Source organism: Sporosarcina sp. GW1-11 (assembly GCF_033088395.1).
GTDB lineage: Bacteria > Bacillota > Bacilli > Bacillales_A > Planococcaceae > Sporosarcina.
In genome coordinates this window covers 1-51857 of sequence record NZ_JAPMIW010000021.1, presented here as the reverse complement: position 1 = coordinate 51857, position 51857 = coordinate 1, and the positions used below count along the sequence as shown (strand labels likewise).

Annotated in this window: 52 protein-coding genes, 1 tRNA gene and 1 rRNA gene; 2 read left to right on the top strand and 52 right to left on the bottom strand. The window is 41.6% G+C overall.

Going from position 1 to position 51857, the window contains the following annotated elements; all coding sequences use genetic code 11:
* Positions 1-427 precede the first annotated feature (427 nt).
* The 14 genes from lysS to ORD22_RS12290 form a co-directional block, all read right to left on the bottom strand.
* A complete protein-coding gene (gene lysS / locus ORD22_RS12355; protein WP_317646330.1) occupies positions 428-1918 on the bottom strand; it encodes a lysine--tRNA ligase in 1491 nt (496 codons plus the stop codon).
* Between the two features lie 167 nt (positions 1919-2085).
* Positions 2086-2580 (bottom strand): 2-amino-4-hydroxy-6-hydroxymethyldihydropteridine diphosphokinase, encoded by a 495-nt coding sequence (folK, locus tag ORD22_RS12350; protein WP_317646334.1) that lies wholly within the window; start codon positions 2578-2580, stop codon positions 2086-2088.
* Between the two features lie 17 nt (positions 2581-2597).
* Complete coding sequence (gene folB, locus ORD22_RS12345) at positions 2598-2966, bottom strand: dihydroneopterin aldolase (protein ID WP_317646329.1); 369 nt, start codon at positions 2964-2966, stop codon at positions 2598-2600.
* 21 nt (positions 2967-2987) lie between these two features.
* Positions 2988-3839, bottom strand: a complete 852-nt coding sequence (gene folP / locus ORD22_RS12340) for a dihydropteroate synthase (protein WP_317646327.1) — start codon at positions 3837-3839, stop codon at positions 2988-2990.
* Positions 3839-4744 carry an aminodeoxychorismate lyase gene (gene pabC, locus ORD22_RS12335; protein ID WP_411567652.1) on the bottom strand — a complete coding sequence of 302 codons (906 nt, stop codon included), beginning with the start codon at positions 4742-4744 and terminating at the stop codon, positions 3839-3841. The genes folP and pabC overlap by 1 nt, the downstream gene beginning before the upstream one ends.
* Positions 4690-6114, bottom strand: a complete 1425-nt coding sequence (locus ORD22_RS12330) for an anthranilate synthase component I family protein (protein ID WP_317646326.1) — start codon at positions 6112-6114, stop codon at positions 4690-4692. Before ORD22_RS12330 ends, pabC begins: the two co-directional genes overlap by 55 nt.
* 25 nt (positions 6115-6139) lie before the next feature.
* A complete protein-coding gene (locus ORD22_RS12325; RefSeq protein ID WP_317646325.1) occupies positions 6140-6781 on the bottom strand; it encodes a peroxiredoxin family protein in 642 nt (213 codons plus the stop codon).
* A 334-nt stretch (positions 6782-7115) separates the two neighbouring features.
* Positions 7116-8042, bottom strand: coding sequence for a cysteine synthase A (cysK, locus tag ORD22_RS12320; protein WP_317646324.1), 927 nt, complete (start codon positions 8040-8042; stop codon positions 7116-7118).
* A gap of 213 nt (positions 8043-8255) precedes the next feature.
* Positions 8256-9149 (bottom strand): Hsp33 family molecular chaperone HslO, encoded by an 894-nt coding sequence (gene hslO / locus ORD22_RS12315; protein WP_317646323.1) that lies wholly within the window; start codon positions 9147-9149, stop codon positions 8256-8258.
* 14 nt (positions 9150-9163) lie between these two features.
* Complete coding sequence (locus ORD22_RS12310; RefSeq protein WP_317646322.1) at positions 9164-9928, bottom strand: type III pantothenate kinase; 765 nt, start codon at positions 9926-9928, stop codon at positions 9164-9166.
* A gap of 128 nt (positions 9929-10056) precedes the next feature.
* Positions 10057-12078: an ATP-dependent zinc metalloprotease FtsH gene (ftsH, locus tag ORD22_RS12305; RefSeq protein WP_317646321.1), complete on the bottom strand. Its 2022-nt coding sequence runs from the start codon at positions 12076-12078 to the stop codon at positions 10057-10059.
* 139 nt (positions 12079-12217) lie between these two features.
* The gene (hpt, locus tag ORD22_RS12300) at positions 12218-12760 is read right to left on the bottom strand and encodes a hypoxanthine phosphoribosyltransferase (RefSeq protein WP_317646319.1); all 543 of its coding nucleotides are present in this window, start codon (positions 12758-12760) and stop codon (positions 12218-12220) included.
* A gap of 18 nt (positions 12761-12778) precedes the next feature.
* Positions 12779-14188 carry a tRNA lysidine(34) synthetase TilS gene (tilS, locus tag ORD22_RS12295; protein ID WP_317646318.1) on the bottom strand — a complete coding sequence of 470 codons (1410 nt, stop codon included), beginning with the start codon at positions 14186-14188 and terminating at the stop codon, positions 12779-12781.
* A 35-nt stretch (positions 14189-14223) separates the two neighbouring features.
* The gene (locus ORD22_RS12290; protein WP_317646317.1) at positions 14224-16620 is read right to left on the bottom strand and encodes a SpoIIE family protein phosphatase; all 2397 of its coding nucleotides are present in this window, start codon (positions 16618-16620) and stop codon (positions 14224-14226) included.
* A gap of 213 nt (positions 16621-16833) precedes the next feature.
* On the opposite strand from ORD22_RS12290, the gene ORD22_RS12285 reads away from it, so the two are divergent.
* Positions 16834-16907, top strand: a tRNA-Met gene (locus ORD22_RS12285).
* A gap of 123 nt (positions 16908-17030) precedes the next feature.
* On the opposite strand, the gene ORD22_RS12280 is transcribed toward ORD22_RS12285, so the two are convergent.
* The 27 genes from ORD22_RS12280 to metG all read right to left on the bottom strand — a co-directional run bounded on the left by ORD22_RS12280 (position 17031) and on the right by metG (position 43698).
* Positions 17031-17453 carry a S1 domain-containing RNA-binding protein gene (locus ORD22_RS12280; RefSeq protein ID WP_099689034.1) on the bottom strand — a complete coding sequence of 141 codons (423 nt, stop codon included), beginning with the start codon at positions 17451-17453 and terminating at the stop codon, positions 17031-17033.
* 121 nt (positions 17454-17574) lie between these two features.
* Complete coding sequence (locus ORD22_RS12275; RefSeq protein WP_317646315.1) at positions 17575-17988, bottom strand: FtsB family cell division protein; 414 nt, start codon at positions 17986-17988, stop codon at positions 17575-17577.
* 29 nt (positions 17989-18017) lie between these two features.
* Positions 18018-18503, bottom strand: a complete 486-nt coding sequence (gene yabQ, locus ORD22_RS12270; protein WP_317646314.1) for a spore cortex biosynthesis protein YabQ — start codon at positions 18501-18503, stop codon at positions 18018-18020.
* A complete protein-coding gene (yabP, locus tag ORD22_RS12265) occupies positions 18500-18796 on the bottom strand; it encodes a sporulation protein YabP (protein WP_317646313.1) in 297 nt (98 codons plus the stop codon). Before yabP ends, yabQ begins: the two co-directional genes overlap by 4 nt.
* Before the next feature lie 566 nt (positions 18797-19362).
* A complete protein-coding gene (locus ORD22_RS12260; RefSeq protein ID WP_317646312.1) occupies positions 19363-19653 on the bottom strand; it encodes an RNA-binding S4 domain-containing protein in 291 nt (96 codons plus the stop codon).
* Positions 19640-21109: a bifunctional methyltransferase/pyrophosphohydrolase YabN gene (gene yabN, locus ORD22_RS12255; protein WP_317646311.1), complete on the bottom strand. Its 1470-nt coding sequence runs from the start codon at positions 21107-21109 to the stop codon at positions 19640-19642. Before yabN ends, ORD22_RS12260 begins: the two co-directional genes overlap by 14 nt.
* A 5-nt stretch (positions 21110-21114) precedes the next feature.
* Positions 21115-22707: a putative polysaccharide biosynthesis protein gene (locus ORD22_RS12250; RefSeq protein WP_317646310.1), complete on the bottom strand. Its 1593-nt coding sequence runs from the start codon at positions 22705-22707 to the stop codon at positions 21115-21117.
* Between the two features lie 45 nt (positions 22708-22752).
* Positions 22753-23346 carry a sporulation membrane protein YtaF gene (gene ytaF, locus ORD22_RS12245; RefSeq protein ID WP_317646309.1) on the bottom strand — a complete coding sequence of 198 codons (594 nt, stop codon included), beginning with the start codon at positions 23344-23346 and terminating at the stop codon, positions 22753-22755.
* A gap of 282 nt (positions 23347-23628) precedes the next feature.
* Entirely contained in the window at positions 23629-24831 is a 1203-nt protein-coding gene (locus ORD22_RS12240) for an NAD(P)-dependent malic enzyme (RefSeq protein ID WP_317646307.1), read from the bottom strand.
* 564 nt (positions 24832-25395) lie between these two features.
* Positions 25396-25932: a stage V sporulation protein T gene (gene spoVT / locus ORD22_RS12235; protein ID WP_317646306.1), complete on the bottom strand. Its 537-nt coding sequence runs from the start codon at positions 25930-25932 to the stop codon at positions 25396-25398.
* A gap of 83 nt (positions 25933-26015) precedes the next feature.
* Complete coding sequence (mfd, locus tag ORD22_RS12230) at positions 26016-29543, bottom strand: transcription-repair coupling factor (RefSeq protein ID WP_317646304.1); 3528 nt, start codon at positions 29541-29543, stop codon at positions 26016-26018.
* 108 nt (positions 29544-29651) lie between these two features.
* The gene (locus ORD22_RS12225; protein ID WP_317646303.1) at positions 29652-29876 is read right to left on the bottom strand and encodes an anti-sigma-F factor Fin; all 225 of its coding nucleotides are present in this window, start codon (positions 29874-29876) and stop codon (positions 29652-29654) included.
* Positions 29877-29930: 54 nt separating this feature from the next.
* A complete protein-coding gene (gene pth, locus ORD22_RS12220) occupies positions 29931-30497 on the bottom strand; it encodes an aminoacyl-tRNA hydrolase (RefSeq protein ID WP_317646302.1) in 567 nt (188 codons plus the stop codon).
* 82 nt (positions 30498-30579) lie between these two features.
* Entirely contained in the window at positions 30580-31206 is a 627-nt protein-coding gene (locus ORD22_RS12215; protein ID WP_317646301.1) for a 50S ribosomal protein L25/general stress protein Ctc, read from the bottom strand.
* Between the two features lie 98 nt (positions 31207-31304).
* Positions 31305-32264, bottom strand: coding sequence for a ribose-phosphate diphosphokinase (locus ORD22_RS12210; protein WP_317646300.1), 960 nt, complete (start codon positions 32262-32264; stop codon positions 31305-31307).
* Between the two features lie 27 nt (positions 32265-32291).
* Positions 32292-33650, bottom strand: a complete 1359-nt coding sequence (glmU, locus tag ORD22_RS12205) for a bifunctional UDP-N-acetylglucosamine diphosphorylase/glucosamine-1-phosphate N-acetyltransferase GlmU (RefSeq protein ID WP_317646299.1) — start codon at positions 33648-33650, stop codon at positions 32292-32294.
* Between the two features lie 376 nt (positions 33651-34026).
* Positions 34027-34314 (bottom strand): septation regulator SpoVG, encoded by a 288-nt coding sequence (gene spoVG, locus ORD22_RS12200; protein ID WP_317646298.1) that lies wholly within the window; start codon positions 34312-34314, stop codon positions 34027-34029.
* 274 nt (positions 34315-34588) lie between these two features.
* Complete coding sequence (locus tag ORD22_RS12195) at positions 34589-34966, bottom strand: RidA family protein (RefSeq protein ID WP_317646297.1); 378 nt, start codon at positions 34964-34966, stop codon at positions 34589-34591.
* Positions 34954-35796, bottom strand: coding sequence for a pur operon repressor (purR, locus tag ORD22_RS12190; protein ID WP_317646296.1), 843 nt, complete (start codon positions 35794-35796; stop codon positions 34954-34956). Before purR ends, ORD22_RS12195 begins: the two co-directional genes overlap by 13 nt.
* 56 nt (positions 35797-35852) lie before the next feature.
* Complete coding sequence (gene ispE / locus ORD22_RS12185) at positions 35853-36719, bottom strand: 4-(cytidine 5'-diphospho)-2-C-methyl-D-erythritol kinase (protein WP_317646294.1); 867 nt, start codon at positions 36717-36719, stop codon at positions 35853-35855.
* A gap of 157 nt (positions 36720-36876) precedes the next feature.
* Positions 36877-37050 carry a small, acid-soluble spore protein, alpha/beta type gene (locus ORD22_RS12180; RefSeq protein ID WP_317646293.1) on the bottom strand — a complete coding sequence of 58 codons (174 nt, stop codon included), beginning with the start codon at positions 37048-37050 and terminating at the stop codon, positions 36877-36879.
* 142 nt (positions 37051-37192) lie between these two features.
* A complete protein-coding gene (gene veg / locus ORD22_RS12175) occupies positions 37193-37459 on the bottom strand; it encodes a biofilm formation stimulator Veg (protein WP_009499413.1) in 267 nt (88 codons plus the stop codon).
* A 145-nt stretch (positions 37460-37604) separates the two neighbouring features.
* Positions 37605-38498: a 16S rRNA (adenine(1518)-N(6)/adenine(1519)-N(6))-dimethyltransferase RsmA gene (gene rsmA / locus ORD22_RS12170; protein ID WP_317646292.1), complete on the bottom strand. Its 894-nt coding sequence runs from the start codon at positions 38496-38498 to the stop codon at positions 37605-37607.
* Positions 38491-39057, bottom strand: a complete 567-nt coding sequence (gene rnmV / locus ORD22_RS12165; RefSeq protein WP_317646291.1) for a ribonuclease M5 — start codon at positions 39055-39057, stop codon at positions 38491-38493. Before rnmV ends, rsmA begins: the two co-directional genes overlap by 8 nt.
* A gap of 139 nt (positions 39058-39196) precedes the next feature.
* A complete protein-coding gene (locus tag ORD22_RS12160; RefSeq protein WP_317646290.1) occupies positions 39197-40435 on the bottom strand; it encodes a ubiquitin-like domain-containing protein in 1239 nt (412 codons plus the stop codon).
* Positions 40436-40571: 136 nt separating this feature from the next.
* Positions 40572-41339 (bottom strand): TatD family hydrolase, encoded by a 768-nt coding sequence (locus ORD22_RS12155; RefSeq protein ID WP_317646289.1) that lies wholly within the window; start codon positions 41337-41339, stop codon positions 40572-40574.
* A 364-nt stretch (positions 41340-41703) separates the two neighbouring features.
* Complete coding sequence (metG, locus tag ORD22_RS12150) at positions 41704-43698, bottom strand: methionine--tRNA ligase (RefSeq protein WP_317646288.1); 1995 nt, start codon at positions 43696-43698, stop codon at positions 41704-41706.
* A gap of 268 nt (positions 43699-43966) precedes the next feature.
* Between metG and abrB the strand changes: the two genes are divergently transcribed.
* Positions 43967-44242 (top strand): transition state genes transcriptional regulator AbrB, encoded by a 276-nt coding sequence (abrB, locus tag ORD22_RS12145; protein WP_317646287.1) that lies wholly within the window; start codon positions 43967-43969, stop codon positions 44240-44242.
* Positions 44243-44292: 50 nt separating this feature from the next.
* Here the strand turns inward: abrB and rsmI are convergent, their stop codons facing one another.
* From rsmI to rrf, 11 genes are all read right to left on the bottom strand, one after another.
* On the bottom strand, positions 44293-45168 hold the full coding sequence (rsmI, locus tag ORD22_RS12140) for a 16S rRNA (cytidine(1402)-2'-O)-methyltransferase (RefSeq protein WP_317646331.1): 876 nt from the start codon (positions 45166-45168) through the stop codon (positions 44293-44295).
* On the bottom strand, positions 45168-45431 hold the full coding sequence (locus ORD22_RS12135) for a GIY-YIG nuclease family protein (RefSeq protein ID WP_317646286.1): 264 nt from the start codon (positions 45429-45431) through the stop codon (positions 45168-45170). Before ORD22_RS12135 ends, rsmI begins: the two co-directional genes overlap by 1 nt.
* Positions 45418-46158, bottom strand: a complete 741-nt coding sequence (locus tag ORD22_RS12130; RefSeq protein WP_317646285.1) for a tRNA1(Val) (adenine(37)-N6)-methyltransferase — start codon at positions 46156-46158, stop codon at positions 45418-45420. Before ORD22_RS12130 ends, ORD22_RS12135 begins: the two co-directional genes overlap by 14 nt.
* Before the next feature lie 58 nt (positions 46159-46216).
* Entirely contained in the window at positions 46217-46576 is a 360-nt protein-coding gene (yabA, locus tag ORD22_RS12125; RefSeq protein ID WP_317646284.1) for a DNA replication initiation control protein YabA, read from the bottom strand.
* Positions 46577-46589: 13 nt separating this feature from the next.
* Complete coding sequence (locus tag ORD22_RS12120) at positions 46590-47417, bottom strand: PSP1 domain-containing protein (RefSeq protein ID WP_317646283.1); 828 nt, start codon at positions 47415-47417, stop codon at positions 46590-46592.
* Entirely contained in the window at positions 47410-48414 is a 1005-nt protein-coding gene (gene holB / locus ORD22_RS12115) for a DNA polymerase III subunit delta' (RefSeq protein ID WP_317646282.1), read from the bottom strand. Before holB ends, ORD22_RS12120 begins: the two co-directional genes overlap by 8 nt.
* A 73-nt stretch (positions 48415-48487) precedes the next feature.
* Positions 48488-48928 carry a YaaR family protein gene (locus ORD22_RS12110; RefSeq protein ID WP_317646281.1) on the bottom strand — a complete coding sequence of 147 codons (441 nt, stop codon included), beginning with the start codon at positions 48926-48928 and terminating at the stop codon, positions 48488-48490.
* A 17-nt stretch (positions 48929-48945) separates the two neighbouring features.
* Positions 48946-49275 carry a cyclic-di-AMP receptor gene (locus ORD22_RS12105; protein ID WP_099689048.1) on the bottom strand — a complete coding sequence of 110 codons (330 nt, stop codon included), beginning with the start codon at positions 49273-49275 and terminating at the stop codon, positions 48946-48948.
* Positions 49276-49329: 54 nt separating this feature from the next.
* Complete coding sequence (gene tmk / locus ORD22_RS12100; protein ID WP_317646280.1) at positions 49330-49971, bottom strand: dTMP kinase; 642 nt, start codon at positions 49969-49971, stop codon at positions 49330-49332.
* On the bottom strand, positions 49968-51413 hold the full coding sequence (locus ORD22_RS12095; protein WP_317646278.1) for an aminotransferase class I/II-fold pyridoxal phosphate-dependent enzyme: 1446 nt from the start codon (positions 51411-51413) through the stop codon (positions 49968-49970). The genes tmk and ORD22_RS12095 overlap by 4 nt, the downstream gene beginning before the upstream one ends.
* Positions 51414-51489: 76 nt before the next feature.
* Positions 51490-51605 (bottom strand): 5S ribosomal RNA (gene rrf / locus ORD22_RS12090).
* Between the last annotated feature and the right edge of the window lie 252 nt (positions 51606-51857).

The following is a 51857-nucleotide window of genomic DNA, read 5'->3' as shown; positions in this document are numbered from 1 at the left end:
CGCTTCCTAGCACTCCACAATGTCTCGCCAGTCAGTAGAATGAAAATTCGATTAGCTCGAGTTTCATTTGCTGGCATCAATTAAGATACTCATTTTGTTTATGTCACCGACAGAGCCGATGCACAAACGTTTATTTCGTTAACGTTTTGCTGTTCAGTTTTCAAGGTTCATGTAGTTGCTCTTTCGTAAGAGACAACTTTCTAATCATATCAAATCGCCATTTCGTTGTCAACACTTTTTTCAAAAACTTTTCAATTCGTTTTTGGCTGAGTCGCTAACTTCAAAAGCAACGTGATTAAATATACCACCTGCTTTTAAAAAGTGCAAGTGTTTTTTAAAAAAACTTTTGATTTATTTACTCACCCTTTGAAAACCACTGTTTATAAACGACAAAACAGCCCCGGCTCTAGTAGCCAGGGCTGTTATATTAGTCTTTTGAGCGCATCTGCGGGAATAGTAGTACGTCACGGATTGACTGTGCATTCGTCAATAGCATCACTAGACGGTCAATTCCAATTCCCAGTCCGCCTGTTGGTGGTAATCCATATTCAAGCGCTTCTATAAAGTCTTCATCCATCTCATGCGCTTCGTCATTTCCTTGCTCCTTCTCTACCAGCTGAGCTTCAAAGCGTTCGCGCTGATCAATTGGATCGTTCAATTCAGTGAATGCGTTAGCATGCTCACGACGAACAATGAACAATTCAAATCGATCTGTATAACGTGGATCTTCAGGATTCTTCTTCGCAAGTGGTGATACTTCAACCGGATGGCCATAAATGAAAGTAGGTTGTACCAGTTCTTCTTCTACCTTCTGCTCAAAAAATTCATTCAGAACATGTCCTACTTCCATAGAAGGAGTTACTTGAACGTTATGTTCCTTCGCTAGTTCATGTGCTTGTTCTTTTGTTAGCTGCTGCCAGAAGTCTACACCCGTGTATTCTTTAACAGCGTCTGCCATATGCAGTCGTTTCCAACGTGGCGCCAATTCAATTTGGTCTGCACCGTATTGAATTGTCGTTGTACCAAGTACATCTTGCGCAATATGAGCCACTAAATTTTCCGTAAGTTCCATAATATCATTATAATCCGCATACGCTTCATATAATTCAATCATTGTGAATTCTGGGTTATGTCGAGTAGACATTCCCTCATTACGGAATACGCGACCGATTTCATATACCTTCTCTAGGCCACCTACGATTAGGCGCTTTAAGTGAAGTTCAATAGCGATTCGCATATATAGTGTCATATCCAGTGTATTATGATGCGTAACAAACGGACGTGCCGCTGCTCCGCCAGCAATCGAATGTAACATAGGCGTTTCTACTTCTAGGAAACCTTGGTCATCTAAGTAGCGGCGCATCGATTGAATAATTCGGCTACGCATGATGAACGTCTCTTTACTACCTTCTGTTGTGATTAAATCAAGGTAGCGCTGACGATACCGCTGTTCTACGTCTTGTAAGCCGTGGAATTTCTCAGGTAGCGGACGCAAGGACTTCGTCAAGAATGTAAAGTTCGTCGCTTTAATAGAAAGTTCGCCTACTTTTGTTTTGAAAACAATCCCTTGAACGCCGACAATGTCGCCAAGATCTGCCGATGTGAATAGTTTATATGCATCTTCACCTATTGCATCTTGACGCACATAAATTTGAATTTGTCCGCCTAGATCTTGAATATGTGCAAATCCAGCCTTACCTTTACCGCGCTTCGTCATGATACGGCCAGCAATTGTTACCTCATGCTCGGTTTCATCCAACTCTTCTTTTGATAAATCTTCATACGCAGAGCTAATCTCTTTTGTTAGATGTGTGCGTTCAAAACGGGCACCGAACGGATCCAAACCACTTTCTCGTATATCATTCATCTTCTGGCGTCTCACCAAAAGCTGATCATTCATTTCATCCAAATGGGACATTCCCTTTCACTCCTTCATACTTTAACCCACCATCTTCTCAGGATAGGTTGTCTGCAACTATTGTACACAAATTACTTGCCTAACAAAAGGGCAAACAATTATACATGTTATTTCCATAGAAAAAACTGCCCTATACGAGAGCAGTTTCATGTTTAGAAAGTTAATGATCAGTCTTGCTTCAAGAACCCCTTAACACCTTCAACCTTTTTCCAAAGAACCACTCCCTCTTCTTCCATCGCCGGTTCCTCACTGTATAGTTTCTTAGTTACAGGATTCTTTAATTCTGAATTAATTTCAATGAGTGGGATCAGGACGAATGCGCGCTCTGCCATTCGTAGGTGTGGGACGATTAAATTCTCTAACTGTATCGTTTCTTCATTATAAAGCAAAATATCAAGATCCACCGTACGTGGGCCCCAACGAATCTTCCGCATTCTACCGAGTTTGTTTTCGATAAATTGGCAAGCGCTTAGTAGTTCAGTCGCTTCTAATGAAGTCTCAAGTTCCACTGCGATATTCAAAAACTTTGCCTGCTCGGTCAATCCAACAGGATCCGTCTCATAAACAGAGGATACCTTTTTGACGCTTATAGCGGGATGCTCATGCAATAAGTGAACCGCTTGCACGAGGTGTTCCAGGCGATTGCCGATATTCGAACCCATCGATAAATAGGCCGTGTTCACGAGAAGCGCCCCCTCGTGATTTCAACCGCAACAGAAGCATAGTGACCATGAATCGGCGGATCTGGTTTAATTAGCAACACGCGAACGCCATTGACCTTTTCAGCGAAGTCCGTCATAATCGTCCCCGCTACCGTTTCCGCAACTGTCTCAATTAAATGGACCGCTTCACCTTCAACAATGTTTTTGCACATCTCATAGACTTCTGCATAGTTCATCGTCTTCGATAAATCGTCTGTTTGTCCCGCTTCCGCAAGATCTGTTGCCAACGAAACGGTGAGTCGGAAACGCTGGCCTAGTTTATTCTCTTCAGGCAATGCTCCATGGTAACCGTAAAACTCCATATCATTCAAATGAATATAATCCATGAAATCCCTCCATTTAATCGTTCACCCTGTGAAAACGGTTTTTTTCGTCAAAACATCCATCATCTTGACCATACGTGAGATTTCCTTCACATCATGCACCCGCATAATATGGCAGCCATGCTCGATTCCGTAACACACTGTCGCACCTGTTCCTTCTACTCGCTCATCTACCGGCACAGCCAATACATTTCCTATCATCTTCTTGCGGGATGTCCCAAGTAACACGGGGTATCCTAGTTCCGCGATTGCGGGCAAACCTTGCATAGCAAGTATATTCTGTTCTGTGTCTTTCGCAAAGCCAATGCCCGGATCTAACCAGATCATATCTTCACTCACACCCGCCGCTTTCGCAATTTCGATGCTGTCCTGTAAATCCGCAACGACTGCATCCATGAACGGCAACTCGTACTCACGATTGTCCCGATTATGCATTAAAATAATTGGCACTCCATAGCGTGCAGCAACTTCTGCAATTTCAGGCTCACGCTTCGCACCCCACACATCATTGATAATACTAGCGCCTGCCTGGATTGCCGCTTCCGCCACTGCCGCCTTGTACGTATCAATCGAAATGACACAGCCTAACTCTTTTGTCAGCAATTCGATAACCGGCACAACACGTTCCAATTCTTCTTCCAATGAAACTGGTGTATGACCAGGTCGAGTAGATTCTCCACCGATATCGATGATTTTCGCACCATCTACTAGCATTTGGCGTGCATGGGTCAACGCCAGATCATGTCCGTCGAACTTCCCGCCATCCGAAAAGGAATCTGGCGTGACATTCAAAATGCCCATAATGACCGTTTCTTCTGCAAATTTAATCGTCGTCTCGCCGAATTGATAAGACGTACGTGCTTTCTCTAGCTCCATTACTGGTCACTCGCTTTCATTTGGCTAATCGCTTGTTGATAGTTCCTATGTAGTCGTTGGTAGATGGGCCCTTCGTTGCCAAGAAACTTCGTGTTCGCTACATTGCCGATTGGAACGAGTTCTTGGATCGCATTTGTGATAAAAACTTCTTGTGCAGATTCTAGATCCTTCGGCAAAAATAGTCCTTCATTTACTGATAATCCTAGATCGTTTGCTAATGTCAGTACAAATGCACGGGTAGTCCCTGGTAAAATTCCTGTTTCCAATGAAGGCGTATAGAGTATATTTTCCTTTACCCAAAAGATATTAGACGTTATACCTTCCGCGACAAACCCTTCCGTCGTAACGAAGAAGCCTTCCATCTTTCGCAAAGAAGGCAATTCTAAGCGCCCCCGTACATTATTCGCGTATTGATGCGATTTATGACGAATCAAACTTTCCGGTTCATTGCGCGTCGTCTGCAACCACACTCCATCTTTTTCTGTATGAGTTGGTGGCAAATGAAGAGGCTTTTGAAAAATTATCACGTTCGGTTGTTCATAGCTGACGGGTGCTAATCCGATATCATGAACTCCTGCAGACACATTCAATCGATAGTAACCGTCTTCGCTACCATTCGCCACATAAAGCGAATGAATGGCTTGTTGAATTTCTTCGTCGCCGTACGGCATAGCGATCCGATACTCCGAAAGCGCGAATCTCAGTCTATCCATATGCGCTTCATAGAGAAATACCTCTCCACCATACGTACGAAATGTCTCGAAAAATCCGAGTCCATATAGAAATCCATGATCATAAGGAGATATCTGCAACTCATCAGCCGGCTGTTGATTACCGTTCATCCAACAAATCAACGGAGTTGCTCTTCTCTTATAATCTGTTCTGCCATTTCCTTCGCCTGCCATAATGCTTTAGCTTTGTTTAACGACTCTTCATATTCCGCTGCAGGATCTGAATCAGGCACTAGTCCGGCACCCGCTTGAATATGCACCATGCCTTCTTGAATATATGCGGTGCGAATCGTGATATTCAACTCCATATCGCCATCAAACCCAATCCAACCTATCGAGCCTGTGTACAGACCTCTTCGTGTCGGCTCCAGTTCTTCGATGATTTCCATAGTGCGTAGCTTCGGATCCCCAGTGATGGACCCTCCAGGAAATACTCCACGAATAATTTCTGCGTAATTATCAGATGCCGCTGTTCCACGAACATTTGATACTAAATGCATAACGTGCGAATACTTTTCGACGACCATGAATTCATCGACTTCCACTGTTCCCGGCTTACAAATACCTTCAAAGTCCGCGCATTCAAGATCGACTAACATTTTATGCTCGCCTTTTTCTTTTGTGTTGGATATGAGTTCTTGCTGTAATGCTTGATCTTCCGCTTCCGTCATTCCACGTTTGCGTGTCCCGCCAATTGGACGTGTGCTTAATTCATTGCCACGTTTCTTCAACAACAATTCAGGCGATCCGGAGACTACTTCAAATTCAGGAGCCGCCATATAAGCCATATAAGGCGAAGGATTAAACGAACGCAACGCTTCGTACATCAATAATGAAGGAGCTTGCACCGGCTTTGATTGACGAACAGAGAGATTCACTTGCACAACATCTCCCTGTGCGATAAATTGTTGAACGTCTCGTACCATTTGCTCAAATTGCTCACCTGTTACAGAAACTTGCAGATCTTCTTCCGTTACTTCTACATCTACCGCTTGTCCTGTAGAAAACTTCCTACTGGCTAGCCCCTCTTTTGCAGCTACCGTCCATTCATCACGCATAGTCTCCAATGAAGATTGCTTGTCTGGTAACGCCATAAAGTAAACCGTTTCGCTTTTCACGTCTAATACAGCCCACTGATCGAAAAGATAAAAATACGTATCAGGCGTCAACAAATCGTCATCTGCAAGAGTCGGCAATGTTTCATAGCGTCTGACATAATCATAGCTAATCATCCCGATTGCGCCGCCTTGGAAAGCAGGCAAGTTTTCATGATGCGCCAATTTATATTGCTCTAGTAATCCGTTAAGCAAGACGAGCGGATCTTCACCTGTCAGAAGTTCTTCTCTTCCATCCCGCCATTGCAAAAGTAAGCCACGTTCTTTCGCCTGTGCCGTCACAAGTGGATCAATACCCGCAATACACATCTCACCGCCACGTCCACTTTCGAGTAGAATATGACGTTCCGTTGTTGCCGCAAGCTGACGATAGGCATAAAAGAATTCATCTTTCGTCATTGGTGTTTTCTGATAAGCTGTTGTGTCCATGATGTTTCCCCCTGAATGTCTCTGCTCAATTTTTCTTACTGTTGTCTAGTAATTCTTTTAATAGTTTATCATCTAAAGGGAACATCGCTTTGTCCGTTATAACCCCTTCTTCATTGATAATATACGTCGTCGGATAGACCTTCACTTGATACATTTTCATGACGTCGCTCTTCTTGTCTAATAAAATAGGGAAAGTCAATTGATATTCTTCAACAAAGTCTTTAGCACTTTGTTCTTTATTCTTTTCCGTCTTCGTCATGTTGACAGCAAGTATTTCAACATTCTCTGATTCACTGTATTCTTTATAATATGCCTCCATATGCGGCATTTCAGATCGACAAGGCGGACACCAAGATGCCCAGAAATTCAGCAATACCGTTTTTCCACGATAATCGGATAGTTTAACGTTCTTTCCGTCGAGAGTCGTTAATTCAAAATCCGGCGCGAGATCACCCGGATTCAAACCAGGATTTTCAGCATTCTCCGCAACTTGCCAATCTTCCGGAAGGCGTTCGACTTGGTCTTTCGGCATATCCTGTATCATCGCACTTTCATAACCGTCTATTCCGCCTGTTTCTTTTTTGATTTCTCGGTTGATTATGATAATGATCGTGACCATTGTGATGACGATAAAAACCGAAATCAATATGCTCCATTTTTTCTTCACTGGGAGCCTCCTCTAATACTTTTTATGTTTTTCTATACTTATGTATTTCTAACATTCATGTTCCGACTTAATTATACAGAAATGTACGGTCTGATAAAAGTGTAGAGATTCTGACATCTTTATGATTTCTATAAAAAACAGAGTAATTGAGTGATCCGATCTTTCCTTTACAGATGGGACGCTTTTCTGGAGGGTATGGTTTGGTCTTTTAATCCTATAATCGGAATATAAGTTGCCTGAAGTTTCATAGTAGTTTTCACCTGAAAAAGTATTCTTTCCATTCCCCAGCTTTTTATCTAGTGCCAAAAAGAGAGCGCCGGGTAGGCGCTCTCTTTTATTCTTCGTCAAATTGATAAAGCGGTGTACTTAAGTAGCGTTCTCCGTTGGACGGGATAATTGCGACTACCTTCTTGCCTTTGCCTAGCTTCTTAGCTACTTGAAGTGCAGCCGAGATTGCAGCGCCTGAAGATACGCCACCTAGAATTCCTTCTTCACGAGCTGCACGACGCGCAATTGCATATGCATCGTCGTTAGAGATTTGGATAATTTCATCATAAATGTCCGTGTTCAATACTTCCGGAACAAAACCCGCACCGATTCCTTGAATTTTATGTGGGCCTGGTTTGCCGCCAGACAACACTGCAGAGTCTTCAGGCTCCACTGCTACAATTTTGATACCTGGGAAACGCTCTTTCAATACGCCTCCAGCACCTGTGATTGTCCCGCCTGTTCCGATTCCTGCGATAAATGCGTCTACGCGGTCAAGTGCATCTGCGATTTCAGGTCCAGTTGTTAGACGGTGTACTTCTGGATTTGCTTCGTTATTAAATTGCTGTGGTAAGAACCAGCCATTTTCTGAAGCGAGTTCTTCCGCTTTGCCGATTGCACCTTTCATTCCTTCTGCGCCCGGAGTCAACACTAACTCTGCGCCGTATGCACGCAGTAAGTTGCGACGCTCTAAGCTCATCGTGTCTGGCATAACGAGTACAGCCTTATATCCTTTAGCTGCCGCAATCATCGCAAGTCCGATTCCTGTATTCCCACTAGTTGGTTCAATAATCGTACTGCCTTCTTTTAAGTTACCATCTTTCTCAGCAGCTTCAATCATTGCAAGCGCGATACGATCCTTGACACTAGAACCTGGGTTGAAGAATTCTAATTTCAAATAAACATCTGCATCTTCAGATCCTGTTAAACGATTTAATTTGACTAGCGGTGTATTACCTACTAAATCAATAACTGAATTCCCGACTCTACTCATATATAATCCGCTCCCAATACCTAGTATTTTTATATGCTTTGTTGACTTGATGATACTATCTTCTTTTTAACTTGTCAAACAAATTATTCAGAAGAGTACATTTTATCGATGGACTGCTTTAAAAATACAGTATATGCACTAGCAACCGCTAACTTTCGAATAAACGATTCACCCGCCAAAGTATAAAACTCAGGCGGGTGAATGATTTCTGTTTTAGTCTTCTGCAGAAGGCATGTTGTCTATAAGTTGTTTTAATTCTGCTTCGGAAAATTGATACGTTTCTAGACAGAAGTGACACTGCGCTTCCGCTCCATGATCCTCGTCGATCATTGCTTGCACTTCGTGGCACCCGAGCGCTTGAATCGCATCACCAAAACGTTCTTTAGAACATTCACAGTCAAATTTCACATTTACCGTATCAAGGAACTCCACATTTTCTTTCCCTAATACTTCAATCAATATTTCTTCAGGTGACAATCCTTGATCAATCAATGTAGAGATTGGCTTCATAGTAGAAATTTTCTCTTCTAAGAGAGTAATCGTTTCATCAGTAACTCCGGGCATAACTTGAATGATAAAGCCACCAGCTGCTTTGACAGTGTTATCAGGATTAACTAAGACGCCTAAAGCGACAGCTGATGGTACTTGTTCCGAAACAACCAAATACTGGGTAAAATCTTCGGCTATTTCCCCGGAAATAAGAGGCACCTGTCCAGTGAAATAATCTTTTAATCCTAGATCCTTAATGATAGACAGCGTTCCTTCCGTACCTACTACTCCGCGTACGTCTAGCTTGCCTTTATCGTTAAGCGGTACGTGCGTTTGTGGATTTGTTGCATAGCCCCGTATTTCCCCTTTTGCATTAGCATCCACAACAATCGGACCTAGTGGACCATCCCCCTGAATTTTCACAGTTATTCGATCTTCACCTTTTAACATCGCGCCCATCATAGCTGTTGCTGAAATCGTACGTCCAAGTGCTGCTGTTGCGGTTGGCCACATATGGTGACGACGTTGCACTTCCCCTACCGTTTCTGTTGAACGGACTGCGTATGCACGAATCCCTCCATTAAAGGCAAGTGCTTTTACTAAGTAATCAGTTGACATATTATTCGCTCCTCTTACATATTTCTTTCGTATATTAAATGTAATCCTTTTAGCGTCAAGTAGTTATCCACAACATCAATAACTTTTGTTTCAGATGAAATCATCTCTGCCAAACCACCCGTCGCGATAACAGTTGGCTCTACCGGACAGTCTTCTTTCATTCGATTGACGATACCTTCAACTTGTCCTACATAACCGAAGACTATACCGGATTGCATAGCTGATACTGTGTTTTTGCCTACAACATGATCAGGTCGCGCAAGTTGTACTCTTGGCAATTTAGATGCACGATCAAATAACGCTTCCATAGAAATTGCGATACCTGGTGCAATTGCCCCTCCCATATATTCTCCATGTTCGTTAACATAGCAATACGTCGTTGCTGTTCCAAAGTCTACGATGATTAGTGGGCTACCGTATTCACGTATAGCAGCTACTGCATTGACGATTCGGTCTGCACCCACTTCCCGCGGATTTTCGTATTTGATGTTCAATCCCGTTTTCAAACCAGGCCCTACAATTAACGGCTTCTGATTGAAGTATTTTTTGCACATTTGCTCTAACGGGAACATAACGGGCGGCACTACAGAAGAAATAATGATACCTGTAATGTCGTTGAATGATAACCCAACGTGTTGGAACATCGCTTTTACTGCCATTGCGTATTCATCTTCTGTTCTGTGACGATACGTTTCCATGCGCCAATGATATTTTAGTTCGTCGCCTTCGTATACGCCTAGTACAATATTTGTATTTCCAGTATCTAATACTAACAGCATAGTTTTTTTCCTCTCTTGCTTCAGACTTTTTCCCACACATCATACCATAAGTCAGTTCATAGATGCCGTTGATTTGCGCTCCAGATAAAAAACAGCCGACTGCTAAATACAGTCGGCTGTTAGTTCACTTAGTCTCTGCGTTCTTCATCAATGGATGGAAGTGTTTTGTCTTCCGTTCCACGTTCACTTGGCAAATCTCCTGTAGACGGATCACTTGGAGCACCCGTTACATCTGGAGTTGCGCTCGGCGTTGTTTCAGTCGCTATCGGAGTTTCCCCTTTAGTGTCTTCCACAATATCATTGCCGTTTTCATACGATCGTTCCGGTAGAACACCGTGATCTTTCAAGTGATTGATTTGTTCCGCATCAAGCGTTTCAACTTCCAATAAAGTCGTTGCGATTAAATCGAGTAGATCTCTTTGTTCTGTCAAGATCTCTTTCGTACGAATGTATTGTTCCTTAATAATTCGTTGCATTTCTTGGTCAATTTCATACGCAATTGATTCAGAATAGTTCTGCTCAGAATTAAAGTCGCGACCTAGGAATACTTGACCACCTTGAGTCTGACCGAACTGCATAGGTCCAAGCTTATCACTCATACCATATTCAGTTACCATAGAACGAGCAATTCCCGTAGCACGTTGGAAGTCATTGTGAGCTCCTGTTGATACTTCACCAAGTACTATTTCTTCCGCCACACGTCCACCTAAAAGTCCTGCGATTTTATCAAGGAGTTCCGGCTTTGTCATGAAGTAGCGATCTTCTTTCGGAAGCATAACAGCATAACCGCCTGCTTGACCGCGTGGAACAATCGTCACCTTATGAACGATCTCAGCATCATCAAGCATCAAGCCAACAACTACGTGACCCGCTTCGTGGAATGCGACGATATTTCGCTCTTTTTCCGAAATGACACGTGATGTTTTAGCAGGGCCTGCAATTACGCGGTCTGTTGCCTCATCGATATCAGACATGTCGATTTTCTTTTTCTTACGTCTCGCTGCTACAAGTGCCGCTTCGTTCAATAAGTTCTCTAGATCCGCACCGGAGAATCCAGGTGTACGTTGAGCAAGAGCTGTCATATCAACCGAATCATCAAGCGGCTTGTTGCGTGCGTGTACTTTCAATACAGCTTCTCTTCCTTTTACATCTGGGCGACCTACTGTAATTTGACGGTCAAAACGTCCCGGACGAAGAAGTGCTGGATCCAAAATATCTGGACGGTTCGTAGCGGCAACGATAATAATTCCTTCGTTTCCTTCAAAGCCATCCATTTCAACTAGCAATTGGTTCAACGTTTGCTCACGCTCATCGTGACCGCCACCTAAACCGGCTCCACGCTGACGTCCAACTGCATCAATTTCATCGATAAAGATAATACATGGTGCATTTTTCTTAGCGTTCTCGAACAAATCACGTACACGAGAAGCACCAACACCTACGAACATCTCCACGAAATCAGAACCTGAAATCGAGAAGAACGGTACGCCCGCTTCACCTGCTACTGCACGTGCAAGCAATGTTTTCCCTGTACCTGGAGGCCCTACAAGCAAGATCCCTTTTGGAATCCGTGCACCAAGCTCCACAAACTTGCTGGCATCTTTTAAGAAGTCCACGACCTCTTCTAGCTCAGCTTTTTCTTCATCTGCACCTGCTACATCATTAAAACGTACTTTCTTTCGATCATCCGTTTGCAGTTTCGCTTTACTTTTTCCGAAGTTCATCACTCGGCCGCCACCGCCACCTTGTGATTGATTCAATAAGAAGAAGAAAAGGATAATAATGATAATGAATGGTACAAGTCCTGTAAAGAAGGATACCCACGCGCTTGTTTCTTTCGGAGGTAAGATTTCGATTTCAGTCTTTGTTGTTTTAACAATATTACCGATATTGTCCATATCATTCATCGGAATGTTCGTTACGAATGATTCACCTTTTTCGTAACTTGCCATTTCCCCTTTTACTTCATACACGAGCTGTAGAGGCTGAAAAGTAACATTTTCAACTTTTCCCTGCTCTAGCGCCGTGACGAATTCATCATACCGAATAGGTTTCATCTTCGGGTTTGGATTATTTAGCGAACTGAAAATCCCCATAATTGCAAGGAAGATCAATCCATATAAAAGAAAGTATCGAAGTATTCGATTCATCCCAAGCCTCCTCATCTCATTCAACAGCAACTAAATAGAAAACTATTGTAAATTTTAACATAGATTAACACGACTCTTCAAAGAAAATGCCTTAGAGAAAAGCCTTCAGACTGATTTGTATCTGTTCAGTCAGAAAGCGTTAAAAAGAATAGATTTCCTTTTTCAACACACCAATATAAGGTAAATTACGATACTTCTCCGCATAATCCAATCCGTAGCCTACAACAAATGCATCCGGAACTTCGAACCCTACATAGTCTGCTTTCAAATCCACTTTACGGCCAGTCGGTTTATCTAGTAACGTTACAATTTTGATGGAGTTGGCTTTTCTATATTTAAATAGTTCCACTAAGTAATTCAACGTTTTTCCGCTGTCGATGATATCTTCAATGATTAAGACATCACGGCCTTCTACACTTGTGTTAAGGTCTTTAACAATCTTTACTTCACCTGAAGAAACAGTTGCATTACCGTAACTTGATACATCCATGAAATCCAGCTCAATATATGTATCGATTCGTTTGATCAAATCACTCATAAATGGCAAAGCGCCCTTCAATACACCTACTGCTAAAGGAAACTTCCCACGGTACTCTTCTGTCAGTGTCGCTCCGAGCTCTAAAACTTTCTCTTGAAGTTCCTCTTCTGTAATTAACACTTGCTCGATATCTTGTGTGATCATCGGCTCGCCCCCTCCATTTTATCTATTTTCATTTTCTTGCGTAATCCATATGTATGACTCGCCGTCTAGTTGGCGATGCGAAAACATCTCACCATACCGAACACCTGGCACCGCACATACGATACCGCTTGCCGTTACAATAACCGGCTGTTTCTTTCTTTGTGCCATCCCTACTTTTTCATCAATCAATAACCGTGACACGCGTTTTGCTTGAGACATACCTTTAAGCTGTATGCGATCACCGGTTTGCGGGAGTCGGACAGTTAACGGTAGTTCACATGCAGGTAATTGAAAATATCTGACGTCATCCGAGGATGAGAAGGATTCGATTACTTGCGCATCAGCTCGTTGCCAATAAAACTGAACACTTCCCCATGTATTCCAAGTTCCTTTTTCAAGTACTTTCGGACAAAGGGACGTTGTATTCATATCCATTTTCGTAACTAGCAGTTTATCATATTCCCTAACAAACTGATAGCCATTTGCCACATCAATCGTTATATTTCCAGCCGATTTTTGAATATGTTGTAACAGTTCATCCACTACTGTGGAACGCTGCTCAACTTTCGCTGTTTCTGGGCTTGGAAGACAATTTAATAGTAGTTGAATCACGCGCTTTTGTAAAGCATAGGGTATAGCAAGAAATGCCCCTCGATTAAAAGAGGGTAGCTGTTCATCACTATAGGTTACAATCATTTCCCATTGTTCCTTGGCAAGTTCCTTCAACAATTCTTCATCTGCCTGGCGTTGCATTGTCTGCCGAACGGTACTGCTAGCTATTGAAGGATTTTCTTCAGTTAACACTGGCACGACTAGGTGTCGCATACGATTGCGTAAATAATCATCTCGGTCATTACTAGGATCTTCCCGAATTGACAACTTATAATAATCGGCATATGCGTACAGCTCACTCTTTTTCAAAGGAAGGAAGGGACGAACAACACTCCCTTGACCAAAAGCTCGTTGCTGTGGCATACCGTTCAATGAATGACCTTTGCTTAATTGAATGAGAACAGTCTCTAACTGATCTTCCGCGTGATGCCCTGTCGCAAGAATCGTGAACTCGTGATCCTGCATAATGTTCTCAAAGCATGTATAGCGCTCTTCCCTACATACCATTTGTATATTACCGCCACGACTTTCTAAAATCGTAGGAATTGGAACTTGCCGCGAGAAAAATGGCAAGTTAAATTCCTTACATAAATGTTCAACCACATGCGCATCTTCTGCTGATTCACGACCTCTAAGCATATGATCTACATGCACTGCTCCAACTTCAATCTCAAGCGTCTTACAATGAGTTGCTAGGAAGTGAAGTAACGCCATTGAATCAACACCACCCGAACATGCTACTAATACACGAGAGCCGGGAGGGATCATTAGTTGCCTATCGATAAACCTCAATACATCTTGCTGCAGTTTTTTCATGATCCATCTCCCTCCTCTCTCTATTCTACCATTAGTTAGTTCGAACTCACTTTAGATTTCTTATTTGTCTTTGACCATTTTGGTACGATATGATCCACTTTCATGACTAGTACCGTCCGATCATCTTCAACCGATTCAAATACACGCTCCATTTCCATCATTACTTGATCTGCTATTGTATGGCAATCCATCTCCTTGAACCGTTCAATCGTCTGTTGCATAACTTCTTCTTGTGCCTCAAGCTGTAATTCACCATTAAATATTCCATCTGTCATCATGACAATAATATCTCCGGACTTTAGCTGTTCATTTTTTGCCTCTATTGAAAAGGATGGTAAGAAACCGAATGGAACCGTTTTACTATCTAAGCGTATACACTCATCTCCTCTTTTAATATACGTGCTCATCGAACCGGCTTTCCACGACCATAGCCGGCCATCTTGTAAATCAATTAAAGCTAAATCGAGCGTGGCATACATATCGTCTAGCCCATTAAGCGCCATCATATAATGCAATGTATGAATGGCTGTTTCAGGATCCATTTTCTGCCCCAAACATTCTCGCATTAATCGGATCACTTTCCGGCTCTCGTGGTAAGCATTAATATCTTGCCCCATTCCATCGGATAATAACACAGCCGATAATCCATCATGAATTTTAAACACTTCATATGCGTCTCCACCTTGGAATGTCCCTCTGCCAGCCGTCGTTACAATGTCATAATCCAATGAAAAACGTACGGCTGAACTGAATGTAAGTTGTACATGCGGGAACGGAAACGGCTGATACGTAGACTTCGAAATATAGATTGGCTCTTCATACATTTGCTCCAATACCGGTACGATTAAATACTCCCCTACAGTCGTCTCCGCTTCAAAGTCTGCTTTCTTCTCTGGCACTGAGACAACGATCCTACAAGATCCCCTTTCCTCCGATAAAATATCAATTTGGAAAAACTCCACACCTTGCGCTTGCAAACGGTTGGCCAACTCTTCCTCAGCTAACTTATAGGTCGTTAAATCCTCCTTCACTTCTCGCATCACCTTTTCAATATGCGTACTCATATCACGTAACTGTAGCGCTAACATTTTCCTACCATGCTGAAGTTGTCCCATCAAGAGACGATTCGTTCCATGCTCCTCCAATTCATTCATCAATCCTTTAAAACGTAGACATTTAAACTTCATCTGCTGTTCTACTCGCACACGTGCAGCCTTTTTTGTCGCTGAATACGTAGCCTCCCATTCACCAATTAACTCCGCAATACCGTCTTCTTCACTTTCCCAACACTTCCTATAACGAAAACACGATTGACAAATAGACGGCACCTCAACCGTAGCCGCTGCTTCATCTTCTGGAGTCAAACGATTACTTACTAATGTTGACATGAAATGAGCAAACTGCTGAAACTCCTCCAACTGCCCATCCAATTTATCCGCTAGCCATTGCTGACGCTTTTCAGAGATCCCTTCTTGTTTAGGTAGTAACACTTGGCGAATACGATTCATTTTTTGAGACGGAATAAGAAAAAATAGCAAGGCCGCTATACCAATTGTTGAAAAATGAACCGCATCAATTGGGAGCGTCGCATCATATAGTAAGAAAAAGACCGAAACAAAGAAACTTCCTGTTATAACCCCCACTTTCCCGAATCGCTTCAATCCCCCCGCCATCAAACCGGTAATTCCATATAACGCCATCATGCCTGTAAATGATAAGTCGGAAACTCCAATAATTAACGCGATGATCATACCAACTGTCGTAGCAAATGGCACACCACCTACCATGGCGGCAACATAGATCGCTAGAAACAGAAATACGCCCGCCACGGATACATAGCCAATTTGTAAACCACCCATCCCCGTTGTGGCCAGTGCCCCTACTATACACATCGCACTGACTTGTTCAGGATTCCAAGGTCCGTATAGTAACCTATCTATAGAAGGAAAAGCTAATAACATAAAAATTGTCATAAAGAGAGCTAGTAATGCTTCCAAACCTATAGATAATTGTACAGCTACCGGTAAACCTTCACTATATTTAATAAGTTGCCAAGCGAGTTGCGAGACAACCATACTCCCAGCCACAGTGAATGGAATAGATTTCTTCATCACTGGTATTTTCAAGGTTGCGTGGAATAGTAGTAACTGGGTTAGATGAATTACGGCTTGTCCCACTCCTAAAAATGAACTGCCTATCATTCCACCTATAAAGACATAAATCATATGTTTACGGTAACGCATACTAGCCAATGCCCATATCGGTAAAAAGAAAGGAACTGCCATGTCAAATACTACTGCTTGTGATAGAAAGAACGACCCGACCAAGAAAAGAATAGCTGTCAGAATATACACTTTGCGGTTGATCAACCATTGCCACGGTGCTCTGATTTGTTGTCCTAACGGTCTTTCGATATTATCAATCATCTTCATTTCCCATACCCCCTATGTTCTCTTACTAGCAACTATACATGGGGACATCAAGAAATTTTGTCTGTTTGTGACAGGCTAACTTGAAAACATTTCGACGTATTCCGTATCTTTTTTCTTTTTTACAATTAGCGGTTGACACTTCCTCGTTCGCCTTGTATGATAGAAGACGTTGCGTTAGAAATGTTAACTCTTTCAGCGTTCAACGATTATCATGGCGGCGTAGCTCAGCTGGCTAGAGCGTCCGGTTCATACCCGTAAGGTCGTGGGTTCGACTCCCTCCGCCGCTATATAGTAAAACTCCTTCGCTTAGGCAAAGGAGTTTTTTGTTTTATTAGAATGAAAAAAGCGTCTGCCCAACAATTGTTAGGCAAACGCTTTACTAACTTAAAACAGTTGAAACAGTCAGCAAGTTATCCTCTTCTAGCGCCACGGCCGCCACGTTTGGACTCCGTCGCTCTCTTTAAAGTAGTTAAACGTTCTTCGCTGTCCTTCATAAATTTCGCCATTTTCTGTTCGAAATTTTCTGGACGTTCAAAGCTTGGCTTGCTGCCTGGACGAGGTCTTTGCGGACGTTGTGGACGTTGTGGACGTTCTGACTCAGGTTTTGCCTTACGGATGGAAAGACCGATTTTACCGTCAGATCCCACATTCATAACTTTTACTTCTACCATATCGCCGACTTTTAAATGATCATTTATGTCTTTCACATAATTGTCAGCTACTTCACTAATATGGACTAATCCTGTGGATCCGCTTGGCAATTCAACAAATGCCCCAAAATTTGTGATCCCGGTTACTTTACCCTCTAACTTGCTGCCTACTTCAATTGACATAAAAAAAATGCTCCTCCTTAAGTTTTAAGCGGCCCTTGAGCCTATCAACCATATTGGCAGTGCCTGTATTTTACAAGCTCCTATCTATATTATAGCCAACAAAAAAAGAGTGTCAACATGACTACTCTTTTCTCATCTCTTTTTCTGACTCCTTTTTCTTGTCAGGAATGGAGAAAATGATCTCGTTGGATTCAGAAAGAAAATATTCTTTACGTGCCAGTTTGGCAATATACTCGTCATCATCCAACCTAATTAATTGCATCTTCAGTTGCTCTTGCTCTGCTTTCAAATCCTTTAGTGTAGCTATTGATTGCGCCTTTTCCTGTTCTTTCATGGCAAGTAATTCTTTTTGTCCGGAGTTCATATTGAATAAACTTCCAGCCACGATACAAACAATTACTGCGAAAACAGCTAGACGATTTCTCAAACGTTTTTTTTGCGCCTTTTTTAAATATTCTTTTTTCTGCATGGAGCGCACATAGTCGTTATCGATTGCTGTCACTTTCTCTGTTGACTGCTTCTTTGGTTTGTTCATGGCGCACACACCTTTCTAACTTGTTTCTACTATTGCTTTCTATTATATAGTAGTCTGTATTTATTTTGAAGGAATTTACGACCATTCTTCAATAATAGGACGACGGGTGATAGAATAAGTGACAGAATATAGACAAAGACTTGATTAATCCGCTGAATCAGCAGCCAAACCAAACGAATGGCATACCAAACAGGTCGAATCACGACAAGTAGCAACACTCTGCCAATCAATCGGAATGGGTAATGAAAGATAGCCACATAAAAGAACATACCACACACTTGCGCAACGGGGTCATACATTCTCCACGCCCCGTCACGCACAATCATTAATATCCAAAATGCCCCTATGCCTAAAAGTATCCATACTACTAATTCGAACCACAATGCCCGGCGTCGAATAAAAGAACGTCTATCGCATGCAGCGATGATCGTTCCGAATAAATCCATAATAACTCCAGCAACAATTCCTGTCCCGATCATCGCGAGTAGACTGAAGAACTGGACGGATAGGCTCATCCGAATAGTTTATGGAGAAAATTGCGCGAACCTGTTTCTTCTTCATCGTATTGCAATGTTTGGACAGAGCCTTCTAATGTGAGTAAGCCCTTGTCCACATCTAAATGCACAATACGCAATTCCTCCCCGCGAATTTGCAAAACCCCTTGCGATGTTCTGACGAAAAATTCCTCTTGGTCGAAGCGATCGATCGTTTTTACGGATGTGATGTCCATTCTTTTGCGATTGCGCATCGTTACTACGTGGTCTCCTGATGGGATAGTGTACGTTGAATTTTCAGTTTGCATTTGCATATGCGTCCCCCTTCTCTAGTACGTTCCCAATATCTTATGCCGGAGCTTGGTCAAACATGACAAGCAATAGAAAAGACAGCCTAACTGAAGGCTGTCTTTTCTATTGCTTGTGAAAGTAAATAGGAGTGACGAATATCCAATGTGCAGTTCAGGATTTAGGGAAAAAATGTGCTTCCAACGCTACGCTTGTGTACGCAAAAGTCGTTCTACGTTACGGCACTCGCTACAAAGGCGGACGCTTCAATCCTATACTAAGACTTTAAGTAATTTGAGACACCATTGTAGTTTTTGGGTGACCTAGCATTACGTCTTTACTTTTGTAAATTCAAATGAAAACAAAGTCAAAAACTGAAAAACCCGCTTGCTAAGTCTATGAAAAAACACTAGTGAAGCGAAGTGCAAGGCGGCGACTCCGGGAGGATCAGCGGGACAGGTGAAACACCCAGCGAGCGAAGCGAGGGGTGTGGTTCACCGCCCGCCCTCCGGAACGCGTCCGCCTGGAACGCAGTGAAACGATATCCATCCCTCTCCCATTCTATTGTTCACGAGCTCTCTTCATTTACTATTCAGTCTTCGTCGTCCATAAACTCAGGCTCTACTTTTTCAAGGCGCTCTTCGCTTAGGATAGTGTACATCGAAGCTGCGTCTTCTTTTTTGGTGGAGTCCTTTAGTTCGTTGACTTTAGCCGTGACGACTTTTTGACCGAAGCGGATAGCTAGTTCGTCCGTTGGTTTTACGTCAGATGATGCCTTCGCTACTTTTCCATTAATAGTAATGCGCCCTTGATCAGCTACTTGCTTTGCTAATGTACGGCGTTTGATCAGGCGGGATACTTTTAGAAATTTATCGAGTCTCATGGGAATCTTCCTTTCGTTTGGCTTGTTGCCAGAATTCTTCTAATTGTTCAAGGCTGTAGGTGGAAAAGTCCCCAGTGCCTTGTTTTACGCATTGCTCTACATATGTAAAGCGTGATTTAAATTTTTCATTCGTATGCCACATAGCTTCTTCAGGTGAAATTTTTAGGAATCTGGCAATGTTGACGATGGTAAATAAGACATCACCCAGTTCATCTAGCTGATTCTCTGTTCCACCATTGCGTACTTCTTCCTGGAATTCTTGCCACTCTTCTTGGAATTTATCAAAAGCCCCTTCGATCGAAGGCCAATCAAATCCAACTTTAGCAGCGGTCTTCTGATAGTTATAAGATGTCAGCAACGATGAAGCTAGACGCTCCTGACCTTCGAGTAACGAATCTACTTTTGGCTTTTCCTGCTCTTTAATTGCTTGCCAATTTGTAAGCACATCCGCTGTCGTGTCTGCTTGCGTTTGTCCGAAGACGTGCGGATGGCGGCGGATCATTTTTGCGCCGACTGTTTCAAGTACATCCTCCATAGAGAAGTACCCATTGTCTTCTCCAATTTGTGCATGCAAAAAGACTTGTAGTAAAACATCGCCAAGTTCTTCGATAATCGCATCATCATCTTCTTCGTCAATCGCTTGGATTAATTCAAACGCTTCCTCAATCAAATAACGTTTCAACGTCTCGTGTGTCTGTTCACGATCCCACGGACAACCGTCAGGCGCGCGTAAGGCAGCAATGATTTCCCTAAATGAACTCCAGTCCTTCAAGCGTTGCTCTCGGTCCACTACAGGAGGCACATAGATAGTTGTAAGATTATTTAATGACATAGCCCGGTCCAGTTCAAATAGTGCTACAGTAGACAGTTTTTCATCCGCAGAGCCTGCAGCTGTTACGATCGTCACCTCGTGATCGTCGGGATACTTCTCCATAAGTGATAATTTTACGTCAGACGCAACAAACGCGTCATAAACTTGTCCCACTAACACATGCTGATCCATCTGCACATCATCACGCTTTAAATCCGTTCCGTCGAGCAATTGAAATCCTTCGATTGGATCAATGCGCAATGCGGTGAATATTGGATCCAAAAAGCTACTCCCACCTGCTATTTGCAGCTCAATTTCGCCAGTCTTTTCTTTTTCAATTAATAGTTGTACCGTTCGTTCCGCCACAAGTGGATGTCCAGGCACCGCATACGTAATCGGCTGATCCGTACTCATTTCAAGTAACTTTGCGACAATCCCTTGATACACATCTTCAAACGAATCATTCGCCTTGTATATTTCATCGAAACTCTCCATTTGCAAACCTTCTGCCCGTAATTCTTCAACGACCGGATGTTCCTCCGTCCGAATGACAAGACGCTCCGCTTGCTTCAATAACCGGTACGTGCCTAGCGACAACTGTTGTAAGTCCCCCGCACCTAATCCAATAACAATTATTTTTTTCATATATTTCACCTTCTATTTTTAGTTAGCCATAGTTGAACAGTTGCCAAACGCTTTCCGAACGGCAGTAAGTACCATTCTCGTTCCTTCATTATACGTGATTTCAAGACGACGAACAGGAATATGATTGCGCCCATTCCAACTGCTGTCATCGCTGTCAATGCAGCACTCAAACGCGAATAGAGACCATCAAAAAGCCAAGAATCAGCAAATAACGTCCACGGTATGAGCGCAATAGCCATAGCAACCGCTGCAATAAACAACACCTTATAAAAACGACTAGGCGCAAGTGGTGTTTTCCAGAAGCGTTTAAAGTACAACGTCAACAATGCCGCTACAATCGCAAATGCAAAAGCACCGGCTATGGCCGCACCTTCAATTCCGTACTGTTTAACGAGCATAGGTGTCAACACTAATTTGATGATCACGCCAAGTAACATCAGAAGTAACGGACCCCTTACTTTATTGCTGCCTTGAAGAATTGCCGTCAATGGTAAAATAATAGACAGCCACAATATTTGGATAGAAAAAATAATGAGCGCAACAGAGCCTGTCCGTGTTTCAAACAGCATTTCATTAACATAAGGCAATACGAGAATTAGACCAACCGTTGCGGCCCAGCCAAATAAAATAGATGTCCGGAAAGTTAAGCTAATAAACGGTAGCGCACCTTTGCCATCTTGTTTAGTGGCATGATGTGCAATTAATGGAACGAGTGCCAACGCCAATGTAGACGCTAGCAGAATACCCATTTGCGCTAGCGGCTGCCCTCTGTCATAGACACCTTTCATTTCCATTGCACGCTCACTTGCGATTCCCGATTGTATCAATGCATTATAAATCGTAAATGAATCGACTAATTGGAAGACCAATAAAATTAACGAACTCGCACTGACGCTTATGCTAATCTTCGTCAAATCCTTGACTACTTGCCATGTTTGCACATTCGCGCTAGCGACTCGTTCGCGTTGTAAAAAGAACCACGTGAGAATCATCACACCGACGACTTCGCCTACTACAGCAGCCCACATCGTAATCTCACCTATTTTATATAAAGAAGTCCCTGCTCTTACTGCGAACCACGTACCTACCAACACAATAATCACTCGAAACAATTGCTCTGACACATTGGAAATTGCAACAGGTATCATTTGCCCTTCTGATTGAAAGACGCCTTTAAGCACTGCAAGAAATGGCAAAATTAAGACGATATATGCTCCAGTATGTAAAACTGGGGCCAGTTCAACATCTCCCATTATATTCGCAAAGAATGAAGATCCTGCTCTTAACAACAGAAAGATCACCGCTGACAATACGAGGAGATAAGCGAGCGATACGCGTAAAATCCCCCGCGACTCTCCAGAATCCTTACTTTCCGCCAACATCTTGGAAACCGCCACCGCAAATCCCGCCGATGTCCAGACGATAAATATTCCGATGAATGGATACACTTGCTGATAAATATAGAAACCTTTATCTCCTACTAAATTTTGAAAAGGTACACGATAGACTGCACTCAAGACTTTGACAATAATAGCTGCAATCGTCAAAATCGATGCACCTTTCATAAACGCCTTCATATTCCACTTAGTCAACGCCATATACGCGCCTCTTTCATAACATGATGGTTTCTAGTATACCATTTACTAGAATAGGCGCGTCACTGCAATCAATAAAATAATCACACCACTCATGAACGTCCCAAACTGTCCCACAGACATCTTGCCTATTTGAAGGTTCGCCAATCTAGCCCCTAATCCGACACCTAACCATAACGTTAAATAACTACCAACCGCCGCTGAAAATGCGATGGCGATCGCTGATAGCTCTAGTAATCCCGCACCAACGCCATTGGTCAAAGCATTGGCTGATAAGGCAACACCTAACAGTAACGCTTCGCTTATACTAATATGCGAAGATCCGTCAAAATCCATTTTTTCTGGCTCACTCAATACGCTAGAACGTTTTATATTGTGCTGCCGCAAAGCGATGAACATAATTCGTATCCCAATGACACTCAGCACGGAAAACGCTACGATATTTGGTAAATTCCCTGGTAATAATTCCGCTAACCATACTCCCGAGATGATACCGACCACACTAAAGACGAAACAGATTACAGCGATTAGTAAATTTGACATGGCAGGAATACGCACTTTTTGCACTCCATACGAAAGCCCGACCCCAAAGTTATCAATACTAGACGATATCGCAAAGCTCAAAACTAGTAGCCAAGTCATTCCGCTCCCCCCAACTTATAGTTTTACTCTTACTATACGTTCACATAGAAGTTCGCGTGTGTGTGCTAGAACATGGCAAATAAAGTGATTGAAGTAAATTGTCAAAGTAGATACGTAGTGAGCCGTCGGGTATTTAAACTAAATATATGCTTGTCAAAACGTAGCCCTAGCAGCGACTTCGAGAGGATCAGCGAAAAAGTAGCTTTACACTCTGTTAATCCTTTCCACATGAAAAAACCAGCCTCCCCTGATGCTCAGGAGAAACTGGTTTGCGTAGTTGTATTAATTAGTAGGTAAAATCAATTCTTTAGCAACTGAAACACCAGTACGCATTGCCGCCTTCGCTACAGCCTGTGCTACGACGGTAGATACGCGGTCGTCAAACGGATCTGGAATGATGTAATCGTCACGTAGATCCTCTTCTTTAATCAAACCAGCAATTGCATACGTTGCAGCAAGCTTCATCTCTTCGTTGATCTCAGTAGCCCTAACGTCAAGTGCACCGCGGAAAATCCCTGGGAATGCTAAAACGTTATTAACTTGGTTAGGATAGTCGGAACGTCCTGTCGCAATAATACGTACGCCATATTCTTCTGCCAATTCAGGCTGTAACTCAGGTAAAGGATTAGCTAATCCGAAGACAATTGGATCTGTATTCATAGATGCAATCAATTCTTTTGTCAATAAGTTTGCAACGGATACACCAACAAATACGTCAGCGCCTTTCATAGCGTCTGCTAATGTGCCTTCAATTTTTTCACGATTGGTGATGCGTGACATCTCGTGCTTTATACCGTTCATCGAGAATTCCCGACCTTCAAAGATGATCCCTTTTGAATCACACATAATTACGTTCTCGAAGCCCATGTTCAACAGAAGTTTTGTAATGGCTACACCTGCTGCACCAGCACCGTTCAAGACAATCTTTACTTCACTTCGCTCTTTACCTATTAATTTCAATGCGTTGATCAATCCCGCACCTACGACAATTGCCGTACCGTGTTGATCGTCGTGGAAAATCGGAATATTACATTCTTCACGTAAACGTTGTTCGATTTCAAAACAACGTGGAGCAGAGATATCTTCCAAATTAATCGCGCCAAATGTTGGGCTAATTGCTTTAACAATGTTAACAATTTCATCTGTATCTTTCGTGTCTAGGCAAATTGGGAATGAATCAATTCCAGCAAACTGTTTCAATAATAAAGCTTTACCTTCCATTACCGGTAATGCCGCTTCAGGACCAATGTCTCCTAAACCGAGTACAGCCGTCCCATCTGTTACGACCGCCACTAAATTCCCTTTAATTGTATACTCATATGCAAGAGAAGGATCGTGAGCAATTTCGATACAAGGTTCAGCTACCCCTGGAGAATAAGCTAAACTTAAATCCTCTTTATTTTCTAAAGGCACTTTTGAAATAGTTTCCATTTTCCCATTGTGGATTTGATGCATGTGTAAAGAAGATTTGTATCGTCTGTTCATAATTATTTCTCTCCCTGTCCTATTCGTTTGGTGATGTTACTTGTTGGTGATGATTATAAGCGCAAACGCAAAGAAAATACAAGGGTGAATATTCTATCAACTCAAAAAACTATCAATTGGGAAGCGGTTACATTGCCTTTGTCAAGGCTTTTCTGACAGATATAAAATTTTTTAAAAAAGTTTTGACTTTTGCTTGATTTCAGTGTATGTGAAATCTTTCACTTTCAATTTAAGGATTGTGAATTTCTTCACATGAAGCCTATGTGAAAGGCTTCACTATAGGATTTACGCTTGTGAAATTTCTCACATGAGGAGTATTTATTATCTTTAAATTTTATATAAAAAGAAAAAAATGAGACCCTTTTTCATATTATATTGTGCAATATTTTAAAATAGCTATCGATTTTTTACTTAACCACATTTAGGTATAACCTAAATTAAATTACATTTTTACCCAAATATAGTTATAACATCCTCTCCTCTTCCTATTTAACGAAAAAAACCCACAGCTATAATACCCGCTGCGGGCTCACTTTGGAAACTCCATACGTATTATAAAGGGACTTAACTTTCCATTTGTTTCGCTAAGAAGACCGCGGCAGTTTCTGCAGCTTTTTGTTCAACATCGCCTACAAAATGAACTTTTGATAATATATAAACCGCTCCAATCGCATCACCATTTGTTATAATCGGTGCAATACAGTAGGATTTTACTTGTTCTATCTGCCCTGGCACCCATTCTACAGACTTCTCAAGTTTTTCTACTATAACTGTTCTGCTACTAAGAAGCTCTTCGCAACCCGGTGAGAGCTGACGGTTCATATAATCTTTCTTAGATAATCCCGCCACCGCAAGCATTTCATCACGATCACTAATCAGAGCTGGTGTACCAAGCGTTTCGTAAAGTGATTCTGCATACTCCACCGCAAATTCGCCAAGCTCTGAAATAGGTGAATACTTTTTTAAAATAACTTCCCCTTCTCGATCGGTGAATATCTCTAAAGGGTCTCCTTCACGAATACGAAGAGTCCTCCTAATTTCTTTTGGAATGACTACTCTGCCCAAGTCATCAATTCTGCGGACTATACCCGTTGCCTTCATGTATAATGCCTCACTTTCTCGAAATGAAATGTATTTCTGAGAGTAGTATGCATCAAAGTTGGTCATTTTAAACAATAGAGGTGTTACACGGTAGGCGGTATGTCCTTTGTAGTTTCTTGCATGGTATGGACCATTTCCTCAATCATATCGAACTCCGTAAATTTATTGGACTTCTTTTCATTGACTGTCACAACGATTTGACCATTTTCAAACGTTAAGCCAACAGCGTGACCAAACTTCAAGGAATACTCCATAAGTTTTGCACCATCTGCTCTTGAAGTGCCTTCCTCAGTCAATCGAATTTCTACAATTCCTTGAATATTTTTGATAGATTCAACACCCGCTATACGTCCCCAGGCTTTCATCCGTCCAACTCGTAGTAATAAATCGGCTTCGAATGGCATATCACCGAAACGGTCAATCATTTCATCGACTAACTCTGAATAATCTTCATCACTCGTAATCGCTTTTACGCGTTTATACATCTGAATTTTTTGGTAACCGTCTTGAATGTATGTCTCTGGTAAATACGCATTGATCGGCAAGGAGATTTCAACATCTACCTTATCTTCTTTCATAACACCTGTCTGACGCTCTTCAATTGCTTCTTGTAGCAACTGTGAATACAAGTCAAATCCGACAGAATCGATGAATCCATGTTGCTGAGAACCAAGTAAATTCCCCGCTCCACGAATAGAAAGATCCCGCATTGCGATTTTAAAGCCGGATCCAAGTTCCGTAAACTCTTTGATCGCTTGCAAACGATTTTCTGCGACTTCAGTTAGTACTTTATCACGCTGATACAGCATATAGCTATATGCCACACGATTTGAACGTCCGACGCGTCCACGTAATTGATAGAGCTGCGATAGTCCCATGCGGTCTGCATCATGCACAATCAATGTATTAACATTTGGAATGTCGATACCTGTCTCAATGATCGTCGTCGTAACGAGTACGTCATATTCTCCTTCAAGGAAACTCATGATAACCGCTTCAAGTGCAGCTTCTCCCATACGACCATGTGCAGACGCAATGCGCGCTTCTGGCACGAGTTCTCGAATTTCCTCTACTTTACGATCCATATCTTCTACACGATTATACAAGTAAAACACTTGTCCTCCGCGTCCCATCTCCCGCTCAATCGCTTCACGCACTAATCCTGGATTATGTTCCATGACATACGTTTGGACTGGAAAGCGGTTCGCGGGCGGCGTTTCAATAACGGATAGATCACGAACACCAACCATCGACATATGCAATGTCCGTGGGATAGGTGTTGCGGTCAATGTCAGCACATCTACATTCGTTTTCAGTTGCTTTAGCTTCTCCTTATGCGTCACACCAAAACGTTGCTCTTCGTCAACTACTAGCAATCCTAGGTCTTGATAGACGACATCTTTTGAAAGTAAGCGGTGAGTACCGATGACGATATCAATCGTGCCAGCTTTTAGCCCTTTAATCGTCTCATCTTGTTGTTTCTTTGTCCGGAAGCGATTTAGTAAGGAGACAGTTACTGGATAGTCGGCAAAACGTTCTTTCATCGTTTCATAATGCTGTTGCGCTAGAATCGTTGTCGGCACTAAAAAGGCTACTTGCTTGCCATTCGTTACCGCTTTGAACGCTGCACGAATCGCAACTTCCGTTTTTCCGTAACCTACATCTCCACATAACAAACGGTCCATCGGTCGCTCTTTTTCCATATCCCTTTTTATTTCAGCGATCGACTGTAATTGGTCTGTTGTTTCCTCGTAAGGAAATGCATTTTCAAATGAACGCTGTAAATCATCGTCTTCACTGAAAGCAAATCCCTTTTCGGCTTCCCGCTTAGCATATAACTTGATCAAATCATCCGCAATATCTTGAATGGCCGCTGTAACTTTACGTTTCGTCTTTGTCCACTCTGTACCGCCTAACTTGTGCAACTTCGGCTCTTTTTCTCCTGAAGCCACATACTTTTGGATTAAATCAATTTGATCGGCCTGTACGAATAACTTATCATCGCCACGATAACGGATATCCAAGTAGTCTTTTTGGATACCGCCAACTTCTAACGTCACTACTCCGTAATATCGACCAATTCCGTGATGGACGTGAACAATATAATCGCCTATTTGAATTTCTGAATAACTCTTTATTCGTTCTGCATTTGTTAATTTCTGTGGACGAGCTTTACGCTTCGCCTTGCCTGTAAACATTTCAGCTTCTGTAAGAACCGCTAGCTTCTGAAGAGGCAATTCGAACCCGGCAGACAAGTCTCCTTCTATAATTGACAGAACACCATCTTTACTCGGTTTGCCATTTACTACAGCTTCTATATCATACTCCCGCAAAATGCCTTGGATGGTAGCCATACGTTCTGCAGAAGCCGCTAGCATGAAAATATTATAATTGCCCTGAAGCCAACGTTCTATCTCGCTTTTTAATAAAGGCATCTGGCCATGGAACTGCTGCATAGGCTTACAAGAAATTGTGATAGATTTGTTAATTGTAAATCCAGGTACTGCACGCGTAAATAACGACAAGTATAAACGTTGCTGATGAATTCTACCAAGCACCTCTTGGTACTTCCAAGCTAACTTTGTATCATGCAACATTTTACCGTCTTCTAGCATAGCTAGATGAAATTCCTGTTCTTCCTCTTCTAGCGTTGCCACGGACTCCTGTATACGTCCAAGTTCGTCAAACACAATGACACCATTCTCTGGGAAGTAATCGGTCAACGCTGCACTAGCTAGTGAGGAGAACGACGCATACTGCTTCATCGTATCTGGAACAACACCCGATTGCATCAAGCCTACGTCTTGCATCACTGTCATTAGTAATTGTTGCTGTAAGTCTTCACTTTTAATCTTCGTTAAACTATCACCAAGTGCTTGTTCCACATTGCGAGAAACTTGCAACAGTTCATCCGGTGTCCAAATAAATTCTGTAGCCGGTAATAACGTAATCGATTCTAGCTTTCCTGTGGAGCGTTGATCTTCAGCAGAAAATGTTCGGATAGAATCGATTGTCGTATCAAATAATTCAATGCGAACAGGTTCTTGCATCGTTAGCGGATAAATATCTAGTATGCCACCACGCAACGCAAATTCGCCCGGCGCGCTCACCAGGTCTTTTCGTATATAACCCATGGAAACAAGTTTCACGAGCCACATGTTTATATCAATCTCTTCATCCGTCTCCGCCTTAACATAATGCGTGAGCCAACGTTCCTTTGACGGCAAGAGTTTTCTAAGCCCCGCAACGGGTGTGATATAAATTCCACTACCTGAGCGTGCCATATGATCCAACGTTTCAATTCGCCCGGCACGCAGTTCATAACTAGCAAATGAAAAGTCGGCTGCCACTAGTTCCTCTGCATTGTATAAATGAACATGCTCATCACCGACTTGCTTGATCAAATCCTCATACGTACGCTGCGCTTGCAACATATTTGGTGAGACTACCAAAACAGGACGTGTCAACGATTGCTGGATTACTTTAAAGAAGATGGCCTTAGAACCACCAGAAAGACCTGTTATCAATTGCTGGTCCTGTCCAGCTTCTAAGTCCTTGAGTAGACTTTGAATCTCTTTTTCTTCTAAAAACAGATGCTCTATTACTCCCAATCGACTAATCCTCTCTATATATCAATTATGGCTTTTCTAGTAACCTTTTTAACAGTAGAATACATTATGCACAAAAAGCTTTGGCGCGTATAGCCAAAGCATCTACTACTATTGTAGCCATTTTTTCAACGTATAATAATCAGGGAACGTTTTCAACGATTGTTCGCATTGCTCACAAATACATCGTATACGCATGCCTTCATCATTAACGGATAAGAATGATCTCTTTTCTCCTTTATCTAAGTTCTTAATCTGATAAAGTATAGCTTCTGCGGCATCCAATGGAATAGAACCGATTTCCGTATCACAGTGACTGCAAGAATAGCGGATCACGCATCCTTCACCTTCCTTTTATCAAAGTATAGGCAAAGTGTCGCTATATTATGCTTACGAACCGTTAAATTTATTCATCACTTCTAGAAACGGTGATTTCTTTATCCACTCTTCGCAAGCATCGGCGCTCTTTTGTACAGCCTCTTCGATCAACGGCTGTTCCTCTTTACTAAAAGGTGACAGCACATAGTCAGCAACTTTCATTCCGTTTGTTGGACGATCGACGCCTATGCGGATGCGATTAAATTCAGAAGTTCCTAAGTGCGCGATTAACGACTTCATGCCGTTGTGACCACCTGCACTACCTTTTTGACGAAGGCGAATCTTACCCGCCGGTAAATCCAAGTCGTCGTAAAGAACGACTAACTCATCGTCGTCTATTTCGAAGTAATCTGCTAGTGGGCGTATACATTCACCAGACAAGTTCATATACGTCATCGGCTTTACTAAGATCACTTTGCCTTCCGGAGTATGAACGGTTGTATATTCACCATTAAACTTCTTTTGAAATGCCGGCGCTTGCCAACGCTTCGCTAATTCATCAATTACTTGAAAACCAATATTATGACGTGTTTTTTCGTAAGCTTTCCCGGGGTTTCCGAGTCCGATTAGTAACTTCATTAGCTTCTCTTCCTTTTCGAACCAATCTCTATATGCATAGAAAAGGAGCGCACGTTATAAACTCGTGCGCCCATTTCATTATTTATTCTGCTGCTTTGTCATCGCCGATTACTTCAGGTTCTGCACCTGCGTCAGCTGTTTCATCCAATTCTTCCAACTCTGCTTCCGTACGTGGAGCAGATACTAGCACAAGCGCATCTTCATCTTCATTCAAGATTTCAAATGCTACCTTCGAACGAATATCACTTACAAGAAGTGTATCGCCAATTTGTAGTTCTGAAACGTCCAAATCAATGGACTCTGGAATGTCAGAAGGCTTGACGCGAATCGTAACTTCACGAATTGGTTGTTGAATGATTCCGCCTTCTTTTTCACCTGGTGATTGACCGATTAAATTAATGACAACTTCAACTTCAAGTTCTTCCGTCATATTAATCGATAAAAAGTCAGCATGTGTAATAGTTCCTTTTAAAACATCCGATTGATAATCACTCAACACGACATTTACTTTTTTGCCATCAACGTCCAGCTTAATGACACCATTTCTTCCTGTTTCACGAAGCGTATCAATTAAATCGCGCTCTTTAACGGAGATTGGTGTGCTTTCCGTTTTGTAGCCATAGACTACGGATGGAATCCATCCATCTTTTCGTAATTGTGATAGTGTTGTTTTGTTAGTTTCTCTTAATTTCGACTGCATTGTGCTCATTTGTATAGTCACCTTTCCTTTAAAAAAGTTTTTTCTACCTCTTGAAACATTCAATATCAGACGACATCAGGTAACTTGTCATCAATCGTATCTTTACATCACTCAAATAACGTACTTACAGACTTCTTCTCGAATACACGAACGATCGCTGATGCTAATAGTGGTGCAATTGAGAGTTGTTTAATCTTTGGAGATAGTTTCGTATCCGATAATTCAATTGAATTAGTAATGACCAATTGCTTGATCTGTGAATTGTTGATCCGCTCAATTGCCGGACCAGATAAAACCGGATGTGAACAGCAAGCATACACTTCTTTTGCTCCACTTTCAATCAACGCGCTTGCAGCAATCGTAATCGTACCTGCTGTATCGATGATATCATCAATGAGAATCGCTGTTTTACCTTCTACATTTCCAACGATATTCATAACTTCCGCCACGTTCGGACGTGGACGACGTTTGTCGATAATCGCAATCGGTGCTTTCATGCGATCCGCCATTTTACGAGCCCGTGTAACGCCACCGTGATCAGGTGAGACGATTACTAAATCATCTCCTACTAAACCTTCTTTTTGGAAGTATTCAGTCAAGATTGGCTCGGCAACCAAGTGATCGATTGGAATATCAAAGAATCCTTGAATCTGTGGCGCATGCAAATCTACCGCAATCACACGGTCAGCACCTGCTGTTTCTAATAAGTTTGCAACTAATTTAGCGGTGATTGGTTCACGCGATCTTGCTTTACGGTCTTGTCGCGCATAGCCATAGTAAGGCATGACAACGTTGATCGTACGCGCAGAAGCACGCATCAAGGCATCTAGCATGATGAGAAGCTCCATTAAGTTATCGTTGACCGGATTAGAAGTGGATTGAATAACAAACACTTCACAGCCACGGATGCTTTCATCGATATTGATTTGGATTTCTCCGTCACTAAAACGTTTGACTGAGCATTTGCCGAGTGGAAGTCCGACTTGATCTGCTACTTCTTGTGCAAGGGGTTCGTTCGCAGTTAGAGAAAATATTTTCAGTTTTTCGTTTGGATAATGATTTGCCATGATGGCCCTCCTGTTAGTTGGGTAAGATTAGTTTTTTACGTATCCCTCTTTATTCTCTTGCCGAACGCGTGCAATTGCAAGTGAATTTTCCGGAACATTTTTTGTAATAGTGGATCCAGCTGCCACAATGGCATTTTTTCCTACAGTTACAGGCGCTACTAAGTTGGCGTTACAACCGACAAAAGCATTGTCCTGTATTTCAGTCTTATGTTTATTTTCACCGTCATAATTCACGGTAATTGTTCCGCAACCTATATTCACACTCTTACCAATTTCCGCATCTCCAATGTAGCTGAGGTGGGATACTTTACTATCGTCGCCAAGTTGTGACTTCTTCACCTCGACAAAGTTACCAACTTTTACGTGATTGCCTAAGTGAGAGTCAGGACGTAAATGTGCGAATGGACCAACCGCCGTCTGATTTCCTACTTGACTGTCACAAACTACTGACGAGTGAATCGTGCTGTAGTCACCGATTGTACTGTTTTGAATATGACTATTTGGACCAATAATACAATTCGATCCAATTTTTGTTGTCCCTTCAATCATCACACCAGGTTGCAATAGTGTATCGCGTCCAATCTCTGCGTCTGCACTAATGACGGTCTGTTCTGGATTAATGATTGTGACGCCATTACGCATATGCTTCTCTGCAATCAGATGACGCATATCTTTTTCAGCCTGCGCTAACGCTACCCGATCATTGACTCCGAGTGTTTCGTGGAAGTCGGGTGTCGTGTAGGCGGAGATACGCTCGCCTTCAGATTTTAAAATACCTAATACATCCGGAAGATAGTATTCACCTTGCGCATTTTCATTGTTTACTTTTTTCAAAGTGTCAAATAGTACACGGTTATCAAAACAATATGTTCCTGTATTGATTTCCTTCACACTACGTTCTTCGTCATTAGTATCTTTATGTTCGACGTTTCTTAAAACGTCACCATTCTCTGCGCGGATGATTCGGCCGTAGCCTGTTGGATCATCTGCAATTGCAGTAAGTATTGTAGCTTTTGCTTCGGTTTCGTGATGATGCGCAAGTAACGCTTTCATCGTGTCGCTACTAATTAACGGAGTATCTCCGCAAACGACTAGTGTTGTGCCGTCTATATCACCGAGCACAGACTGCGCTTGCAAAACAGCATGTGCTGTACCTAATTGCTCCGCCTGTAACGCATATTCACTTTTGTTTCCTAGCGTTTGCTCTACCATTTCCGCGCCGTGACCGACAATAGTGACGATGCGATCAGCATCTAATTCGCGAATATGATCGATCACATGCTCTACCATCGGTTTACCGCAGACGGGGTGAAGCACTTTGTACAAATCAGACTTCATCCGAGTCCCTTGACCCGCGGCTAAGACGATAGCATACGTGTTTGTCATTTGCCAGCCTCCATCCTTAATTCATAATTGACTATATCGGAAATGATAGTTTTTTTCAAGTATTCTCCCTTGACAATTGCATTGCTTTATTTTATGATTATTAACTTTTTTGAACATATCCCCGAAATAGGTATAATCTTCTTTAACTAACAGGAGTATTTTGGGTTTACCCCTTCCTACAAGCTTAAAACTAAAAGTTGAACATTTTACTCACTAGAGTTGTAGCTACACATCAGTGAAGCGAAGCACTAAAGGCACACGCGGCTACTCAGGGAGTTTCAACTTTACAGATCGGATAACCAAAAGACCATCTACTCGAATAGATGGTCTTTCAGCTGATACGACATATGAAAACGCTTTCTCGTCATGTGTTCTTTTATAAGGTTGCTTCTTCAAGTATCCCTTGTGCTTCGTCCACATGATGGTAGGCTGCTAAAATCGATTCTTGTACCTTTGTTCTTGCATCTGAATTAATCGGATGTGCTACGTCGCGGAACTCCCCATCTGGTGTACGTTTGCTCGGCATTGCCACGAATAATCCGTCATTCCCCTCGATGACTCGGATATCATGGATGACAAACTGATTGTTCAGTGTAATGGAAGCAATCGCTCTCATTCTGCCTTCGGTGTCTACTTTGCGTAACCTCACATCTGTAATCTCCATCTTCCCCACTCCCTTGTTGTCAATTGTCCACAATGTATTTATTCTAGGTTAGTTGGTAAATCCCCTCTTAATAACCATAATACTTGTGTTATTTCTATATTACTATTTTCCTTTAAAGATTAAAATAGGTTTTTTGTGAATTATTAAAATTATGTATAATATTTGAATAAATTTCGAACTATTATACTATTTGATCGTCCAAATCTCATTTTTAACTTCTAAAAAAGCTCCATGCTGTCTAATTCGACATCATGAAGCTATATAAAGTTAGATATTATGATTCATAAATAGCTATTGCTTCAATTTCCACACGAACGTCTTTTGGAAGTCTTGCTACTTCAACTGTTGAACGAGAAGGCTTGTGATTACCGAAATGTTCTTCGTAGATTGCATTTAGTGCAACAAATTCGTTCATATCTTGAATAAACACTGTCGTCTTAATCACTTGTTGCATGCTAGAACCCGCTTCTTCTAAGACTTTACGAAGATTATGAAGTACTTGATTCGTTTGCTCTTCAATTCCACCAGCAACTACTTCACCTGCTACTGTCAAAGGAATCTGCCCCGATGTGTAGACTACGCCATTTACTTTCACTGCTTGTGAATAAGGCCCAATTGCTTGGGGTGCTTGATCTGTTTTCACATATTCCATATATCATTTCCGCCTCTCGTGAAATAGTTTCCTTCTTCTAGCTCAATCTTTCTGCGCTTCTCATCTACCGCATGTAGCTTAACTAACGAAAGGTAGTCATCTACTAACACTTCTTCTAGATGTTCCGCTTCCACTAGCACAGCGACGCCACCTAGTTCACAATCGAATTCTTCAAGCAGGCTCTTCATACCTTGCATCGTTCCGCCTACTTTCATGAAATCGTCTGTCAGCAACACTCTTTGACCACTCTGCATGCTTCTCTTAGAAAGGACCATCGTTTGGATTCTTCGAGCAGAACCAGAGACATAGTTAATACTTACTGTGGATCCCTCTGTCACCTTGCTATCGCGGCGCACTACTACTACTGGAACGTTTAAATGACGTGCAATGGCATGGGCTATTGGAATACCTTTTGTCGCGACCGTCATAATCGCATCGATTCCCGCATCAAAAAATGCAGTAGCAATAACCTTGCCTATTCGATCAAGAAACTTTGGATTTCCCAATAAATCAGTCATGTACAAGTAGCCACCGGGCAAAAGACGATCTGACTTTCTCAATTCATCCATTAGCGAATGTATAATATCATTTACTTCTTCCCGACTAGCTATAGGAATATATTTAATACCACCGGCTGCACCAGAAATAGTTATTAACCGTCCCGTACCGCTCTCTTCAAAGGTTTCCTTCAGAATACCAAGGTCTTCACTAATGGAGGATTTGGCAGCAGCATACCTGTTAGAGAAAAACGTCAAAGAAATGAGTGTGTGCGGATTTTCTAGCAAATGGCGGGTCATATCGACTAGCCTTTCACTTCTTTTCCACTTCATAATACCGTCTCCTAAATCCGAATGATTTATAAGTACATTATCATAATCGTACGGTATTAATCAACTAGAATACGTTCTCCTAGTGTACGTACAGCATGTACATCTTGGCAAAAGCCTTTAAGTGCATTAACGATTCTAGGTACGCGTGATTCATGTTTTACCAACCCAAAGACTGTTGGCCCACTACCACTCATCAATACCGCGTCTGCACCAAAGCGTTCCATTTGTTCTTTAAGCATAACAACTTCAGGATGCAGACCCATCGTAACTGGTTCCAACACATTTCCTAATGATGCACACATTTTATCATAGTCGCCTTCTTCTAAGGCTTCCATCATTGTGGCCGTTTGTGGATGTTCAATTGTCGACAAATTGAGCTGTCCATAAATATTCCCTGTCGATACACCAATAGATGGCTTGGCCAGAATTACCCAACAGTTCGGCGGCGAAGGCAAGTGTGTAATGTTCTCCCCACGCCCACGCGCAATGGCTGTACCGCCATATACACAAAAGGATACGTCTGAACCTATTTCCGCACCAAGCATAGCTAGTTCATCCAATGACAACCCAAGGTCCCACAAGCGATTCAATCCACGCAACGTAGCCGCTGCATCTGAACTCCCGCCTGCAAGTCCCGCGGCAATCGGAATATTCTTATCAAGTGTAATTTCTACACCTTGTTTTAGACGATAGCGTTTCCGCAACAAGTCCGCTGCTTGATACGCTAAGTTTTTACGATCATTCGGCACAAAGCGATGCGATGACTTAATCGTTATGGCACGATCCATCGTCGGTCGAAGCCAAATACGATCAGCCAAGTCTACAGTGGTCATGATCATCTCGACTTCGTGATAGCCATCTGGCCGTTTATTCAGCACGTCCAATGTTAAATTGATTTTTGCAGGTGCCTTTTCGTAAATCATGATAAAAGCTCCCTCCCCACAGCATGTTCTTGCTCATTATATTACCACACAATGGATAGAACATAGGAAGAATAAATGAAAAAAAGAACTGCAAAGCATTTTTGCTTTTGCAGTTCCCATCGTCAGCCTGATCTGGATTATCCGAGACATGGTTGAATTACTTTTTCTCCTCCACTTGCCTACTCGCCATTTCAATTGCACGCTTCACCATATTACCTGCATCACGTGAACGAATACCGCCCCAACCTTCTTTTTGTACAACATCATAAAAACCCAGGTCTTTTGCGATTTCTTCTTTTAATGGATCTGACATGACGCCTTTTCTCGCCATTGACGTTTCCTCCTTTTCGGCCGACAATTATAGCATGTACAAAACAGAGGAAGTTACGCATCGTTATAGTTGAAAACACAAAAAAACCCGCCTGAACGTTCCGGGCGGATTCACTAAGAAATAAATTAAAATAGCATGAAAATTATTTGATGATGAAAGCCGTTTGATCTGCACCATCAAGAATTGTTATTTCAACCGCTTCGGTTAAAATATCTGCATAGCTGTAAGAAACTCTTTCAAACGCATTGTCATCCTGGTCTAACTCTACTACGAAAACAGCACGATACGTATCGCGCAATACTCCAGCATGTTCGATCGTCTTCTTACGACCGCCGTTTGCTTTTAGGTGGAGACGTTTCCCTAGATGAGCATCCAGTGACTTTTTAATGTCTGCTAATGTTTTTGGCATGTTGCTTACACCTCACTAAATACTAGCATAACATTTTTCTTCCGTTCTGTCAACCAAATTTTTTATTTTAACAGTCTACCTATACTTTTGTCAATTGTTTTATGATGAAATCAACTATATTTTCACAACAAATTTTGATTGACTTTTATTCCGGTTTCAGCATGCCAAATGATGGGTATAGTGCATTTGCAAGCGCAATGAACTCCGGAATTGACAATGTTTCTCCTCTTCTTACAGGGTCAATTCCGACAGCGTCGAATGCTTGCTGGATCAATTCCTTCTTCTCTTTACCTTCAGGCAGAGATGCTTGCAAGTTATTCCACAACGTCTTTCGGCGATGGACAAATGAACCTTGTGTAACGTTGAATAGGAAATCTTCGTCCGCTACATTAGGATACGGTTCTTCCCTACGAGTTAAACTTAAAACAGCAGATTCTACATTCGGTTGCGGAATAAAAACTGTTTTAGGTACAATCATTGATACTTCTGCATCCATATAGTACTGCACCGCAATAGAAAGAGAGCCGTACGCTTTTGTACTTGGCACAGCTGTAATCCGATCCGCTACTTCTTTTTGCATCATAATGACGAGCTGCTTAACTCTAACCTTTTCCATCAAAAACTTCATAATAATTGGCGTGGTAATATAATACGGCAAATTCGCCACGACAACTACATCCTCGTAGTCAGCAAATTGCTCTTCTATTACTTGATGCAAATCTGCTTTTAGTACGTCTTGATGAAGCACTGTGACGTTAGGATATGGTGATAGTGTATCTTCTAATACCGGCAACAGTCGGCCATCTATTTCAAACGCTACTACTTTCCCTGCTTTACGCGCCAAATGCTCAGTTAGCGCACCAATTCCAGGACCTACTTCAATAACGCCTGTAGTTTCTGTTATGTCTGCGTGAGAGACAATATTATACAGCACATTGGAGTCCACTAAAAAGTTTTGCCCCAAGCTTTTCTTGAATGAAAAACCATGTTTTTGCAGTATTTCTTTCGTTCTCATTGGTGTTGCGATGTCTTTATACATCTGTCTTCATTTCCTCCTCGTCGAGAACTTTTATCATTTCATCTAGTTGCACCGGAGTAATCCGAAACATCTCCAAACGTTTTTTAAGCCCTTTGCCGTTCACCTGACCAATTTGTAATAACTCACTCAGCCGCTCTCTCCGCTTTCTAGAGTCTGCGTGACCGATTAGTTTAGCATCTAGTAGCTGCGCCATTGGTATCTCCTCTACTGTATGCTGACTGACCGTATAAATAGAAGCTAATGCATGACGTATTGCTTCATCACTTGCATGTTCAATTCCTAAGCCACGCCCGTTCTTCGCAATGGTTTCTTTCTTCGGAAGAAACGCATGCTTAACACCCGGCACCTGCTCTTCTACAATCGCACGAATACGTCTTCCTGGAAAGTCCGGATCCGTAAAAACAATAACTCCACGTGTCTGTTGCGCAAGACGAATTCGCTCAATAGTTTTATCATTAATAGCAGAGCCGTTTGTTTCAATCGTGTCTGCGCCTGTCGCTCTTTTGATAGCAATAGTGTCTGATTTCCCTTCCACTACAACTACTTCTTCTATATTCACAGGATTCCTCTTTTCTTCTCACGTCATTCTTTCTATTTTACTGTTTTTTCGTATACTGCACAACCATGTCATTCACGTTTAGTAAAAACAGAAAAAACCGGTAAGAAGAGTCACTCTTCTTTACCGGCGAACTATATAATTAGTTAATTACTTTAATCTTCACTTGACGGCGTCCAAATTGATAAGCTGCTTCTTTTGTTGGCATGTGTAAATCGATACGGTTACCTTTAATAGCGCCACCTGTATCTCCTGCAATCGCATAGCCATATCCTTCAACCCAAACTTTAGAGCCTAATGGAATAACTCGTGGATCTACAGCGATCAATTTCATGTTTGGATTTGCGCGCAAGTTAATACCTGTAGCGGTTATTCCAGAACAACCATTACAGTAAGCTGTATAGGCACTTGCATTGGCGTAGAATTCTTTACCTCCACCACTTGGTTCGTTGTTTCGTGATACACCTACGTTTGCACTTTTTGCAGTCTGTGCTTTACTTGTAGACTTAGCTGTATCTGCACTAGCTACTACGACTTTTGCTCCAACATTCACTACTTTATGTGTAGGTTCTTCAATAACTGTTTTACTAACTAGTTCACGTGATACAATTTTTCCGTTCTTTTTCGTTATTTCAAATTTCTGCTGGATCTTACCCTTTTTACCTTCAGTTGTTACTTTTTCTTCACCTTTAAGCATTGTCAAATCTGTTTTTCTCTTTACTTTGAAGTCTGCTGGTACTTCCACAACATCGGTGACCTTTTCTACTCGTGCAATATTTACAACTGCATTAGACGTCGTAAGCAATGCTTTCGAATCGCCTTCTACTTTATCCAAATTATTCAAACGGATATTTTGATCCTTTAAAAAGTCAGCGACAGTGGTCGAAGTGGACCAGTGCGTGCTCTCTTTGCCACCGTCATTCACAGTGACTTGGAATGCTTTCGCAATCGTGATCGCTTGGTTATCTGAAATAGTTGTTGCTAATGCTGGTTCTACTTCGTCGTGTGTGTTGATCTCGATATTTGCTGTCTTCAATACATCTTGTACAGTCTTTTCTGTTGTCCATAATTCCTGAGTGTCTCCATCAAGTGCAATAGAAACTTTTTTCGCTGCTTGCCATTTGATAGCTAAGCCATTCTCAAGCGGTGTATGCATTGCTGGCTCCAAGTAATCATGTTTCTTTACCTGTACATCATTTGCAGCTAATACTTCTTCAACTGTCGATGCAGCCGTGCGTAACTCTATCTGCTTGCCATTAAGATCCATAGTGACATTTTTCTTTTTTCCGTCAATCAATACGAGTGACGTAGTTGTGATGAATAAAGCAATTGCCATAAGTAAAACTGCAATGCGTTTACCCTTCGTGTTCTTCTGTGACATGAAAAATTTTCCCCTTTCATTACTCGGCTGAGTATATAGCGTTTATTTTCACCTGTCAATCTTTTAAACTACTAGTAATTAAAAGTCCACGATAAACTTTTTTCACTAGAGTCTTCAAACTCGGTAACTACTATACCTACACTATACGAAAAAGATGCATAGCGTTTTCAGTAGTTTGCTTAGCGACTTCCTCAACCGATATTTCCTTCAGTCGTGCAATTTCTTCTGCTACTAATGGAATATACGACGGTTCATTACGCTTTCCTCGGTACGGATGTGGTGCTAAATAGGGTGCGTCCGTTTCAATTAGTAATTTGTCTAGCGGAATTTCTGTTGCCACCATTTTTGGCATTCTTGCATTCTTAAATGTTACGGGGCCACCAAGAGAAATTAGAAAGTTCATATCAATACATTGTTTAGCAGTTTCTACGCTACCACCGTAACAATGCATAATACCTCCCACTTCACTAGCATTTTCTTCCTGTAAAATACGAACAACATCGGCTGTTGCCTCGCGGTTATGAATAATAATTGGTAAGTTTACTTCTTTGGCCAACCTAATTTGTTTACGAAACAGTTCTTGTTGTATATCTTTCGGTGATTTATCCCAGTAGTAGTCTAGGCCCGTTTCACCGATGCCAACGACTTTAGGATGTGCCGATAATTCTTTAATCCACTGTAAATCATCTTCTGTGCAATCGACTGCATCAACAGGATGCCAACCAATCACTCCATAAATAAATGAATACCGTTCGATTAACTCCATTGCAATGTCGATTGTTTTTGTATCAAAGCCAACGACAATCATCTTTTCTACTTTTGCATCGATTGCACGTTGTATGACTTCTTCTACATCGTGTTCGTATTGATCTGCATTCAAATGGACATGGGTATCAATAAACATTTCATCTCTCCTCACGCTGTACCCTATTCTATAAGCTTTATTTATTACTTTCTTCTCATTTATATTACATTTATATTACAAGTAAACTATTTATTCTGCTAAGTAGCGAGAAATGTCGGAGCGACTGGGCATATTTTACATTGGCAAAAAGAAGACAAACATAGGCGGCACAAGTGAATTTTCACTTCAGAGAGCATGCACGCCAACGTCGGATCTCGTACGATTCAATTTTACAAGTCCATTTAAATTCCTTTGCAGTTTATTTAATTTCTTATCGCAGTAAAAGAAAAAACTGTAGACAAACTCCGATTTAGAGTTTATCTACAGTTTCTAATATCTACGATGCAGTAGACTTTTCATATAGTTATTTTACTTGTGCACCATTTTCTAACGCTTGATCGACTGTTGCAAGTTTTAATACACCGTCTTTTTGTCCTGCTAGGATCATTCCTTGTGAAATTTCACCACGCAGTTTTACTGGTTTTAGGTTCGCTACAACAATTACTTTCATGCCTACTACGTCTTTTGCGTCGTAGTGTTCGGCGATGCCGGAAACTACTTGGCGTTTCTCATAGCCTAGATCTACTTGTAGTTTCAGTAATTTGTCGGCTTTTGGCATTTTCTCGCAAGCTGTTACGGTAGCTACGCGTAATTCTATATTCATGAAGTCATCAAAAGAAATTTCATTTGATTCTTCTACTTCTTCTTTCACTTCCTCCTCTATTTCAGCAGGTGCAGTAATTGCCATTTGCTGACGGATGAAGTCTACTTCGATTTCAGTTTCTAAACGCGGGAAGATTGGCACGCCTTTATTGATTACTTTCGTCCCTGTTGGAATTCTGTAATCTTCTTGTAATGAATCCCAACGAAGTGAATCTTGTGGAAGACCTAGTTGTTCTACCATTTGCTTTGGTGCATTTGTCATGAATGGTTGTAAAAGAACTGCCGTATGATGAATAGAGAGCGCCAAGTGATACATAACGGACGCTAATTTCTTTCGGTCTTCTTCTGTTTTTGCCAATACCCAAGGCGACGTTTCATCGATATATTTATTCGTGCGAGAAATCAACGCCCATACATCGGATAGCACGACGCTAAATTGCATTTTCTCCATAGAGTTCTCATATTTGCTTACTGTTAATTGAATCATTTCTTGTAGCGACTCATCAAACTCTGTAAGCTCTAAGTCTTCTGTCAAAATTTCACCATCAAAGTATTTGTTAATCATAGAAATAGTACGGTTTAGTAAATTACCTAAATCATTTGCCAAGTCATAGTTAATGCGCTCAACGAATGCTTCCGGAGAAAATACGCCATCTTGTCCAAATGGAAGTTCACGCAATAAGAAGTAGCGAGTTGCATCCAAACCAAAGCGTTCCACTAACATTTCCGGATAGACTACGTTGCCTTTGGATTTTGACATTTTTCCATCTTTCATCATGATAAAACCATGTGCAAACACTTTCTTCGGTAATGGTAATTCAAGTGCCATCAAGAAAATTGGCCAATAAATCGTATGGAATCGAACAATATCTTTTCCTACGACATGAACATCTGCCGGCCAATACTTAGTAAATAATGAATCATCGTCTGACATATAGCCGAGTGACGTAATATAGTTCGTCAACGCATCTACCCACACATAAATTACATGCTTTGGATCTCCAGGAACTTTAATTCCCCAATCAAATGACATACGGGAAACCGACAAGTCTTCTAATCCTGGTTTGATAAAGTTATTAATCATTTCATTTTTACGTGATTCTGGCTCAATGAATGTTGGATTTTCTTCATAATATGCTAATAGACGATCAGAGTATTTCTTCATATTAAAGAAGTACGACTCTTCCTCCACACGTTGTACGGGACGTCCACAATCAGGACAGTTTCCATCGTCTAGCTGTGATTCTGTGAAATATGATTCACACGGTACACATTTCCATCCTTCGTATTTCCCTTTATAGATATCTCCATTTTCAAGGAACTTTTGGAAGATCTTTTCTACAATCTTTTTATGACGATCTTCAGTTGTGCGAATTAAATCGTCATAGGAAATGTCCATGAGTTTCCAAAGACTCTTTGCGATATCAGCAATTCCATCCACATACGTAAGTGGAGAAAGCCCTTCTTCTTCAGCTTTCTCTTGAATTTTCTGACCGTGTTCGTCCATTCCTGTTAAAAATCTAACGTCATATCCACGGAGTCTTTTATAGCGAGCCATAGCATCAGATGCGATTGTCGTATAAGCCGTTCCTATATGAAACTTTCCACTCGAATAATAAATAGGTGTTGTAATATAAAATGTTTTAGATTGATTGTCCACACGAAATTCCTCCAAATAATTAATGTATAGTTTCATTTTATCGGATGTTGTGCAAAAGTGCCATGTTATCAACTAATTCTGTACGATTCTTCTATCTTTTATCCATTTCAGGAAGCATTATGACAACCAAAAACTGACTCGCACCCCACCTTTTACCTATCAAAAAAGTGATAAAAAATAATAGACTTAATTTAAGTTATGATGATTGACGTTTATTGGAAGAGTTGGTATGATAAATAATAGAAAAGAGAATTATGTCGAATTTTGACGAATTTAAATCTAGAGTGCAGGAGGAATTCCTTTCATGAAATCTACTGGAATCGTGAGAAAAGTTGACGAGTTAGGCCGTGTTGTAATCCCCATTGAACTACGCCGCACACTTGGCATCGAGCAAAAGGATGCGTTGGAAATATACGTAGACGACGATAAAATTATCTTGAAAAAGTACATGCCTAATATGACATGTTCTATTACAGGGGAAGTCTCAGACGACAACCTTCGTCTAATTGATGGTAAGTTAATCTTAAGTCCTGAAGGCGCAAAACAACTCCTTCAAGAAATTGAAGAGAAAACTAAGTAATCAAAAAGAATCTTGAACGTTTTTTCGTTCAGGATTCTTTTTTTTCTTCATTAATCCACGTGATAGGCTTGATAGACAATTCGCTTACTTAGTTCTCGTGTTTCCGCAACTTCACGAATAGCATCCTTTGAACGCATTTCCCTCCGCTCCATTATATGCTCGACATGTTCTTTTACAGTTAGATCTGACCACCAGAAATCAACCTGTTCTTCTTGTACATGTTGATTCCCTTCTACTACTAAGCAAAATTCTCCTTTTATCTCATTTGTTTCAGCCCATTCTACTGCTTCTTCCAATGTACCCCTTAATAACTCTTCAAAGCGCTTTGTCAGTTCACGTGCCATGACGATCTTTCGTTCACCACCAAATTGCTCAACGAGTGCTTTTAGCGTTTGTTTAAGGCGATGAGGTGCTTCATAAAATAACAACGTTTCTTCATAGCGTTGTAGTTTTGCCAGTTGTTCTTTTTGTTCCTTTTTTTGTCTAGGTAGAAATCCCCAAAACAAAAAGGGTTGAGGGGTTATTCCTGAAGCAACTAATGCAGTGACCGCGGCATTCGGACCAGGCACCGGAACAACCGCTAGTCCTCGTTCGATTGCTAGTTCTACAAGATCAGCTCCAGGATCTGAAATACATGGCATACCTGCATCACTGACGATAGCTACATCTTTCCCATTTTGTAGATGTTCTATAATTTTTTCTCCCGCCACTCGTGTATTATGCTCATGATAGCTGATCATTGGAGTATGGATATCGAAATGATTACAAAGCTTAATAGTATTACGTGTATCTTCTGCAGCAATAAAATCTGCCTCCTGCAAGATACGAATTGCACGGTATGTCATATCTTCTAGGTTACCAATCGGTGTGCCAACGATAAACAGTTTACCTGCTTCAGTCATCTCAGCACTTTTTTGAGAAGTAATCAATCTGAACGCCCCTTTCGAATATACTGCTCTTTTTGCGAGCGATTCAATTTTTTGAATTGATACTCTTTTTGCATTGCTTGTCTTTTTGTTTCATACCCTTCGTGATATACATAGTGTACAGGCAACCGTCCTCTCGTATACTTTGCCCCTTTTCCTTCATTATGTACACGTAACCGCCGTTCTAAATCATTCGTATATCCTGCGTAATACGAACCATCCTGACATTCCAGCACATAAAAGAAATGCTCACTCGTCACCATACAACAAGTGCCTCACTTCTTCGGTGTATTCTCCGTCTTGCGTGTAGACATACAAAGGTGGTAGGATCTTCAAGTCCGGCTTTCCATCCTTTATTGCTTCAATTAATAACGTATTTGCTTCCTTCCCTTCCTTTGGATAAACAAATCGAATACGTTTTGGTTCTAATCGGTTTTTTCGCATAGAAGTAAGTATATCCATCAATCTTCCTGGACGATGAACGAACGCTGCTTTACCACCCTGCTTTAATAATTCACTTGCAGATTGGACAGCTTGATCCAATGTTAATTCTACTTCATGACGGGCGATTGTATAATGCACACTTTTATTTTTCGTACTGGCATCTATCGCTGGAAAGTAAGGGGGATTGCAAGTAACTGTGTCATACGCTTCAAAGCCTATTTTTCTCGCGATCCCAATGACATTATCTTGCATAATCATTACTTGTTCACCTAACTCATTGTAAGCCACGCTTCTTGTTGCCATATCTGCTAGTCGTTCCTGAAGTTCAATACCTATAATGGTTGATTTTGTCCGTGCACTCAAAAATAACGGAATAGCCCCATTTCCCGTACACAAGTCAACGATCTTTCCCCTATTGATTGGCACCGAAGCAAAGCGAGATAACAATACCGCGTCTAATGAAAATGAAAAGACAGAAGGACTTTGAATAATACGCAAGTCCTCCGCTAATAAATAGTCAAGCCGTTCATCATCTTGTAAATTCACAACATACACTCTCCAATCAAAAGAAAAAGCCAATACCTAAAAATAGGAATTGACCATTTCAGCCGTTCTGTTTATTTAAAAATGACAGACAAAACAAACAATCTTCGCCTTTACGACTACTGCCATAATGCACGTTGCACACATGAAAACCTTCATTGTACAGACGTGCCAGATTATCTACACCTTCGCCAACATCTAGCTTTTTTGGACGCTCATCTCGTGTGGTCTCTTCTATCTGTTGTGTAATCTTATCGATTTCGTCCAGTCGCGCTCGTAAATGATGGTTTTCCAGACGAAGCGAGTGATTTTCTTCAGTCATCTCTGCGACAAACCCAATGAGTTCCCTGAATTGTTTTTGCATGGAGTCCAACTGTTGCTCAAACTCCATTACTCTGTCAAGAAAGTTCACTTCTTTCAACTGTTCCACCTCATCAATTCGTCAAGTGAGCCATTTCCTTCTGCAAATCTTCAATCTCACTCCACGCATACTCAAGTACTCTTTCAAACGCTGGCATATTCACTTGTAGCACACGCTCCAATAAATTCAAACCAACTACTTTTCCTACCCCATCTGGCGTAACAACTTGTTTACCAATATCAGGCATTTGTGCTTTTGCTTCTTCATATTCGTCATTCTCATACTTCAGACAACACATGAGCCGGCCACAAAGTCCTGAAATCTTCGATGGATTCAATGAAAGGTTTTGATCCTTTGCCATCTTAATAGACACTGGTTCAAAATCGCCTAAAAACGTAGAACAACAGAGCATTCTTCCACAAGGTCCAATACCCCCGAGCATCTTCGCCTCATCACGTACGCCAATCTGACGCAACTCAATTCTTGTTCGGAAGATAGCTGCAAGATCCTTTACTAAGTTACGGAAGTCTACACGCCCTTCAGCGGTAAAGTAAAAGACAATTTTATTGCGGTCAAATGTATACTCTACATCTACTAAACGCATATCTAATTGATGCTCTATAATCTTCTCAACACATACATCGAAAGCTTGCTCTGCTTCCTGTTGATTTTCTTTCACACGTTCACGATCACTCTCGTCCGCAAGACGGATGACCTTCTTCAGTGGCAAGACGACATCTTCATCATCTATTTCGTTACTTCGACTAGCTACTTTTCCATACTCCACGCCTCTTGCGGTTTCCACAATGACATAATTACCGATTTCGATAGCCAAATCCAATGGGTCGAAATAATATAACTTACCCGCCTTTTTAAAACGGACGCCTACGACTTTAAACAAACAATAACCCCTCCTGCATAGTAAGCACCAATTGTTCTAGTAAAAGCGTACGATTCATATTTTGATGCAATCGTTTTTTCGCCTGCAAGATGGCATCTATTTTCACAGTTAAACTGCTATACGCATTTTTAACAGAGTATCTGGTGAAGAGTTCTAGTTGATCTGGATACGCAATGGTTGATTGCAACCCAGCTTTCACCGCTACAATATCACGGTAAGCAAAGAGAAGCAAGTCAATCCCTTGTTCGCAATCACTTTTTTCCTTCATCAAAGGCATCCAATCTGTCTGGATGAACAACAAAGCCTCCCCAGGCGATCGTTGTTCAATTGCCTCTACTAATTTTAACACTAATCTCCGTCGCTGTACAAAGGAATCTTCCTGTACCATCTCATAAGCTGCATTCACATTCGCTGTTAACATCGTAGCCGTAGCAGCCATCGATGTTGTAACGCCTTGTGCTATAAGACTTTCCATGCTTTCTTGTCGGTTCATTGGCTGTAAGGATATCCGCTGACAGCGCGACTGAATCGTTGGTAAAATGGATTGGTACGAATCAGTAAGCAAGATTGCTGTTACATTCCCTTCAGGCTCTTCAAGAAACTTCAGTAATGTATTGGCAGCAGACGTATTCATTCGTTCCGCATTCGCTATTACATATACTTTACGTCCTTCCTCATACCCCTTCTTCGTCATCTTCATAATCAAACTGGACATTTGCTCTTTTTTTATATCCTGTCCATCTGGTCTGATCAACATCACATTCGGATGATTACCAGAATCAATTCTCTTACATGAATGACATGTTTCACATGGAACATGTTCTACTGGATTCATGCATAAAAGTAACTTCGTAAAGTAGAATGCTATAGCTTCTTTTCCTGCGCCATTTGAGCCGTCAAATATATAGGCATGACCCATTCGTTGTCTTCTATGAATGGCCTGTAAACGCTTCGTTATTTGTTGCTGAGACTGCAGTGCATGCATAGTGTCCGACATGCAATCTCCTCCTTACCAATTATTCTATAGATGTTGCAAAAAACCCCGTACTACATGTAAGTGTAGCACGGGATTACGTATATAAGTTGATAAGAAGTCCCTTGATTTCTCCTATCTTCGCCAATAAATCAATGGAGGATTGTTCTTCATCTACTAAGGCTTCAGTTAGTTCAATTAGTTTCTCATCAATCGTTTGAACAATCTTCAATCGACGTCCATCGCCAAATTGATTCCATGTATGGGATTGCTTCAATTCAATGCCTGATTCAACTACTTCCTTCAAAAAACGCTTGATCAGCATTTTATATTTTGCCATATCCCGCAAGTTGCGTGATCTTGCAAGTTGATCACCCACGGTTGAAATATCCCCAAAGAGTCGAGTAATTTGTTCACCTTGCAGACGTGCTCCTTGTTGCTCAACCATTTGACCAAAACGAGCATTGCCCGACTGTTGGCGAAGCGGATCTAGAGGTACTTTATCTATTCTCGTCCGTAAATCACCATTGACTTTCATCAATGCTCACCTCAATATTAAAAATGGTGGAACTGTTCAATTGGCAAGACAAATACAGTAGCTCCGCCTACCTCTACCTCGATCGGATACGGTATATATGAATCTGCATTTCCACCCATTGGAGAAACAGGTGCTACCATCTGATCACGTGACCGACAATTTTCACGAATTAAGTCTAACGCTTTTGAGACTAACTCATCCTCTACACCCATTAAGAATGTAGTATTCCCTGCACGAAGAAATCCGCCTGTACTAGCTAACTTTGTATTCCGAAAATCATTTTTAGTTAACGCGGAAGATAATCGGTTACTATCTTGGTCCTGTACCACTGCTACGATCAGTTTCAATGTACTCTCCCCTTTTTCCGATTTCTTGTAAAAGTAGTGTTCTTTCCTATTATATCATGAATCTTTGTGCTTGTTGACTTCTGAACTTATTATTTCCCAAACCTTTTCGACAACTTCAGACTGTGGCTTTTGCGCATCCACTACTCGAAAGCGTTCCACATCTCTGTGCATTACTTCTTTGTAGCCTTTATAAACTAGCTTATGAAATTCTAACGTTTCAAGATCCAGACGATTTTGTTCTCGTTCTTTATCTTTCCAAATACGTTCTAATCCAACTTCAGGTGGCACATCAAAAAACACCGTACAATCGGGCATATGATCCTCTATCGCAAAAACATTGATCGCTAGTACTTCTTCTAAGCCTAGACCGCGCGCAACTCCTTGATAAGCTAATGAACTGTCGATAAAGCGATCACATAGCACAACCATCCCTTGTTCCAGAGCTGGCAGTACTTTTTCCACCAAGTGCTGACGTCGCGCAGCTGCATAAAGTAAAGCTTCTGTCTTTCCATCCATCGCCTGATGATTCGCATCTAAAATCACTTCACGAATTTTCTCCGCAATTGGAATTCCACCGGGTTCACGTGTCACGACGACTGCATGTCCTAATGCTTTTAATCGTGTAGCCACTTCCTGCAATACAGATGTCTTACCTGCACCTTCTGGCCCTTCAAAACTGATAAATAATCCTGTCATAGTAAACGTCCCCTATTCTCTTCAACAACAACTTTAATTTGACTTGTCTTCCGATTGATTGCACCTTGAAAGTGGCTTCCCGCTATTAGTAATGCACCTAACTGCGAAATATGTTCTTGTGATACTCGTTCACCCGCGCATAGCAATGGAATTCCCGGCGGATACGGAACAATAGCCTCAGCAGCTATACAACCTGTTGCCTCATCTATATGCTTCCATTCCGATTTCATTCCAACAAGTTGATTGGGCAGATACACAACAGTTGAGACAGAAAGTAAGGGCATGAAAATATTTGACGGTACTACAATACTTTCGGACTGATTCAGTGAATCCACTGCTGTTCTACACTTCTCAATAATATCTATCTGATTGTCAGTATAACCATTTTTGACGAGAGGTAGTACCCATAAAACTTGATACAAGTCGGCCAACTCCGTATAGATTCCTTGACTCTCTAATGCTTCCTGCAACGAAAAGCCTGTATGTCCTTCCACTCGCACTAATAACTTCAACGCGTCATCCACTTCTACCACACGGATGGTAGGGATACTTCGCAAGCCTTGTAGTAACCTCTTACGATAAACTTGAAAATACGCGGTGTCTTCTTTAGTATAAGACTCCACATATTGCCGTGCATCGTCTAATGAAGCCATTACTACATAGGATGGACTACTCGACTGTAGCATATGCAGATAGTGCGCGACTCGCTCTGTACTCACAAAATCTGAATGAACATGTAAAAACGAACCCATCGTCATAGCCGGCAACGTTTTATGCGCTGATTGTACAACTATATCTGCCCCTAATTGTAATGCACTTTCAGGAAAAGATTCATCCACAATAAAGTGAGCACCGTGCGCCTCGTCTACTAATACGGGGATTTCTTGTGCGTGACAATAAGCGATAATTTCTTTTAACTCTTTATTGGCCATTCCATAATAAGTCGGGTTAGTCAAAACAACCGCTTTAACATTAGTAGGTTGTAAAAGTGCTAATTTCACACTTTCTAAAGTCACATGGCCTGCCGTTTGTGTAGATTCATCCCACTGTGGAGTTAAAAATATCGGCCTCGCTCCAGTTAGTTCTAACGCATGAAATACGGATTTATGCGCATTTCTCTGTACTAACACGGTATCGCCATGCCTTACTGTTGCATATAACATCGCCAAATTTCCAACTGTTGAACCATTAACTAGAAAGAAGCTTTTATTGCTACCATAAAGTTCCGCTAACTTTAACTGCGCTTGCTGAATCACTTCTTGTGGTTCATGCAAATCATCAAGACCCGTCAGCTCTGTTACATCATAGGCTAATGCTTGTCGTAATTCATGAGGTAAACCAGACAATGATCCATGTTTATGACCAGGGACATGAAATGAAACATGTCGTTGTTGACAAAACTTTTCAAGTGCATGGACAAGTGGTCGATCTTCATAATTCATCTGCTATGCACCCCTCCCTTTTAATGAGAACACAAAGAAGCCATCCACTATGAATTCATAGTGAATGGCTTCGCTTGCCTAGCAACGTCCTACTCTCACAGGGGGAAACCCCCAACTACCATCGGCGCTGAAGAGCTTAACTTCCGTGTTCGGTATGGGAACGGGTGTGACCTCTTCGCTATCGTTACTAGACTGTTTGAGTTGTTCACTCAAAACTGAATAAAAGACATTGGGTAGTTCAAGTAACTACTTTTCGTGTTGTCCAGCTAAATCGACCAGATGCTCGTGTCATAAGCCAGCTCGGCTGCGCGGCAAAGAACGCCGCTTCGCCAATCCGTCTTATGCCGGACGCATCTAGACGGTCGATTTAGCTTTTCAATAATAGGTTAAGTCCTCGATCGATTAGTATCTGTCAGCTCCATACGTCGCCGTACTTCCACCCCA

Excerpts from the sequence above, each read along its gene's own strand:
- ORD22_RS12095 (WP_317646278.1), bottom strand. The coding sequence starts at position 51,413 with ATGAATTATGAAGATCGACCACTTGTCCATGCACTTGAAAAGTTTTGT.
- ORD22_RS12240 (WP_317646307.1), bottom strand. The coding sequence starts at position 24,831 with ATGAACAGACGATACAAATCTTCTTTACACATGCATCAAATCCACAAT.
- holB (WP_317646282.1), bottom strand. The coding sequence starts at position 48,414 with ATGTCGGACACTATGCATGCACTGCAGTCTCAGCAACAAATAACGAAG.
- tmk (WP_317646280.1), bottom strand. The coding sequence starts at position 49,971 with ATGACAGGATTATTTATCAGTTTTGAAGGGCCAGAAGGTGCAGGTAAG.
- abrB (WP_317646287.1), top strand. The coding sequence starts at position 43,967 with ATGAAATCTACTGGAATCGTGAGAAAAGTTGACGAGTTAGGCCGTGTT.
- spoVG (WP_317646298.1), bottom strand. The coding sequence starts at position 34,314 with ATGGAGATTACAGATGTGAGGTTACGCAAAGTAGACACCGAAGGCAGA.
- ORD22_RS12215 (WP_317646301.1), bottom strand. The coding sequence starts at position 31,206 with ATGAGCACAATGCAGTCGAAATTAAGAGAAACTAACAAAACAACACTA.
- ORD22_RS12155 (WP_317646289.1), bottom strand. The coding sequence starts at position 41,339 with ATGTTTATTGATACCCATGTCCATTTGAATGCAGATCAATACGAACAC.
- ORD22_RS12280 (WP_099689034.1), bottom strand. The coding sequence starts at position 17,453 with ATGTCAATTGAAGTAGGCAGCAAGTTAGAGGGTAAAGTAACCGGGATC.
- glmU (WP_317646299.1), bottom strand. The coding sequence starts at position 33,650 with ATGACAAACACGTATGCTATCGTCTTAGCCGCGGGTCAAGGGACTCGG.
- ORD22_RS12290 (WP_317646317.1), bottom strand. The coding sequence starts at position 16,620 with ATGAAGATGATTGATAATATCGAAAGACCGTTAGGACAACAAATCAGA.
- veg (WP_009499413.1), bottom strand. The coding sequence starts at position 37,459 with ATGCCAAAAACATTAGCAGACATTAAAAAGTCACTGGATGCTCATCTA.
- ORD22_RS12310 (WP_317646322.1), bottom strand. The coding sequence starts at position 9,928 with ATGCTGTTAGTATTAGATACTGGAAATACAAATATTGTACTAGGCGTA.
- folB (WP_317646329.1), bottom strand. The coding sequence starts at position 2,966 with ATGGATTATATTCATTTGAATGATATGGAGTTTTACGGTTACCATGGA.
- tilS (WP_317646318.1), bottom strand. The coding sequence starts at position 14,188 with ATGAAAAAACTGCAGCAAGATGTATTGAGGTTTATCGATAGGCAACTA.
- ORD22_RS12330 (WP_317646326.1), bottom strand. The coding sequence starts at position 6,114 with ATGGACACAACAGCTTATCAGAAAACACCAATGACGAAAGATGAATTC.
- yabQ (WP_317646314.1), bottom strand. The coding sequence starts at position 18,503 with ATGAGCCTATCCGTCCAGTTCTTCAGTCTACTCGCGATGATCGGGACA.
- ftsH (WP_317646321.1), bottom strand. The coding sequence starts at position 12,078 with ATGAATCGAATACTTCGATACTTTCTTTTATATGGATTGATCTTCCTT.
- yabP (WP_317646313.1), bottom strand. The coding sequence starts at position 18,796 with ATGCAAATGCAAACTGAAAATTCAACGTACACTATCCCATCAGGAGAC.
- pabC (WP_411567652.1), bottom strand. The coding sequence starts at position 4,744 with ATGGCAGGCGAAGGAAATGGCAGAACAGATTATAAGAGAAGAGCAACT.
- ORD22_RS12210 (WP_317646300.1), bottom strand. The coding sequence starts at position 32,264 with ATGGCAAATCATTATCCAAACGAAAAACTGAAAATATTTTCTCTAACT.
- ORD22_RS12275 (WP_317646315.1), bottom strand. The coding sequence starts at position 17,988 with ATGAACAAACCAAAGAAGCAGTCAACAGAGAAAGTGACAGCAATCGAT.
- spoVT (WP_317646306.1), bottom strand. The coding sequence starts at position 25,932 with ATGAAGGCAACGGGTATAGTCCGCAGAATTGATGACTTGGGCAGAGTA.
- metG (WP_317646288.1), bottom strand. The coding sequence starts at position 43,698 with ATGAAACTATACATTAATTATTTGGAGGAATTTCGTGTGGACAATCAA.
- ORD22_RS12250 (WP_317646310.1), bottom strand. The coding sequence starts at position 22,707 with ATGGCGTTGACTAAGTGGAATATGAAGGCGTTTATGAAAGGTGCATCG.
- ORD22_RS12160 (WP_317646290.1), bottom strand. The coding sequence starts at position 40,435 with ATGTCACAGAAGAACACGAAGGGTAAACGCATTGCAGTTTTACTTATG.
- hslO (WP_317646323.1), bottom strand. The coding sequence starts at position 9,149 with ATGTCAACTGATTACTTAGTAAAAGCACTTGCCTTTAATGGAGGGATT.
- ORD22_RS12110 (WP_317646281.1), bottom strand. The coding sequence starts at position 48,928 with ATGAAAGTCAATGGTGATTTACGGACGAGAATAGATAAAGTACCTCTA.
- yabN (WP_317646311.1), bottom strand. The coding sequence starts at position 21,109 with ATGAAAAAAATAATTGTTATTGGATTAGGTGCGGGGGACTTACAACAG.
- pth (WP_317646302.1), bottom strand. The coding sequence starts at position 30,497 with ATGAAGTTACTAATCGGACTCGGAAACCCCGGGAAAGCTTACGAAAAA.
- ispE (WP_317646294.1), bottom strand. The coding sequence starts at position 36,719 with ATGATTTACGAAAAGGCACCTGCAAAAATCAATTTAACATTGGACGTG.
- ORD22_RS12180 (WP_317646293.1), bottom strand. The coding sequence starts at position 37,050 with ATGGCGAGAAAAGGCGTCATGTCAGATCCATTAAAAGAAGAAATCGCA.
- ytaF (WP_317646309.1), bottom strand. The coding sequence starts at position 23,346 with ATGACTTGGCTACTAGTTTTGAGCTTTGCGATATCGTCTAGTATTGAT.
- cysK (WP_317646324.1), bottom strand. The coding sequence starts at position 8,042 with ATGAGTAGAGTCGGGAATTCAGTTATTGATTTAGTAGGTAATACACCG.
- folK (WP_317646334.1), bottom strand. The coding sequence starts at position 2,580 with ATGGGTTCGAATATCGGCAATCGCCTGGAACACCTCGTGCAAGCGGTT.
- folP (WP_317646327.1), bottom strand. The coding sequence starts at position 3,839 with ATGGAGCTAGAGAAAGCACGTACGTCTTATCAATTCGGCGAGACGACG.
- lysS (WP_317646330.1), bottom strand. The coding sequence starts at position 1,918 with ATGTCCCATTTGGATGAAATGAATGATCAGCTTTTGGTGAGACGCCAG.
- purR (WP_317646296.1), bottom strand. The coding sequence starts at position 35,796 with ATGAAGTGGAAAAGAAGTGAAAGGCTAGTCGATATGACCCGCCATTTG.
- hpt (WP_317646319.1), bottom strand. The coding sequence starts at position 12,760 with ATGATCACACAAGATATCGAGCAAGTGTTAATTACAGAAGAGGAACTT.
- ORD22_RS12260 (WP_317646312.1), bottom strand. The coding sequence starts at position 19,653 with ATGAGACTCGATAAATTTCTAAAAGTATCCCGCCTGATCAAACGCCGT.
- ORD22_RS12135 (WP_317646286.1), bottom strand. The coding sequence starts at position 45,431 with ATGGTGACGAGTGAGCATTTCTTTTATGTGCTGGAATGTCAGGATGGT.
- rsmA (WP_317646292.1), bottom strand. The coding sequence starts at position 38,498 with ATGTATAAAGACATCGCAACACCAATGAGAACGAAAGAAATACTGCAA.
- ORD22_RS12195 (WP_317646297.1), bottom strand. The coding sequence starts at position 34,966 with ATGGAATATGTGAAAACAGATCAAGCACCCCAAGCAATTGGGCCTTAT.